Origin of the sequence: Pseudomonas sp. NPDC096925 (assembly GCF_044762545.1) — a bacterium.
Lineage (GTDB): Bacteria > Pseudomonadota > Gammaproteobacteria > Pseudomonadales > Pseudomonadaceae > Aquipseudomonas.
In genome coordinates this window covers 13,524-69,464 of record NZ_JBIWEM010000002.1, presented here as the reverse complement: position 1 = coordinate 69,464, position 55,941 = coordinate 13,524, and the positions used below count along the sequence as shown (strand labels likewise).

At 63.3% G+C, this 55,941-nt stretch carries 50 protein-coding genes, 3 tRNA genes and 1 pseudogene (1 of these 54 cut by a window edge); 21 read left to right on the top strand and 33 right to left on the bottom strand.

The window, feature by feature from the left end; genetic code table 11:
- Positions 1-568, top strand: the 3' portion of a protein-coding gene (locus ACIQYU_RS06335; RefSeq protein WP_063913009.1) for a M48 family metalloprotease. Its footprint begins 869 nt before the window's first position; 568 of the gene's 1,437 nt are visible here — the last part of the coding sequence; its start codon lies off the left edge, out of view; the stop codon is at positions 566-568.
- Between the two features lie 109 nt (positions 569-677).
- Here the strand turns inward: ACIQYU_RS06335 and nadA are convergent, their stop codons facing one another.
- Together nadA and ACIQYU_RS06325 are read right to left on the bottom strand one after the other, a co-directional pair.
- The gene (gene nadA, locus ACIQYU_RS06330) at positions 678-1,736 is read right to left on the bottom strand and encodes a quinolinate synthase NadA (protein WP_019472564.1); all 1,059 of its coding nucleotides are present in this window, start codon (positions 1,734-1,736) and stop codon (positions 678-680) included.
- A 277-nt stretch (positions 1,737-2,013) separates the two neighbouring features.
- Positions 2,014-3,522 carry a YdgA family protein gene (locus ACIQYU_RS06325; RefSeq protein ID WP_241105922.1) on the bottom strand — a complete coding sequence of 503 codons (1,509 nt, stop codon included), beginning with the start codon at positions 3,520-3,522 and terminating at the stop codon, positions 2,014-2,016.
- Between the two features lie 445 nt (positions 3,523-3,967).
- Here ACIQYU_RS06325 and ACIQYU_RS06320 point away from each other — a divergent pair, with 445 nt between their 5' ends.
- The 4 genes and pseudogenes from ACIQYU_RS06320 (at position 3,968) to ACIQYU_RS06305 (ending at position 8,565) form a co-directional block, all read left to right on the top strand.
- Positions 3,968-5,320 (top strand): APC family permease, encoded by a 1,353-nt coding sequence (locus tag ACIQYU_RS06320; protein WP_207830752.1) that lies wholly within the window; start codon positions 3,968-3,970, stop codon positions 5,318-5,320.
- A 66-nt stretch (positions 5,321-5,386) separates the two neighbouring features.
- Positions 5,387-6,592, top strand: a pseudogene (locus ACIQYU_RS06315) (HAMP domain-containing protein); the annotation flags it as partial.
- A 102-nt stretch (positions 6,593-6,694) separates the two neighbouring features.
- Entirely contained in the window at positions 6,695-7,450 is a 756-nt protein-coding gene (locus ACIQYU_RS06310) for a methyl-accepting chemotaxis protein (protein WP_402799486.1), read from the top strand.
- Between the two features lie 155 nt (positions 7,451-7,605).
- Positions 7,606-8,565: a cation diffusion facilitator family transporter gene (locus ACIQYU_RS06305; RefSeq protein ID WP_241105924.1), complete on the top strand. Its 960-nt coding sequence runs from the start codon at positions 7,606-7,608 to the stop codon at positions 8,563-8,565.
- A 177-nt stretch (positions 8,566-8,742) separates the two neighbouring features.
- Here the strand turns inward: ACIQYU_RS06305 and ACIQYU_RS06300 are convergent.
- The 17 genes from ACIQYU_RS06300 to ACIQYU_RS06220 all read right to left on the bottom strand — a co-directional run bounded on the left by ACIQYU_RS06300 (position 8,743) and on the right by ACIQYU_RS06220 (position 21,769).
- Positions 8,743-8,818: transfer RNA gene (locus ACIQYU_RS06300), tRNA-Lys, on the bottom strand.
- Positions 8,819-8,878: 60 nt separating this feature from the next.
- Positions 8,879-9,553 (bottom strand): 7-cyano-7-deazaguanine synthase QueC, encoded by a 675-nt coding sequence (gene queC, locus ACIQYU_RS06295; protein WP_063913014.1) that lies wholly within the window; start codon positions 9,551-9,553, stop codon positions 8,879-8,881.
- Between the two features lie 17 nt (positions 9,554-9,570).
- Positions 9,571-10,218 (bottom strand): 7-carboxy-7-deazaguanine synthase QueE, encoded by a 648-nt coding sequence (gene queE / locus ACIQYU_RS06290; protein ID WP_207830739.1) that lies wholly within the window; start codon positions 10,216-10,218, stop codon positions 9,571-9,573.
- A gap of 160 nt (positions 10,219-10,378) precedes the next feature.
- Positions 10,379-11,185: a tol-pal system protein YbgF gene (ybgF, locus tag ACIQYU_RS06285; RefSeq protein ID WP_233687520.1), complete on the bottom strand. Its 807-nt coding sequence runs from the start codon at positions 11,183-11,185 to the stop codon at positions 10,379-10,381.
- A gap of 6 nt (positions 11,186-11,191) precedes the next feature.
- Positions 11,192-11,692, bottom strand: coding sequence for a peptidoglycan-associated lipoprotein Pal (pal, locus tag ACIQYU_RS06280; RefSeq protein WP_015271469.1), 501 nt, complete (start codon positions 11,690-11,692; stop codon positions 11,192-11,194).
- Positions 11,693-11,746: 54 nt separating this feature from the next.
- Positions 11,747-13,018, bottom strand: a complete 1,272-nt coding sequence (tolB, locus tag ACIQYU_RS06275) for a Tol-Pal system beta propeller repeat protein TolB (RefSeq protein ID WP_063913017.1) — start codon at positions 13,016-13,018, stop codon at positions 11,747-11,749.
- Between the two features lie 26 nt (positions 13,019-13,044).
- On the bottom strand, positions 13,045-14,172 hold the full coding sequence (gene tolA, locus ACIQYU_RS06270) for a cell envelope integrity protein TolA (protein WP_402798576.1): 1,128 nt from the start codon (positions 14,170-14,172) through the stop codon (positions 13,045-13,047).
- Positions 14,172-14,624, bottom strand: coding sequence for a protein TolR (tolR, locus tag ACIQYU_RS06265; RefSeq protein WP_003254760.1), 453 nt, complete (start codon positions 14,622-14,624; stop codon positions 14,172-14,174). The genes tolA and tolR overlap by 1 nt, the downstream gene beginning before the upstream one ends.
- Before the next feature lie 14 nt (positions 14,625-14,638).
- Positions 14,639-15,334: a protein TolQ gene (gene tolQ / locus ACIQYU_RS06260; RefSeq protein ID WP_063913019.1), complete on the bottom strand. Its 696-nt coding sequence runs from the start codon at positions 15,332-15,334 to the stop codon at positions 14,639-14,641.
- A 2-nt stretch (positions 15,335-15,336) separates the two neighbouring features.
- A complete protein-coding gene (ybgC, locus tag ACIQYU_RS06255; RefSeq protein WP_015271472.1) occupies positions 15,337-15,789 on the bottom strand; it encodes a tol-pal system-associated acyl-CoA thioesterase in 453 nt (150 codons plus the stop codon).
- Between the two features lie 125 nt (positions 15,790-15,914).
- Positions 15,915-16,961, bottom strand: a complete 1,047-nt coding sequence (ruvB, locus tag ACIQYU_RS06250; protein WP_087502834.1) for a Holliday junction branch migration DNA helicase RuvB — start codon at positions 16,959-16,961, stop codon at positions 15,915-15,917.
- Positions 16,958-17,575, bottom strand: a complete 618-nt coding sequence (ruvA, locus tag ACIQYU_RS06245) for a Holliday junction branch migration protein RuvA (RefSeq protein WP_015271473.1) — start codon at positions 17,573-17,575, stop codon at positions 16,958-16,960. Before ruvA ends, ruvB begins: the two co-directional genes overlap by 4 nt.
- Before the next feature lie 109 nt (positions 17,576-17,684).
- Positions 17,685-18,209 carry a crossover junction endodeoxyribonuclease RuvC gene (ruvC, locus tag ACIQYU_RS06240; protein WP_004375291.1) on the bottom strand — a complete coding sequence of 175 codons (525 nt, stop codon included), beginning with the start codon at positions 18,207-18,209 and terminating at the stop codon, positions 17,685-17,687.
- Positions 18,210-18,395: 186 nt separating this feature from the next.
- Entirely contained in the window at positions 18,396-19,142 is a 747-nt protein-coding gene (locus ACIQYU_RS06235; RefSeq protein ID WP_013973810.1) for a YebC/PmpR family DNA-binding transcriptional regulator, read from the bottom strand.
- A 114-nt stretch (positions 19,143-19,256) separates the two neighbouring features.
- Complete coding sequence (gene aspS / locus ACIQYU_RS06230; protein ID WP_207830737.1) at positions 19,257-21,032, bottom strand: aspartate--tRNA ligase; 1,776 nt, start codon at positions 21,030-21,032, stop codon at positions 19,257-19,259.
- 93 nt (positions 21,033-21,125) lie between these two features.
- Positions 21,126-21,347 (bottom strand): FmdB family zinc ribbon protein, encoded by a 222-nt coding sequence (locus ACIQYU_RS06225; protein WP_003254776.1) that lies wholly within the window; start codon positions 21,345-21,347, stop codon positions 21,126-21,128.
- 92 nt (positions 21,348-21,439) lie between these two features.
- Positions 21,440-21,769, bottom strand: a complete 330-nt coding sequence (locus ACIQYU_RS06220; RefSeq protein WP_207830735.1) for a ribbon-helix-helix domain-containing protein — start codon at positions 21,767-21,769, stop codon at positions 21,440-21,442.
- 281 nt (positions 21,770-22,050) lie between these two features.
- Here ACIQYU_RS06220 and ACIQYU_RS06215 point away from each other — a divergent pair, with 281 nt between their 5' ends.
- Positions 22,051-22,644 carry a cold-shock protein gene (locus tag ACIQYU_RS06215; RefSeq protein ID WP_207830733.1) on the top strand — a complete coding sequence of 198 codons (594 nt, stop codon included), beginning with the start codon at positions 22,051-22,053 and terminating at the stop codon, positions 22,642-22,644.
- A gap of 172 nt (positions 22,645-22,816) precedes the next feature.
- On the opposite strand, the gene ACIQYU_RS06210 is transcribed toward ACIQYU_RS06215, so the two are convergent.
- Positions 22,817-23,023 carry a SlyX family protein gene (locus tag ACIQYU_RS06210; RefSeq protein WP_063913024.1) on the bottom strand — a complete coding sequence of 69 codons (207 nt, stop codon included), beginning with the start codon at positions 23,021-23,023 and terminating at the stop codon, positions 22,817-22,819.
- Positions 23,024-23,443, bottom strand: a complete 420-nt coding sequence (locus ACIQYU_RS06205) for an HIT domain-containing protein (protein WP_207830731.1) — start codon at positions 23,441-23,443, stop codon at positions 23,024-23,026.
- 690 nt (positions 23,444-24,133) lie between these two features.
- On the opposite strand from ACIQYU_RS06205, the gene ACIQYU_RS06200 reads away from it, so the two are divergent.
- The 3 genes from ACIQYU_RS06200 (at position 24,134) to ACIQYU_RS06190 (ending at position 28,249) form a co-directional block, all read left to right on the top strand.
- A complete protein-coding gene (locus ACIQYU_RS06200; protein WP_207830729.1) occupies positions 24,134-25,399 on the top strand; it encodes an OprD family porin in 1,266 nt (421 codons plus the stop codon).
- 160 nt (positions 25,400-25,559) lie between these two features.
- The gene (locus ACIQYU_RS06195; RefSeq protein ID WP_063913027.1) at positions 25,560-27,275 is read left to right on the top strand and encodes a proline--tRNA ligase; all 1,716 of its coding nucleotides are present in this window, start codon (positions 25,560-25,562) and stop codon (positions 27,273-27,275) included.
- 20 nt (positions 27,276-27,295) lie between these two features.
- Positions 27,296-28,249 (top strand): hypothetical protein, encoded by a 954-nt coding sequence (locus ACIQYU_RS06190; RefSeq protein WP_063913028.1) that lies wholly within the window; start codon positions 27,296-27,298, stop codon positions 28,247-28,249.
- Between the two features lie 169 nt (positions 28,250-28,418).
- On the opposite strand, the gene dinB is transcribed toward ACIQYU_RS06190, so the two are convergent.
- Positions 28,419-29,477, bottom strand: a complete 1,059-nt coding sequence (gene dinB, locus ACIQYU_RS06185; RefSeq protein WP_172827523.1) for a DNA polymerase IV — start codon at positions 29,475-29,477, stop codon at positions 28,419-28,421.
- Positions 29,478-29,698: 221 nt separating this feature from the next.
- On the opposite strand from dinB, the gene ACIQYU_RS06180 reads away from it, so the two are divergent.
- The 4 genes from ACIQYU_RS06180 (at position 29,699) to ACIQYU_RS06165 (ending at position 34,182) form a co-directional block, all read left to right on the top strand.
- A tRNA-Met gene (locus ACIQYU_RS06180) sits at positions 29,699-29,775 on the top strand.
- Between the two features lie 134 nt (positions 29,776-29,909).
- Positions 29,910-29,986 (top strand) — tRNA-Met (locus ACIQYU_RS06175).
- 261 nt (positions 29,987-30,247) lie between these two features.
- A complete protein-coding gene (mprF, locus tag ACIQYU_RS06170; protein ID WP_233693768.1) occupies positions 30,248-32,890 on the top strand; it encodes a bifunctional lysylphosphatidylglycerol flippase/synthetase MprF in 2,643 nt (880 codons plus the stop codon).
- Positions 32,890-34,182 (top strand): virulence factor family protein, encoded by a 1,293-nt coding sequence (locus tag ACIQYU_RS06165; RefSeq protein WP_207830724.1) that lies wholly within the window; start codon positions 32,890-32,892, stop codon positions 34,180-34,182. The genes mprF and ACIQYU_RS06165 overlap by 1 nt, the downstream gene beginning before the upstream one ends.
- Before the next feature lie 285 nt (positions 34,183-34,467).
- On the opposite strand, the gene ACIQYU_RS06160 is transcribed toward ACIQYU_RS06165, so the two are convergent.
- Positions 34,468-36,378 carry a potassium transporter Kup gene (locus ACIQYU_RS06160; protein ID WP_207830722.1) on the bottom strand — a complete coding sequence of 637 codons (1,911 nt, stop codon included), beginning with the start codon at positions 36,376-36,378 and terminating at the stop codon, positions 34,468-34,470.
- Positions 36,379-36,613: 235 nt separating this feature from the next.
- Here ACIQYU_RS06160 and rimO point away from each other — a divergent pair, with 235 nt between their 5' ends.
- Complete coding sequence (gene rimO, locus ACIQYU_RS06155) at positions 36,614-37,945, top strand: 30S ribosomal protein S12 methylthiotransferase RimO (RefSeq protein ID WP_063913033.1); 1,332 nt, start codon at positions 36,614-36,616, stop codon at positions 37,943-37,945.
- A 71-nt stretch (positions 37,946-38,016) separates the two neighbouring features.
- Here the strand turns inward: rimO and ACIQYU_RS06150 are convergent, their stop codons facing one another.
- The 4 genes from ACIQYU_RS06150 to ACIQYU_RS06135 form a co-directional block, all read right to left on the bottom strand.
- Positions 38,017-38,766: a hypothetical protein gene (locus tag ACIQYU_RS06150; RefSeq protein WP_063913034.1), complete on the bottom strand. Its 750-nt coding sequence runs from the start codon at positions 38,764-38,766 to the stop codon at positions 38,017-38,019.
- Between the two features lie 54 nt (positions 38,767-38,820).
- Positions 38,821-40,494: a DUF5666 domain-containing protein gene (locus ACIQYU_RS06145; RefSeq protein ID WP_241105927.1), complete on the bottom strand. Its 1,674-nt coding sequence runs from the start codon at positions 40,492-40,494 to the stop codon at positions 38,821-38,823.
- Positions 40,491-41,336 (bottom strand): DUF6502 family protein, encoded by an 846-nt coding sequence (locus tag ACIQYU_RS06140; RefSeq protein ID WP_402798569.1) that lies wholly within the window; start codon positions 41,334-41,336, stop codon positions 40,491-40,493. Before ACIQYU_RS06140 ends, ACIQYU_RS06145 begins: the two co-directional genes overlap by 4 nt.
- 197 nt (positions 41,337-41,533) lie before the next feature.
- Positions 41,534-42,247, bottom strand: coding sequence for a hypothetical protein (locus ACIQYU_RS06135; RefSeq protein WP_402799482.1), 714 nt, complete (start codon positions 42,245-42,247; stop codon positions 41,534-41,536).
- Positions 42,248-42,460: 213 nt separating this feature from the next.
- Between ACIQYU_RS06135 and ACIQYU_RS06130 the strand changes: the two genes are divergently transcribed.
- From ACIQYU_RS06130 to tsaA, 4 genes are all read left to right on the top strand, one after another.
- A complete protein-coding gene (locus ACIQYU_RS06130; protein WP_063913038.1) occupies positions 42,461-42,913 on the top strand; it encodes a GNAT family N-acetyltransferase in 453 nt (150 codons plus the stop codon).
- A 77-nt stretch (positions 42,914-42,990) separates the two neighbouring features.
- A complete protein-coding gene (locus ACIQYU_RS06125; protein WP_207830709.1) occupies positions 42,991-43,701 on the top strand; it encodes an rRNA pseudouridine synthase in 711 nt (236 codons plus the stop codon).
- A gap of 48 nt (positions 43,702-43,749) precedes the next feature.
- Positions 43,750-44,211, top strand: a complete 462-nt coding sequence (locus tag ACIQYU_RS06120; RefSeq protein WP_013973832.1) for a DUF1456 family protein — start codon at positions 43,750-43,752, stop codon at positions 44,209-44,211.
- Positions 44,212-44,217: 6 nt separating this feature from the next.
- On the top strand, positions 44,218-44,910 hold the full coding sequence (gene tsaA / locus ACIQYU_RS06115) for a tRNA (N6-threonylcarbamoyladenosine(37)-N6)-methyltransferase TrmO (protein WP_402798564.1): 693 nt from the start codon (positions 44,218-44,220) through the stop codon (positions 44,908-44,910).
- 204 nt (positions 44,911-45,114) lie between these two features.
- Here the strand turns inward: tsaA and ACIQYU_RS06110 are convergent, their stop codons facing one another.
- The 4 genes from ACIQYU_RS06110 to ACIQYU_RS06095 form a co-directional block, all read right to left on the bottom strand.
- Positions 45,115-46,437 (bottom strand): dicarboxylate/amino acid:cation symporter, encoded by a 1,323-nt coding sequence (locus ACIQYU_RS06110; RefSeq protein WP_025340279.1) that lies wholly within the window; start codon positions 46,435-46,437, stop codon positions 45,115-45,117.
- Positions 46,438-46,848: 411 nt separating this feature from the next.
- Positions 46,849-48,195, bottom strand: a complete 1,347-nt coding sequence (locus ACIQYU_RS06105) for an ATP-binding protein (protein WP_063913041.1) — start codon at positions 48,193-48,195, stop codon at positions 46,849-46,851.
- The gene (locus tag ACIQYU_RS06100) at positions 48,192-48,869 is read right to left on the bottom strand and encodes a response regulator (RefSeq protein ID WP_233693773.1); all 678 of its coding nucleotides are present in this window, start codon (positions 48,867-48,869) and stop codon (positions 48,192-48,194) included. The genes ACIQYU_RS06105 and ACIQYU_RS06100 overlap by 4 nt, the downstream gene beginning before the upstream one ends.
- A 150-nt stretch (positions 48,870-49,019) precedes the next feature.
- Complete coding sequence (locus ACIQYU_RS06095; RefSeq protein ID WP_013973837.1) at positions 49,020-49,625, bottom strand: outer membrane beta-barrel protein; 606 nt, start codon at positions 49,623-49,625, stop codon at positions 49,020-49,022.
- A gap of 129 nt (positions 49,626-49,754) precedes the next feature.
- On the opposite strand from ACIQYU_RS06095, the gene ACIQYU_RS06090 reads away from it, so the two are divergent.
- Both ACIQYU_RS06090 and ACIQYU_RS06085 read left to right on the top strand, forming a co-directional pair.
- Complete coding sequence (locus tag ACIQYU_RS06090; protein ID WP_233688334.1) at positions 49,755-50,546, top strand: dienelactone hydrolase family protein; 792 nt, start codon at positions 49,755-49,757, stop codon at positions 50,544-50,546.
- Between the two features lie 109 nt (positions 50,547-50,655).
- Complete coding sequence (locus ACIQYU_RS06085; protein WP_207830702.1) at positions 50,656-51,357, top strand: 4'-phosphopantetheinyl transferase; 702 nt, start codon at positions 50,656-50,658, stop codon at positions 51,355-51,357.
- A gap of 3 nt (positions 51,358-51,360) precedes the next feature.
- On the opposite strand, the gene ACIQYU_RS06080 is transcribed toward ACIQYU_RS06085, so the two are convergent.
- Positions 51,361-52,968 carry an ATP-binding protein gene (locus ACIQYU_RS06080; RefSeq protein ID WP_402798560.1) on the bottom strand — a complete coding sequence of 536 codons (1,608 nt, stop codon included), beginning with the start codon at positions 52,966-52,968 and terminating at the stop codon, positions 51,361-51,363.
- Entirely contained in the window at positions 52,965-53,663 is a 699-nt protein-coding gene (locus ACIQYU_RS06075; protein ID WP_207830699.1) for a response regulator transcription factor, read from the bottom strand. Before ACIQYU_RS06075 ends, ACIQYU_RS06080 begins: the two co-directional genes overlap by 4 nt.
- Positions 53,664-54,492: 829 nt before the next feature.
- Here ACIQYU_RS06075 and ACIQYU_RS06070 point away from each other — a divergent pair.
- The coding region (locus ACIQYU_RS06070; protein ID WP_402798559.1) for an ATP cone domain-containing protein at positions 54,493-55,941 on the top strand (1,449 nt) is incomplete at its 3' end.

Sequence of the window (55,941 nt, the reverse complement as noted above, 5' to 3'; positions counted from 1 at the left end):
CCAGCTGGACGAAGACCCCAAGCTGGACGCCGCGCGTTACGGCCTGGCCCTGGCGCAGATCAAGGGTGGCCAGCTGAACGAGGCGCGCGAACTGCTCAAGCCGCTGCTGGCCAAGGCGCCCAACGACATTACCTACAACCTGGCGCAGATCGACCTGGATATCACCAACAACCGCCTGGCCGACGCGCAGCAGCGGGCCGAACGCATGCAGGGCCTGTACCCGGGCAACTACCCGCTGAAACAGGTGCGTGCCGACTTGCTGGTGAAGCAGAACAAGCCCGCCGAGGCGGAGAAGGTGTTGAACGAGCTGGTGAAGAGCCGGCCGGATGACCCGGACGTGTGGTACGACATGGCCGAAGTGCGGGGCCTTTCGGGCAATACCATTGGTTTGCACCGGGCGCGTGCCGAGTACTTCACACTGGTGGGCGATTTTGACCAGGCCATCCAGCAGCTGGATTACGCCAAGCGCCGTGCGGGCGGGAACTTCCCGCTGGCAGCACAGATTGACCAGCGCCAGCGCGAGGTCATGGAGCAGCAGCGCATGGTTCAGGAAATGATGGGGCGTTGAAGGCCCTTTCGCGGGTAAACCCGCTCCCACAGGGACCGCACCGCCCGTGAGCGCTGCGCTGTACCTGTGGGAGCGGGTTTACCCGCGAAGAAAGCGACGCGGTACAGCGTCAGGCGTTACCGGACAACTTCAGGCGCGCCGCCTGGGTAAAGTCCAGCATCCGGTTCAGCGGCTTGATCGCTTTCGGCACCAGCGCCGGGTCGACAAAAATCTCGTTAGACCCATTACGCAGGCAATCCAGCACACGCTCCAGGGTGTTCATCGCCATCCACGGGCAGTGCGCGCAGCTGCGGCATGCCGCGCCGTTACCGGCGGTCGGGGCTTCGACGAACTCCTTGTCCGGGCACAGCTGCTGCATCTTGTAGAAGATGCCGCGGTCGGTGGCGACGATGAAGGTCTTGTTCGGCAGGGTCTGGGCAGCCTTGATCAGCTGGCTGGTGGAACCCACCGCGTCGGCCAGTTCGATCACCGCTTCCGGCGACTCGGGGTGCACCAGAATCGCTGCATCCGGGTACAGCGCCTTCATGTCGGCCAACTGGCGCGACTTGAACTCTTCGTGAACGATGCAGGCACCGTCCCACAGCAGCATGTCGGCACCGGTTTGCTTCTGGATGTAACGCCCCAGGTGCTGGTCCGGGCCCCAGATGATGGTCTCGCCGTTGTCCATCAGGCTTTCGACGATTTCCAGCGCGCAGCTCGAGGTGACCACCCAGTCGGCACGGGCCTTCACGGCAGCGGAAGTGTTGGCATAGACCACCACGGTACGCTCCGGGTGCTGGTCGCAGAAGGCCGAGAACTCTTCCACCGGGCAGCCCAGGTCGAGCGAGCAGGTAGCCTCCAGGGTGGGCATCAGCACGCGCTTTTCCGGGGTGAGGATTTTCGCCGTCTCGCCCATGAAGCGCACACCGGCAACGATCACGGTTTCGGCCGGGTGGTTCTTGCCGAAGCGGGCCATTTCCAACGAGTCGGACACGCAGCCGCCGGTTTCTTCGGCCAGCGCCTGGATGACCGGGTCGCAGTAATAGTGGGCGACCAGCACGGCGTTCTGGGCCTTGAGCTCGGCAGCGATGGCCGCACGGTATTCGGCCTCCTGCTCGGCTGTCAGCGGGTTGGGCTGCTTGGCGTCGAGGTGGGCCTGAACCAACAGGCGTTCGGAAATCTGGGTCATGATCGCTGGACCTGCAGGCGCTTGTGCGCGTCAAATCGAGTGTATCACCCGGCCCTGACAGATCGGCTAGGGGCGCCGGACGGCACACAGGCCGCCACGGCCCTCTGCGGGCGCGGATTATTATCGGAGGCCGAAGGCTACAGACAATCCAGCGAATTCTAAAGTGGTTTTTGTGTTGCCTGTGCTGGCCCTTTCGCGGGTGAACCCGCTCCCACAGAATCTGCCAAACTCCTGTGGGAGCGGGTTTACCCGCGAAGAGGCCGGTACAGGCTTTCGATCAGCCCTGCGGCGACAGGGCCGCCAGGTGCGAGGCCATGAGCATCGCGAACTCTTCCACGGTCATTTTCTGGCCGTTGAAATCGACCATGCCATCGGCATAGTGCAAGCTGCTTACCACATCATCGCCCTGCACGGTGGCCATGCCGCTCTGCAACGCCATCATGCCGACCATTTCCCCGGCCTGGCTCGATTGCATGGCAATGGCCTGGGCGTCGGTCTGGCCATCCAGCAGCGCCTGCAAGGTTGCCAGGTCACCGATCATCGGCTTGGACAACGACAGCTTGCCCTTAACCTCGGTGATCAGCTGCTTGCTCAACTGGTCAGGCGGCAGGTCGAAGCTGGCCGGGGCAGCGAAGCCCATCGAAAGGTCAAAGCGGCTTTCGCCATTGGCGGTCTTGAACGACAGGTTTTCCACCGCCACCCGGGGCTTGGCAGCCAGCAGTTTCTGCAGCTCGCCCTGGAACCTGGCCTTCTCCACATCGTCCATCTGGATTTCCGGCACCGGCTGGCCGGCTGCGGCTGCGGCCTCGAATTCCGGCAGGTGCGCCTGGTACCACGTCGACAGCGCCTGCAGCGCCGGGGCGTTGACCGACGTGATGCTCACCGCCATTTGCGCCTTGCCCACCGCACGGCCATCCCAGGTGATATCCCCAACCTTGTACTCCACGCGGCCACCCACGGTATCCGGGCCGTCAAGGGTTTGCAGGGCGTTCTGCTCCAGGCCCTTGACCACCAGCACCTGCTGCCTGGGCCCCAGAGTGACCTTGGTTTCGGCCAGCGCCAGGTCGACGTTGCCCACATAGATGGCCTCGTGCGCGGTGGCCGCCAGCTGGCCGCCGACCTTCAGGCCGTTGAGCTCGAAGGTGGCAGGCGGCTGGTCATCGCGCACCAGCTTCATCACGAAACGGTCGGCCTGGCCGTGGAAGCGCGAGGCTTTGCCTTCCTGATCACCGCTTACTTGCAACTGCATGCCCGAGAAGTCGAGGCTGTTGCCATCCGCTTCGTCAAGCTTGACCGGCGCCAGCTGGATCTGGCTGACCACATTGCCGTCGTAACCCAGGCTGGTCTGCGCGCTGACCGGTGCCTGCTCGCCTGCGGCGGCGAACCACGGCGCAGTGGCGTCGTCCTTCTGCAGCGTGCTGTTGCTGACCGCCAGCACCGGCATCAGCTTCAACGCCTTTACCCGCGACCAGGGGAACGGGCCATGCTCGATCTGGTCGGTCACGCCCACGTCGAAGTTCACCACTTCGCCTTCGCCCAGGTTGATATCGCGGGCCTTGAGCCGGTACTGGGCGGTACTGCTGAAGAAATGCTGCTCCAGCGATACCCGCTCGATACTCATGCTGCCACCGGTGCTCACCAGGGCCTTCTTGAGTTCGGCGTTGCTGCGGACAAGGGCGTTGTCCAGCTCCGCAGGCAGCTGCTTGCCGGTGTACCAGGCGCCAGCGGTGATTGCGACGGCGATGGCGATAGCCAGGCCGGAAAGGATGCCAACTGATTTCTTCATGAATAGAACCGATCGCTGTCCGTAAGGGCTTCGTAGGCGGCCAAGGGCCACACAGAACGCCAAGAGTACCACCGCAGCCCAGGCCTGGCGCTGGCCCGGCTCGATAAATCCCGCTTTTGGGAAACGCCTGACAGCCTTTCCATGGGAGACCGGCATTCGTTAATTTTTACGAACACTCAAATTGATCAAAACCGCAAAAAAACGCGCAATAACCGAACAAAACCCCACTTGAATCGATAAATATTTCAATTCAGCAACATCTTGTCATGTTTAACTTGACACCCAGCTACCCATCGTTTTTTATTTTCACCACTTTGCGCGCTCCCCCGCGCCCCCGCCGCTCCAACAATAAAGGTGAACAACATGGAGCCCACCCGCTCGCCCTTGCCGCATGCGCAGTACACCGTGCCCGCCGTTTACGCCCAGCCGCAGGAGCCATGCCAGCATGCAGCATGACCACAGCGCCTCCGGCAATGGCCAACTTCGCAAAACCCTGCGTCTCTGGCACGTGATCATCATCGGCCTGGCCTACCTGACCCCGATGACCGTGTTCGACACCTTCGGCATCGTATCCGGGATTACCGCCGGGCACGTACCCAGCGCCTACATCCTGGCGCTGGCCGGGATCCTGTTCACCGCCGTGAGCTACGGCACCCTGGTACGACGCTTCCCACAGTCGGGCTCGGCCTATACCTACACCCAGCGTGCGATCAACCCGCACGTGGGCTTCCTGGTCGGCTGGTCGTCATTGCTGGACTACCTGCTGCTGCCAATGGTCAATGCGTTGCTGGCCAAGCTGTACCTTTCGGCCATGTTCCCGGAAGTACCGGAGTGGATGTGGGTGGCTGGCTTCGTCACCCTGATCAGCCTGATCAACATGCGCAGCGTGAACCTGGTGGCGCACTTCAACCTGCTGTTCGTGGCCGTGCAGGTGGCGATCATCGCCGTGTTCATCTACCTGTGCGTGCGCGGCCTGGACCAAGGTGAAGGGCTGGGTACCGCCTGGAGCCTGCTGCCATTCGCCGACAACCAGACCCAGCTCAGCGCCCTGGCCGCCGGTGCGACCATCCTGTGCTTCTCGTTCCTGGGCTTCGACGCGGTCACCTGCCTGTCCGAAGAAACCCGCGACCCGGGCAAGACCATCCCTCGGGCAATCTTCCTCACCGCACTGATCGGCGGCATGGTGTTCATCACCGTGTCATACTTCATCCAGGCCTACTTCCCGACCATGTCCCGCTTCCATGACCAGGAAGCGGCACTGCCGGAAATCGCCCTGTACGTCGGCGGCAAGCTGTTCCAGTCGATTTTCATCGCCTGCACCGTGATCAACACCATCGCCTCGGGCCTGGCCTCGCAGACCAGCGTGTCGCGCCTGCTGTACGTGATGGGCCGCGACAACGTGATCCCGGCCAGCCTGTTCGCCCGCCTGCATTCCCGCTACAAGACGCCAGTGCTGAACATCGCGGTGGTGGGGCTGATTTCGCTGTCAGCGATCTTCTTCGACCTGGTCACCGCCACCTCGATCATCAACTTTGGCGCACTGGTCGCGTTCAGCTTCGTCAACCTGTCGGTGATCAACCACTGCTACCTGCGCGAAGGCAAGCGCCAAGGCCTGGCCAACCAGCTGACGTACCTGGTGGCGCCCACCATTGGCTTCTGCATCATCGTTTCGCTGTGGCTGGACCTGAACGCGCATTCGCTGCTGTTCGGTGGCGTCTGGGCACTGCTCGGCCTGCTGTACCTGGCCTGGCTGACCAAAGCCTTCAGGGACACCCCGCCCAACTACATCGCTGAATGACCCACGCTGCCGACAACGCCCGCGCCTGAACGCGGGCGTTGTACTTGATCGAAAAGGAAAGCCCTCATGCCGCTGCGCCGCCTCTCCATCCAGTGGAAGATCACCCTGCTCGCCGGCCTGTGCCTGCTGGCCATCGTCGCCTTGCTGGTGACTACGTCGCTGGCCCAGGCGCGGCGCAGCGCGGCACTGGTCAACCAGGCCAACACCGAAATGCTCGACAGCAGCGCACGCCTGCGCCTGCAGGCCCATGCCGAAGCCCAGGCCCTGCGCATCCAGCGCTATTTCATGGACGCCTACCAGTACGGCAATGGCTTTGCCCGCCTGGTACAGGTGCTCAAGGCCCGTGGCGGCAGCGACCTGCGCGCCGAGCTGACGCGCCAGGCCCGCACCAGCCTGGCCGGCAACCCGGACGTGATCGGCCTGTACCTGGTTTTCCAGCCCGACGCCCTGGACCAGGACAGCCAGTACCTCGGCCAGGATGCCGTGGGCAGCAACGAAAGCGGGCGTTTCTCACTGTACTGGTCACAACCCCGCCCCGGCACTCTGGAGCTTGAAGCCATGCCGGAATCGATGCTCGGTGACGCCAGCATCGGCAGCAACGGCGTGGCAAAGAACCGCTGGCTGACCTGCCCGCAGGACACCGCCAGAACCTGCATGCTCGAGCCATACCTCGACGAGGTGAATGGCCGCCAGGTGCTGATGACCAGCATCGCCCTGCCGCTGCTGGAGCATGGCAAGGTGGTCGGCGTGGTTGGCCTGGACATCGGCCTGGCCAACCTGCAGCAGTTGAGCCTGGACGGCCGCCGGGAGCTGTTCGATGGCCAGGGCCAGGTCAGCATCACCAGCGCAGCCGGCCTGCTGGCCGGCAACAGCCGCGACGACAGCAAACTCGGCGAGCCCATGGACAAGACGGTAGCCGATGGCCTGCTGCGTGTTGCCCACCCATTCACACCGATCCCTGATGCCGCCCCTTGGCAGGTACTGCTGGAACTGCCGGAAAGCGTGCTGCAGGCGCCTGCCGTCGCCCTCAACCAGCGCCTGGACGCGCACAACCACAGCGCCAACCTCACCAGCCTGCTGGTTGGCCTGGGCGCTGCGGTAGTCGGTTTGCTGCTGGTGTGGCTGACCGCGCGTGGCGTGACCCGACCAATCCTGGCCGTGGCCGCACGCCTGGAAGACATCGCCAGCGGCGAAGGCGACCTCACCCGTCGCCTGGACTACGCCCGCCAGGATGAACTGGGCCAGCTCACCGGCTGGTTCAACCGCTTTCTCGACAAGCTGCAACCGGTCATTGCCCAGGTCAAAGGCTCACTGCAGGAAGCACGTGGTACCGCCGACCAGTCGGCCGCCATCGCCAGCCAGACCAGCGACGGCATGCAGCAACAGCACCGTGAAATCGAACAGGTGGCCACCGCTGCCAACGAGATGAGCGCCACCGCCCTGGATGTCGCCCATAACGCCTCGCAGGCGGCCCAGGCTGCACGCGCAGCCGACCAGGCCAGCCGCGAAGGCCTGCAACTGATCGACAGCACCCGCCAGGGCATCGACCGCCTGGCTGCCGGCATGAACACCGCCATGGACGAGGCGCGCGCGCTGGAAGGCCGCAGCGGGCAGATCGGTTCGGTGCTGGAAGTGATCCGTACCATTGCCGAGCAAACCAACCTGCTGGCGCTCAACGCCGCCATCGAAGCCGCCCGCGCGGGCGAAGCCGGGCGTGGTTTTGCCGTGGTAGCCGATGAAGTGCGTGGCCTGGCCCAGCGCACGCAAACATCGGTGGAGGAAATTCGCCAGGTCATCGAGGGCTTGCAGCAAGGCACCCAGGATGTGGTGGGCGCCATGCACGAAGGTCAGCGCCAGGCGCAGGACAGCGCCACGCGCATGGAGCAGGCGCTGCCGGCGCTACAACGGATTGGCGAGGCAGTGGCGGTGATCAGCGACATGAACCTGCAGATTGCCTCGGCAGCCGAAGAGCAGAGCGCGGTGGCCGAAGAGGTGAACCGCAATGTGGCCGGCATTCGCGATGTGACCGAATCGCTGGCAGGCCAGGCCGATGAGTCGGCGCGGATCAGCCAGGCCCTGAACCGGCTAGCCAACCAGCAGCAGGCGCTGATGGAGCAATTCCGCGTCTAACCTGTCAGGGCCAATGCGCCTTCTTCGCGGGTGAACCCGCTCCCACAGGGTTTTGCGCCGATCTCCAAGGCGACGCCAACCTGTGGGAGCGGGTTCACCCGCGAAGAGGCCCTGACAAGCAATACAGCATCACCGTTTCTTCTAGAGCACATTTTATGCAAACCGCAACCAGATCCACCTTCTTCGACATCACCAGCGAACAGGGCCTGTTACGCACCTCGATTGCCGTCACCCTGTTCATCGCCATCATCGGCATCGCCTTCGGCCTGGCCTCCGGCTCGTTCTCCATCGTCTTCGACGGCGTCTATTCGCTGGTCGATGCCAGCATGAGCGGGCTGTCGCTGGTGGTGGTCAGGCTGATTACCGCGCACACCACCAGCGTGCAGATGTCGCGCAAGCTGCGCGAGCGCTTCACCATGGGCTTCTGGCACCTGGAGCCGATGGTGCTGGCGCTCAACGGCATCCTGCTCAGCGGCGTGGCCATCTATGCACTGATCAACGCCGTCAGCAGCTTGCTGCAAGGCGGGCGCCACCTGGAGTTCGGCATCGCCATGGTCTACGCGCTGCTGACCGTGATCGCCTGCGTGACCATCGCCATTGTCGAGGCCCGCGCCAACCGCAAGCTGGGCTCGGATTTCGTGCGCATGGACGTAAAAGGCTGGGTGATGTCAGCCAGCATTACCGCCGCGCTGCTGATCGCCTTCTGCTTTGGTTACGCGGTACAGGGCACTTCACTGGAATGGGTATCGCCGTACATCGACCCGGCTGTGCTGGCGCTGGTTTGCCTGGTGATCGTACCGTTGCCAATGTCTGTGGTGCGCCAGGCCCTTTCGGAAATTTTCCTGGTGACCCCTGGCGACCTCAAGCTGCACGTGGATGAAGTCGCCAAGGCCTTCGTTGCTCGCCACGGGCTGCAGTCATACCGCGCCTATGTGGCCAAGGTCGGGCGCTCGCGGGAGATCGAACTGTATTTCATCGTGCCGAAGGCCATGGCCGCGAAAACCATCGATGAATGGGATGCGTGGCGCAACGAGATCGGTGATGCCGTGGGTGGTGAAGGTCCGGACCGTTGGCTGACGGTGGTGTTTACAGGGGATCCGGAGTGGGCCGAATAAGCTGGGGGGCGCTTTGCGCCTCTTTCGCCAGCAAGCCAGCCCCCACCTCGACCGCATCAGCCCCGAGTCATGCGCAAGCCCTGTGGGAGCTGGCTTGCCGGCGATGGGCCAGCACAAGCAGCCGAAAACGAAAAAGCCCGCGACCGTTGCCGGTAGCGGGCTTTGACGTACTGCATATGGTGGGTCGTGTAGGATTCGAACCTACGACCAATTGGTTAAAAGCCAACTGCTCTACCAACTGAGCTAACGACCCGTTGGATGGCGCGTATAATACTGATTTCTAACAGGAAATCAACACCCCATCAAAGTTTTTTCAAAAGTATCGCGTCGGGTCTGCGACACCGGCTGCCTTGAAGCCGTCGGCACGCAGGCGGCAGCTGTCGCATTTGCCGCAGGCACGCCCGTCATCGTCGGCCTGGTAGCAGGAAACGGTCAGGCTGTAGTCCACGCCGCGGGCCATGCCGGCCTGTACGATCTGCGCCTTGCTCATGTTCTGCAGCGGCGCCTGGATGCGGAAGCCCTGCCCTTCGACACCGGCCTTGGTCGCCAGGTTGGCCATGCGCTCGAAGGCTTCGACGAACTCGGGGCGGCAATCGGGGTAGCCGGAGTAATCCACGGCATTGACGCCAATGAAGATGTCACGGGCATCCAGTACTTCTGCCCAGCCCAGGGCCAGGGACAGGAACACGGTGTTGCGCGCCGGCACGTAGGTGACCGGGATGCCTTCACCCGGGGTTTCAGGCACGTCGATACTGCTGTCGGTCAATGCCGAGCCGCCGATACCGTTCAGGTTCAGGCCAATCACCTTGTGCTCGACCACACCCAGGTCGCGGGCAACGCGGGCAGCGGCGTTCAGTTCGGCGCGGTGGCGCTGGCCGTAGTCGAAACTCATGGTGTAGCAGCTGTAGCCTTCGGCCTTGGCCATGGCGACCACGGTGGCCGAGTCCAGGCCGCCGGACAACAGGATGACTGCGCGTTTGTCGGTCATGTGTGCTTGCTCCTCAATCAACGTCCGGGTTCGTCGTTCCACAGCAGCTTGTGCAGCTGCAGCTGGAAGCGTACGGGCAGGTTGTCGGCGACGATCCAGTCCGCCAGGTCGCTGGCGTTCACCTGGTGGTGGCTGGGCGAGAACAACACCTCGCCGGCACGCTCGGCCAGGTTGTACTGGATCAGCTTGGAGACCGCCCAGTCGTAGTCCTCACGGGAACAGATGACAAACTTGACCTGGTCGTTGCGGGTCAGCTGCTCGATGTTCTCGTAGCGGTTACGGTGCGACTCTTCGGAGCCTGGGGTCTTCAGGTCGACCACGCGGCTGACGCGGGTGTCGGTGCCGGCAATATCCAGCGCGCCGCTGGTCTCCAGCGACACCTTGTAACCGGCGTCACACAGGCGCTGCAACAGCGGCAAGGCATTGGGCTGGGCCAATGGCTCGCCACCGGTGACGCAGACGTAGCGCGGCTTGAAGCCGGCGACCTGCTCAAGGATCGAATCGAGGGTGCGAAGGGTACCGCCACTGAAGGCATAGGCACTGTCGCAGTACTGGCAGCGCAGGGGGCAACCGGTGAGGCGCACGAATACCGTGGGCAACCCGGCCGTTCGCGTTTCACCCTGCAAAGAGTAAAAGACTTCGGTGATGCGTAATGTGTCTTGCATGCTCGCCACGGGCGTGACAGCTAAACAGGCTGCCCGCCTCCGTCAGGCACTGTCGCGGACTCGACATAGCGTTATCCGCAGCAGCGTGTTTACGAAAAAAGGGCAGTGATTCTAACGAAAAAACCCGCGACAGGCGCGGGTTTCTTTCAAACGGTGCTGCTTAGAGCTTCTGCAGGTCACGCTGGGCCAGTTGCGCGGCCGAGGTGCCAGGATACTGGCTGATGACCTGCTGCAGGATACCCTTGACCTTGTCGGTATGGCCCATGCGGCGCTCGACATCGGCCAGCTTGTACAGCGAATCCGGCACCTTGCTGTGCTTCGGATACTTCTGGCTGACCTGGGCAAAAGCCTGGCTGGCGGCTGGCAGGTCGCCCTTGGCCAGGTTCACTTCACCCAGCCAATACTGGGCATTGCCCGCGTACTGGCTGTTGGGGTACTTGCGCAGGAAGGCGTTGAACGCCTGGCTGGCCTTGTCGAAGTCTTTCTGCTTGATCAGGTCGAAAGCGGCATCGTAATAGAGCTTTTCTTTCGCCGGATCACCGGGCTCGCTACTGGCGGCCGGTTGTTGCGCAGCAGCACCTGCTGCTGCATCGGGGGCGGCACTGGATGCACCACCACCGGAGGAATTGTCAGGGGTCGCGGCAGGCGCGGCGCCACTGTTGATGCGACGGTCCAGGTCCTGGTAACGCTCCAGGTTTTCCTGCTTCATGCGCGACACATCGTTCTGCAGCTCTTCGATGATGCCTTGCTGGCGGGAAAGCTGATCCTGCATCTGTTGCAGCTGCATGAACAGCTGGCCCTGTGCAGAGGCAGGGGCCGAAGCCCCCGACCCGGCATAGGCGCCGCTCGTGCCATAACCCGCAGGCGGATAACTGCCTGCGTTGTCATCAATTACAGGGACCTCAGCCCAGGCCGCGAGCGGCAGGCTGAGTGCGAGGACGGTTACTACACGGCGGCACATACGCATAAGAACTTACTTACGCAGTTCTACGCGACGGTTCTGAGCCCAGGACTGCTCGTCGTTGCCAGTGGCAACCGGACGCTCTTCACCGTAGGAGACCAGTTCCAGCTGAGCAGGGGAAACGCCCTGCAGAACCAGGTAGCGCTGAACGGCCTTGGCACGACGCTCACCCAGAGCCATGTTGTACTCGCGGGTGCCGCGCTCGTCGGTGTTGCCTTCCAGGACAACGCGGTTGCCGTTGGCTTTCAGGTCCTTGGCGTGAACGTCCAGAGCGCGCATGGCTTCTGGCTTCAGGTCCGAGCTGTCGTATTCGAAGTAGAAGGTGGTGATTGCGCGCAGGGCAGCTTCTTCGCTCAGGGAGCCGTCAACAGCGCCAGCGTTGGCACCGTAGCCAGCGTTCGGATCTACAGCAGCGCCTTCGCCTGCGTTGTCACCGCCCTTCGAGGAGCAACCTACAGCTACGGCCATGGCCAGAGCCAGCGCAGCAAATTTACCAAACTTCAGCATTTCCATCGTGAAACTCCTAATGAAACCCCAGTGTGTTAAGCAAAAATTATTACGCCGCAATCAGTTCAGGTAAGGGGACCAGGACGGTTCTCTGACTTCGCCTTGAGCGGTAGGAAGTGGGAGCCTCACGCGGCCATTAAGCGACACGAGCATCAAGACTCCCCGGCCCTGCTGGCGGGTGGCGTAGATTAGCATGGTGCCGTTTGGCGCAACAGTGGGAGACTCATCAAGACTCGTTTCCGAGAGAATCTTTACACTTCCGCGCTGCAAATCCTGGGCCGCAACTTTGAAGTTGGTGAAGCCCTGCTGGCGATGGATCATCACCAGGGTCTTTTCGTCCGCCGACAGTTTCGGGTTGGCGTTGTAGTTACCCACGAACGTTACACGCTCGGCGCCACCGCCACCGACCGACTGCTTGTAGATCTGCGGCTTGCCGCCACGGTCGGAGGTGAAGTACAGGGTGTTGCCATCCTTGCCCCAGAACGGCTCGGTGTTGATGCCCGGGCCAGCGGTGACACGGCTGATCTGGCGCGAAGCCACGTTCATCACGTAGATGTCCGGGTTGCCGTCCTTCGACAGCACGAACGCCAGGCGCGAGCCGTCCGGCGACCAGGCTGGCGCGCCGTTCAGGCCTTCGAAGTTGGTGACCTGCTCGCGGCGACCGGTATCGATGTGCTGGACGAAGATGCGCGGGCGCTTCTGCTCGAACGAGACATAGGCGATGCGCTTGCCATCCGGTGCAAAGCGTGGCGACAGGATCGGTTCACGCGATTGCAGCAGGGTGACCGCACGTGCACCGTCGTAGTCCGAACGCTGCAGGGTATAGCGGGTGTTGTTGGTGGAGAAACGCTCGGCCGTCACGTACAGCATGCGGGTGGAGAACGCACCCTTGATGCCGGTGAGCTTCTCGAACGACTGGTCGGAAATGTAGTGCGCCATGTCGCGCAGCTGGTCGACGCTGCCCGCCACGCTACCGGTCAGCACTTGCTGCTCGGTGGCGACGTTGAACAGCGCGTACTGCACCTGCAGGCGACCGCCCGACGGCACGATGCTGCCGACCATCACGTACTGCGCGCCCAGCGCTTTCCAGTCACGGAAGATCACTTCGCTGGCCTGCGACGGCTGGCTGATCATGTTCTGCCGCGGAATCGGCGAGTAGTAGCCGGAGTTGCGCAGGTCGTTGCCGATGATGTCGGCCATGTCTTCCGGCAGCACGCTGCCGCCCTGCAGACCAAACGGCACTACCGCGATGGGCGTGGCCCGGTCGCTGCCGCTGGTGACCAGGATGTTCTTTTCCTCTGCCACGGCCATGCCTGCCACGCAGCACAGCATGACCAGCAGTCCTCTCAGACGTTTAATCACAACGCTAGATCCTCAGGTGTAAATGTCATCTTGAACGAACGATATTGGTTGAAATCGCTCGGCTTCATACCCTGCATCTCGGTCAAACGACCAATGTTCTTCACCGCAGCCACCGCCGAACTGTCGTACGGGCCGTCACCACTGGACCGGGCCACGCTGACGTTGGTGATGGTACCGTCCGGCAACATGTTGATCTGCAGGACCACCGTCATGCCCTTGCGCGCGGAAGGCGGACGCGCCCAACCCTCGGCCGCGCGCAAGCGGATCAGGTCGTCGAAGTCGCCAGCCACCTGGTCACCCTGCTCGTCGGCCAGCGCCTGCTGCCGTTCGGTGGTGTCGGACAACAGCTCGGCCAGGGCCTGGGCTTTCTTGTCTTCCGCCGCCTTGCGGGCCGCTTCCTGTGCCTTTTTCTTCTGGGCGTCTGCAGCGGCCTTTTTCTTGGCCTCTTCAGCTGCCTTCTTCTTCGCTTCCTCGGCCGCCGCTTTCTTCTTGGCGTCCTCGGCAGCTTTCTTCTTGGCCTCTTCGGCTGCCTTTTTCTTGGCGTCCTCGGCGGCTTGTTTCTTCGCCTCTTCAGCGGCCTCTTTCTTGGCCTCTTCTTCGGCTTTTTTCTTGGCTTCTTCTTCGGCCTTCTTCTTGGCGATGTCGGCCTGCTGCTTCTCGGCAGCCTTCTTCGCCTCTTCGGCCTTCTTCGCCTCTTCGGCCTTCTTGGCTTCGGCGGCTTTCTTGGCCTCGGCAGCCTTGGCGGCTTCGGCCGCTGCCTCGGCTTTCTTGGCTTCGGCGGCCTCGCGGGCCTCTTCGGCCTTTTGAGCGGCGTCGGCTTTCTTTTGTTCCGCGGCCTTCACGGCCTCCTGCTCGACCTTCTTCTGTTCCAGCTGCTCGACCTCGGTCTGGCGCGAAGCGGTTTTCTTCGCTTCCCCGGCAATCTTCTGATTGGTCTGGGTGGTCGCCTGGCTCTTGGACTTGAGCTGGTACAGGGTAGCCTGGACGATCGGCTTGGATGGCGGCAGCTCAGGCGTCATGGCAAAACTGACGAACAGCAGGGCGAACACCAGCACATGCAGGCCGATGGCCCAGACACTGGGCCAGAAGTAGCTTTCCGAGGCGGATGGCTCTCGCTGTTGCATCAGGGCGCCTCGGTAATCAGGCCAACGTTACCGACACCGGCCTTCTGCAACCCGCCCATGGCACCCATGACCGCGCCATAGTCGACAGCCTTGTCGCCACGAATGAACACCTGGGTCTGCTTGCCCTGGTCACGGCCGGCGGCAATGATCTTGGTCACCGCGTCGGTCATGGCAGGCAAGGTCATGGCCTTGTCCATCTGCTTGTCGGTATCGACTTCGCTGCCGAGGTTCCAGTAGTAGGTCTTGTCAGCCTTGATGGAGATGGTGAGGATCTGGACGTTGTTGTCCTGCGGCAAGGCTTCACTGGAAACCTTGGGCAGGTCTACCTTCACGCCCTGGTTGAGCATGGGCGCCGTCACCATGAAAATGACCAGCAGTACCAGCATCACGTCGATGTAGGGCACCACGTTCATCTCGGCGACGGGCTTGCGTTTGTGGCGAACTCGGGCCATGGGCTTCTACCTGATTACTCTTCGCTGGTGTGCACTTTGCGGTGCAGGATCGCCTGGAACTCGTCGGCGAAGGTGTAGTAACGGCCGATCAGCACTTCGCTGCGGGCCGAGAAGCGGTTGTAGGCGATGACCGCCGGGATTGCCGCGAACAGGCCGATGGCGGTGGCGATCAGCGCTTCGGCGATACCCGGGGCAACCGTGGCCAGGGTGGCCTGCTGGGCGCTGGCCAGGCCGCGGAAGGAGTTCATGATGCCCCATACGGTACCGAACAGGCCGATGTACGGGCTGGTCGAACCGACGGTGGCCAGGAACGGCAGGCTCTGCTCGAGTTTTTCTTCCTCGCGCGAGATGGCTACGCGCATGGCACGGGCAACACCCTCCATGACCGCGTCCGGATCAACGCCCGACTGCTGGCGCAGACGCGAAAATTCCTTGAAGCCGGCACGGAAGACCTGCTCGACCCCGGAGTCCGGGTCCGGGTTGCTGCCTGCCTGGCGGTACAGCTTGGACAGGTCGATACCCGACCAGAAGCGCTCCTCGAAGGCATCCAGCGCACGACGACCGGCGCGCAGCATGGTGCTGCGCTGAAAGATCATGATCCATGAGGTGACCGAGGCGGCCACCAGGATCAGCATTACCAGCTGTACCAACACGCTGGCATTGCTGACCAGACTCCACATGGAGGTATGGTCGACGACGTTAGCTTCCACGCTTATTCTCCTGCATTCGATTGAGTACCCGAGCCGTCCGCCGCAAAGGCGTCACGCAGCTCCGGGGGTATGGCTCGGGGTTTGAAAGTGTCGGCGCGCACGGCGGCCACCAGGAACTGCCCTTCGCAGAGCAGCGTTTCATCCTTTTCCCGCCAGACCTGCTGCACGAAGCGCAGGCTGGCGCGATTGAGTTCAAGTACTTGCGCGGTAACCCGAAGCTCGTCGTCCAGCCGCGCCGGCGCGTGATAGCGCGCTTCGCTGGAGTGGACCACGAACAGCAGGTTGTCTTCGGCCAGTTGCGCCTGGGAAAAGCCCAGGTGCCGCAGCCGCTCGGTACGCGCGCGCTCCATGAATTTCAGGTAATTGACGTAATACACCACACCACCGGCATCGGTATCCTCGTAATAGACACGACAACGGTGTGCGAACGGTTCCAGGCCATTTTGCGCGCGCATACTCTAGTGCTTACTCCTCAGCTTGCCAATCCGCTGTGGCAACTGTTTTTTCTTCATTTATGTCCTATTGCCAGCGCACCCTCGGCATGCCAGCGGTAGGACCACGAAAAGCTGTTTTCGATCTGTCACTCATCGCCCGTTTCGGAAAAATCCCCACCCTCCCCCAGGCGCCCGGGTACGTTCAGGCCAAAGTGCAGGTAGGCATGCCGGGTGACCACGCGGCCGCGCGGCGTGCGCATGATGTAGCCTTGCTGGATGAGGTACGGCTCGAGCACGTCCTCGATGGTGTGGCGCTCTTCGCTGATGGCTGCCGCCAGGTTGTCCACGCCGACCGGGCCACCGTCGAACTTCTCGATCATGGTCAGCAGCAGGCGGCGGTCGGAGTGGTCGAAACCGCGCTCGTCGACATCCAGCAGATTGAGCGCCATGTCGGCCACGGCCTTGGTGATCTGGCCCTTGCCGCGCACCTCGGCGTAGTCGCGCACGCGGCGCAGCAGGCGGTTGGCGATACGTGGCGTGCCGCGGGCCCGACGGGCGATCTCGTAGGCACCCTGGTCTTCGATGGCCAGGCCGAGGATGCCGGCCGAACGGCTGACGATGGTGGCCAGGTCCTTGTCGCTGTAGAACTCCAGGCGCTGGACGATACCGAAACGGTCCCGCAGCGGGTTGGTGAGCATGCCCGCACGGGTGGTGGCACCGACCAGGGTGAACGGCGGCAGGTCGAGCTTGATAGAACGGGCCGCTGGCCCTTCGCCGATCATGATGTCGAGCTGGAAGTCCTCCATCGCCGGGTACAGCACTTCTTCGACGACCGGTGACAGCCGGTGGATCTCGTCGATGAACAGCACGTCGTGCGGTTCGAGGTTGGTCAGCATGGCCGCGAGGTCGCCCGGGCGCTCGAGGATCGGCCCCGAGGTACTCTTGACCGACACACCCATTTCATGGGCGATGATGTTGGCCAGGGTGGTCTTGCCAAGGCCGGGCGGGCCGAAGATCAGCGTATGATCGAGCGATTCGCTGCGGCCACGGGCGGCCTGGATGAACAGCGCCATCTGCTCGCGCACCACCGGCTGGCCGATGTACTCGTCCAGCCGCAGCGGGCGGATCGCACGGTCCTGGACTTCTTCACGGTCGCGGCCACTGGCGGCGATCAGGCGGTCGGCTTCGATCACTTGGTAATCATCCCTTTCAGGCTGCGACGGATCAGTTCTTCACTGCTCAGGCCGGCCTTGTCCTTGATCGCGGCGATCGCCTTGCTGGCTTCCTGCGGCTTGTAGCCGAGCGAAACCAGGGCGCTGACTGCGTCGGCTTCGGCTGTGGATGCGCTGGCCACCGGCAGCGGCCCGTCGGAGACCAGGGTGAACATGGCCGGGGAAGTTTCCCAAGCCTTGAAGCGGTCCTTGAGCTCTACCAGCAGGCGTTCGGCGGTCTTCTTGCCGACACCGGGCACGCGCACCAGGGCCGAGGTGTCCTGGGCCTGCACGCAGCGCACCAGCTCGTCCACTTCCAGCCCGGACATCAGCGCCAGGGCCAGCTTCGGCCCTACGCCGTTCAGGCGGATGAGTTCGCGGAACAGCTCGCGCTCGCGCTTTTCGGCAAAACCGTAGAGCAGGTGAGCGTCCTCGCGCACCACCAGGTGGGTATGCACGGTTACGGGTTCGCCCACCTTGGGCAGACGGTACAGCGTGGTCATGGGAACTTCCAGTTCGTAACCCACGCCATTGACGTCGATAATCAGGTGCGGCGGCTGTTTTTCCGCCAGGGTGCCGCGCAAACGTCCAATCACGTTCCGATCCTTCCTCTCGGGGAGCCGGTCAAAGACCGCTCAACCCTATCAGCAAATGCAGCGGGTGAACGCATCACCCGAACAAAATGTGTATCAGCGCATGAAGCGCCTACAGACGCAAGCGCCCTCCGCGTCGCCGCGCCGTGGCCAGGCCATGCGGCACCAGGCTGGAGCGGGTATGGGCGTGGCACAAGGCGATGGCCAAGGCATCGGAGGCGTCGATCTGCGGCTTCTGCGTCAGTTTCAGCAGGTGCATGACCATCATCATCACCTGCTCCTTGTTGGCCCCGCCGGTACCGGCTACCGCCTGCTTGACCTGAGTGGCGCTGTATTCGGCGATTTCCAGGCCGGCTTCGGCGGCGGCGACGATGGCCGCGCCACGGGCCTGGCCAAGCTTGAGCGCCGAGTCGGCGTTACGGGCCATGAACACCCGCTCGATGCCCATGGTGACCGGGCCGTGCTGGGCGATGATTTCACCCACGCCACGAAAGACGATCTGCAGCCGCTCGTGCAGCTCGCCGCTGCCGGTGCGAATGCAGCCCGACGCCACGTACTCGCAACCACGGGCGGTCTGGCGTACCACGCCATAGCCGGTGATGCGCGAACCGGGGTCGATACCAAGAATCAGAGTCATAGTGCCTGTCAAAAAAATTGATGCATCTGTGCAAACTGTACCGGCCCTTTCGCGGGTAAACCCGCTCCCACAGGTACTGCACCGATTCTGAATGTGGTGCAGTACCTGTGGGAGCGGGTTTACCCGCGAAAGGGCCGGTACAGGCGCTGACAAACTTGAAGAACTGGCCTGGATAGCCAGGACACCTTAGCCGAGGTTTTCCATGATCTCGTCGGAAATCTGGGCATTGGAGTAGACGTTCTGCACGTCATCCAGGTCTTCGAGCATGTCGATCAGTTTGAGCACCTTTTCGGCACCGTCCTGGTCGAGTTCGGCGCTGGTGGTCGGCTGCATGACGATTTCCGCGTCAGCGGCCTTGAAGCCCGCCTCTTCCAGGGCATTGCGCACGGCGTAGAAGCTGTTGAACGAGGTGAACACGTCGAACGAGCCGTCATCGTTGGCCACCACGTCGTCGGCATCGGCTTCCATCGCCGCTTCCATCAGCGCGTCTTCTTCCACGCCCGGGGCAAAGCTGATCTGCCCCTTGCGCTCGAACAGGTAGGCCACCGAACCGTCGGTACCCAGGTTGCCACCACACTTGGTGAAGGCATGACGCACGGCGGCGGCGGTACGGTTGCGGTTGTCGGTCATGGCCTCGACCATGATCGCCACGCCACCCGGGCCGTAACCTTCGTAGCTGAGTTCTTCGACGTTGTCGCTTTCGTTGGTACCGGCACCACGGGCCACGGCGCGATCGATGATGTCGCGGCTCATGTTGGCGCCCAGGGCCTTGTCCAGCGCCAGGCGCAGGCGTGGGTTGGAGGCCGGGTCAGCACCGCCCTGCTTGGCGGCGACCGTCAGCTCGCGGATCCACTTGGTGAAGATCTTGCCTCTCTTGGCATCCTGGCGCTCTTTGCGGTGCTTGATGTTTGCCCACTTGGAATGACCAGCCATAACGACTCCGAATCCTTTGAATCACAAACAGCCCCGCCCCTGTGCGGGGCGGGACGGGAAATTGCCTGCGCCGAAACGCAAAGGCGCATCCATGTGGATGCGCCCGGGGACTGCTTACTCGACCTTGGTCTGTTCGCGCAGCCGGATGTGCAGCTCGCGCAGGGCCTTGGCGTCGACCATGCCTGGGGCCTGGGTCATGACACACGCGGCGCTCTGGGTTTTCGGGAAGGCGATCACTTCACGGATCGACTGGGCGCCGGTCATCAGCATGACCAGGCGGTCCAGGCCGAAGGCCAGGCCACCGTGAGGCGGTGCACCGAACTTCAGGGCGTCGAGCAGGAAGCCGAACTTCTCTTCCTGTTCTGCCGCTTCGATGCCCAGCAGGCGGAACACGGCCTGTTGCATCTCCTTGCGGTGGATACGGATCGAACCGCCACCCAGTTCGGTACCGTTCAGGACCATGTCGTAGGCACGCGACAGAGCGCTGGCCGGGTTGGCCTCGAGCTCTTCCGGAGTGCATTTCGGCGCGGTGAACGGGTGGTGCAGCGCGGTGAAGCTGCCGTCTTCGTTCTCTTCGAACATCGGGAAGTCGACCACCCACATCGGTGCCCACTCGCAGGTCAGCAGCTCGAAGTCGTGGCCCAGACGGATACGCAGCGCGCCCAGGGCTTCGCTGACCACCTTGAACTTGTCGGCACCGAAGAACACGATGTCGCCGTCAACGGCGCCAACGCGATCGAGGATGGTGTTGAGGTTGGCCTCGGGGATGTTCTTGACGATCGGCGACTGCAGGCCTTCGACGCCCTTGGCGCGCTCGTTGACCTTGATGTAGGCCAGGCCCTTGGCACCGTAGATGCCGACGAACTTGGTGTACTCGTCGATCTTGCTGCGCGGCATGCTGGCGCCGCCTGGCAGGCGCAGGGCGGTAACGCGGCATTTCGGATCGTTGGCCGGGCCGGCGAACACCTTGAAGTCGACGTCCTTGAGCTGGTCGGCAACGTCGACCAGTTCCAGCGGAATGCGCAGGTCCGGCTTGTCGGAGCCGTAGCGGCGCATGGCCTCTTCGAAGGTCATGTGCGGGAATTCGCCGAATTCCAGGTCCAGCACTTCCTTGAACAGCTTGCGGATCATGCTTTCGGTCAGGCCCATGATCTCGCTTTCATCGAGGAAGCTGGTCTCGATGTCGATCTGGGTGAATTCCGGCTGGCGGTCGGCACGCAGGTCTTCGTCACGGAAGCACTTGGCGATCTGGTAGTAGCGGTCGAAGCCGGCGACCATCAGCAGCTGCTTGAACAGCTGTGGCGACTGCGGCAGGGCGAAGAAGCTACCGGCGTGGGTACGGCTAGGCACCAGGTAGTCACGCGCGCCTTCCGGGGTGGCACGGGTCAGGATCGGCGTCTCGACGTCGAGGAAGCCGTTTTCGTCGAGGAAGCGACGAATGCTGCTGGTGATGCGCGAACGCAGGCGCAGCTTGTCGGCCATTTCCGGGCGACGCAGGTCGATGAAGCGGTAGCGCAGGCGGGTTTCCTCGCCGACGTCGGAGTATTCGTTCAGCGGGAACGGTGGGGTTTCCGCTTCGTTGAGCACGTTCAGCTGGTAGCCGAGGATCTCGATGGCACCGGAAGCCATGTTGGCATTCACCGCACCTTCAGGGCGCTTGCGGACCTTGCCGGTGATCTGCACGACGTATTCGCTGCGCACGCGGTCGGCAGCGGCGAAGGTTTCGGCGCGATCCGGGTCGAACACGACCTGGGCCATGCCTTCGCGGTCACGGATGTCGAGGAAGATCACCCCGCCGTGGTCGCGGCGACGATGGACCCAGCCGCAAAGGGTGACTTCCTGGCCGTCCAGGCTCTCGTTCAGTTGGCCGCAATAATGGCTGCGCATCATGATGGTGGTTTCGCTTCTCGTGATTCGTGTATTCGGTGGAGGCCTTGGCCGCCCGGAGGGCTAATACTGCAAGACCCGGTCACAGCATTCAACTCAGTCGGCCTTGTCGCCGCCTGCCAGATTCTTTTTCGCCCCGGTCTTGAAGTCGGTTTCGTACCAACCGTTACCGCTCAGGCGGAAGCCTGGCACCGACAGCAGCTTCTTCAGCGCCGGCGCCTGACAGGCCGGGCAATCGGTCAGCGGCGCGGCGCTGATCTTCTGCAGCACTTCCATGCGGTGCTCGCAGGATGCACATTGATAGTCATAAAGGGGCATGGGTGTCTCTCGTCAACCATAACGCTGGCTGCCGGGGCAGCAAAAAGCGGGATTATATATGGTTAGCAAGCACTGCGCAGCCCGCCAGGCGATCAGCGCGCACTTGGCGGGTCCTGAAGCCAGGCGACGCAGATCACCCGGATCAGCCCGCTGAAGTTGCGCACCCCACCCTGGCGCAGGTGCACTTCGCGGTCCACATAGGACAGCACCGCGCTGACCGAGCAGCGGTTGGCCGCGGCGATGCGCTCCAGGATGCCCCAATAGACGGCCTCCAGCCGCAGGCAGGTGGAAAAGCCGTTGAGCCGCACCGAACGCGACACCGGCTGGGTCTGCAACATGTCGAAATCCGCCCTGAACGGATCGATGCACTGTTTTCCCGGCCAGCGCCCCTGGCCAGCCACACGTTTGCTCGCTTGCATCATGCGCCACACTTCCTCGTCACAGGTACCAGGTGGCCTATGAAGCGCTGACGGGCGTGGTTAAAGCAGCGGCAAAATCTTCCTGCACAAGCTGCATTACCCGCCGCGCAGCCTGCGGTTTGAGTAGCCTGCGGCTTTACTGTTAAATAGGCATGGTGCCACCCGTGCAGATTGTCATTGCCGGGTGCATAGGCTGGCCTGTCCCGTGTTCGCGCTCTACACCTCATGCGCACCGTGCCGCCAGCTCTTCCTGTGATCGGCCTTATCAACTGTGAGCCAACCCCATGTTCAAGATCGTCCATCTGGTGACGGGCGTGGCAGCATTGCTGCTATCGCTCCTACCCAGCCTGAAAACCGATGCGACCCCCTTCCTTCAACAACCCGACGCGGTCTACCTGGCCCTGCTCGGCCTGCTCAACCTGGTGCTGGCCCCGGTCGTGCCACTGTACTACCGCGGCGCACGGCAACAGCTGCAGCACCTGGCCTGCGCCCTGCTGGTGGTGGCCGTGGTGCTGCAGACCCTGACACTGCTGGCCCGCCCGGAAATGGGCAACCTGGCCGCTCTGGTCTGCGCGGCGCTGGCTGTGGCCGTGCACCTGGCCGTGGGCTTTGCCCGCAGCCCGCGCAAGGCACGCGCCAGCCAGCACGCGGCGCAGGATGCCGGCAATCGTGATACCGGTACCGTGAAGTGGTTCAACACATCCAAAGGCTTTGGCTTCATCTCCCGCGACTCGGGCGATGATATCTTCGTGCACTTTCGCGCCATTCGCGGTGAAGGCCACCGCATCCTGGTGGAAGGCCAGCGCGTGGAATTTTCCGTGATGCACCGCGACAAGGGCCTGCAGGCCGAGGATGTGGTTGCGGTAACCCGCCGCTGATTCCATTTGCAGAAACCATCCCTTGTGGGAGACAGCCCAGCCCTTCGGGCTGCGCTGTCGCGCAGCGAACTGAATTCGCAAGCGGTCCGCTCCCACAGGGGCCCTGCCAATTCAATGAGTCATGTGCAGCTCCATGAGAGCTGGCTTGCCGGCGACAGGGCCCTGAAAGGTATCAATAATGAGGCGGCGGCGCCTCGTCCCCTTCGCTGCCGTACTGGCCAACCATCTCTTCGTAACGCTTGATCAGCTCGGCCATCTGCAACTGCAGCCGTTCGATCACCCGCCCCTGCTCGACCACCACGTCATTCAGCGCCTGGATGGTGTCATCCTGGAACGCCTGGCGGGTTTCCAGTTCGACCACTCGTAATTCAAGCGACATTCAGGCCTCCTGGTAGCCGGCAAGTTGCAGCCCGCGCAGGCGCTGGCGAATGGCTTGCACCTGGTCGTCGGTGTAGGCCACCGCCGGGCACTTGCCCCACACCGGTGCCGGCCAGGCGGCGTCGTCGCGCTGGCGCACGATCACGTGCATGTGCAACTGGCTCACCACATTGCCCAGGGTAGCCACGTTCATCTTGTCGGCGTTGTAGCTGGCCTTCAGTGCCTCGGCCAGGCTGGTGGTTTCCTGCCACAACTGCTGCTGCTCCGCAGCATCGAGCTCGAACAGTTCGCTGATACCGGCGCGCTTGGGCACCAGGATGAACCACGGATAGTTGGCATCCTTGCTCAGCAACAACTGGCACAGCGCAAACTCCCCCAGCACCAGGGAATCCTGCTGCAAACGCGAATCGAGGACGAACACGGCAAATCTCCTTGAGGCAGAACCAACCGCTTCACGCGGAAAACAGGCCTGCAAGGATACCTTGCACGTTCCCGGTAACACAGCGCTACTTTTCGCACCAAAATGAGGCCGCCGGTACACCTCCCACCACACTTGCCACCCACAGGTGACGCTGCATGAACAAGTTGCGGTAACACATTGACTTTCATGGCAGCTTTTCAATTTTTAATGATTCTCGACAGCAATACGCCGCCAGACGGCTCCCGCCCCGTGTTTACGGCACTTTCCGACCCCCGGTAGCAGGTTTTGTGAAAATTTCATGAAGCGTTGCGAATTTTGAGCACGCTTGTTGCATTCCTTTCACGCCAAGTCGGCACGACATCTGCAACAGCGGGTGTACGCGACAAATAACAACAGCGACATTGGTTACCAGGGAGTTTCCCCAACCGGAATCGGTAGTTACAGATTCATTACGGTGACAGGAACAGCGCTGGGGTTGTACGGCCCTTGAACCGGGGCGTGATTTGCGACATGGAAATACCTAGAAGCGACATGGTGAAAAAGTTCCGAAAAGGATGTTTATACCCATATCGCCAACAACAGTCTGCGTGCTATACATTTTCGCCGACATAACAAGAAAGAGCTGCCCCATATAACTAAAAGACTTGGACGCAGCGGTACTCTTCCTAAAAACCAAAGGAGCAAATCACGATGCGCGTGATGAAGTGGAGCATGATCGCCCTGGCCGTTGCGGCAGGGACCTCGCAGTTGGCATTGGCCTCTTCCCAGGACGAGTCCAAAGGTTTCATCGAAGACAGCAAGCTGAACGTCAAGACCCGCATGCTGTACTTCAGCCGTGACTTCCGTAACAACGAAGGCGGCCAGAGCCGTCGCGAAGAAACCGGCCTGGGCTTCCTCGGCACCTTCGAGTCCGGCTTCACCCAGGGCACCGTGGGTGTGGGTGTCGATGCCATCGGCATGCTCGGCCTGAAACTGGACAGCGGCAAGGGCCGCGCCGGTACCGGCCTGTTCCCGACCGGCTCCGACGGCCGTTCGCAGGATGATTACTCCAAGGGCGGTGGTGCGGTTAAGTTCCGTATCTCCGACACCGTGCTGAAAGTGGGTGACCAGTTCACCGCACTGCCGGTCTTCGCTACCGACGACAGCCGCCTGCTGCCAGAAATCGCTCAGGGCACCCTGATCACCAGCAACGAGATCGAGGGCCTGACCCTGCACGCTGGTCACTTCACCAGCCTGACCGCCCAGGAGCAGACCAACCGCGACAGCTTCGGCCTGAAGGAAGCCAACGTGGTCGGTGGTACCTACGCCTTCACCGACAACCTCAGCACCAGCCTGTACTACTCGAAGGTCGAAGACTACTGGCGCAAGTACTACGCCAACGTCAACTGGGCGCTGCCGATCTCCGACAAGCAAGGCCTGGTGTTCGACTTCAACATTTATGACACCAAGAGCGAAGGCTCGGCCGAGTACCGCGCGTTCGACGGCGACAAGCTGGACAACCGCGCGTTCAGCCTGTCGGGCGCCTACAACATCGGCGCGCACACCTTCACCCTGGCCTACCAGAAAGTCACCGGCGACGGCGACTATGGCTATGGCATCGACGGTGGCGGCACCATCTTCCTGGCCAACTCCATTGCCCGTTCCGACTTCAACGCCGAAGACGAGAAATCCTGGCAGGCTCGCTACGACCTGAACTTCGCCGAATACGGCATCCCGGGCCTGACCTTCATGACCCGTTATGTACGCGGTACCGACGCCAACGTCGCCGGCACCAGCAACGGCAAGGAATGGGAACGCGACGTCGATATCAAGTACGTACTGCAGAGCGGCCCGGCGAAAGACCTGAGCTTCCGCGTACGTCAGGCCACCTACCGCTCTTCCGATGGCGTTTACTACGATTCCCCATCGATCGACGAACTGCGCCTGATCGTGGAGTACCCGCTGAGCATCCTGTAAGCCTGGCTTGCAGTGCCCCGCACCTGAAAAAGCCCGGCGATCACGCCGGGCTTTTTCTTGGCTGACAAGTGTCACGCCCTGGGGCATCCTGTACGCCTTCGTTTCGCCCCCGTACAATGCGGGGTCATTTCAATGTCTTAGGCAATCGACACGGCTCACCATGCGCACCAGTCAATATTTGCTCGCCACCCAGAAAGAAACCCCTGCCGACGCAGTGGTCATCAGCCATCAGCTCATGCTGCGTGCCGGCATGATCCGCAAACTGGCCTCCGGCCTGTACACCTGGCTGCCGATGGGCTTGCGGGTGATGCGCAAGGTCGAGGCCGTGGTGCGTGAGGAAATGAACGCCGCCGGCGCCCTGGAAGTGCTGATGCCCAGCATCCAGCCCGCCGAACTGTGGCAGGAATCCGGCCGCTGGGAACAGTACGGCCCCGAGCTGCTGCGCCTGAAAGACCGCCACCAGCGCGACTTCTGCGTCGGCCCGACCCACGAAGAAGTCATCACCGACCTGGCCCGCAACGAGCTGTCCAGCTATAAACAGCTGCCGCTCAACATGTACCAGATCCAGACCAAGTTCCGTGACGAGATCCGCCCGCGCTTCGGCCTGATGCGCGGCCGCGAGTTCATCATGAAGGACGCCTACTCGTTCCATGCCGACCAGGCTTCCCTGCAGGAAACCTACGACCGCATGCACCAGGCGTACAGCAACGTGTTCACCCGCCTGGGCCTGGACTTCCGCCCAGTACAGGCTGACACCGGCTCTATCGGTGGCAGCTACTCGCACGAGTTCCACGTACTGGCCGAGTCCGGCGAAGACGACGTGATCTTCAGCGACAGCTCCGACTACGCCGCCAACATCGAGAAGGCCGAGGCCATCCCGCGCGAAACCGTGCGCCCAGCCCCTACCGAGGAGCTGCGCCTGGTCGACACGCCGAACGCCAAGACCATCGCCCAGCTGGTGGAAAACTTCGGCCTGCCGATCGAGAAAACCGTCAAGACCCTGATCGTGCGCGGCGCCGAGGAAGGCAAGCTGGTTGCCCTGGTGGTACGTGGCGACCACGAGCTGAACGAAATCAAGGCGGCCAAGCTGGAACAGGTTGCCGACCCGCTGGTCATGGCTACCGACGCCGAGCTGCGCGAGGCCATTGGTGCCGGCGCCGGCTCGCTCGGCCCGCTGAACCTGCCACTGGAATGCGTGATCGACCGTTCGGTTGCCCTGATGAGCGACTTCGGCATTGGCGCCAACATCGACGACAAGCACTACTTCGGCGTGAACTGGGAGCGCGACCTGCCGGTTCCACAGGTCGCCGACCTGCGTAACGTGGTCGAAGGTGACCCGAGCCCGGACGGCCAGGGCACCCTGGTGATCAAGCGCGGCATCGAAGTGGGCCACATCTTCCAGCTCGGCACCAAGTACAGCGAGGCGCTGAAGTGCCAGGTACTGGGCGAGAACGGCAAGCCGGTAACCCTGTCCATGGGCTGCTACGGCATCGGCGTGTCCCGCGTGGTCGCCGCTGCCATCGAGCAGAGCTACGACGACAAGGGCATCATCTGGAACGACGCCCTGGCCCCGTTCCAGATCGCCCTGGTACCGCTGCGCTACGAGACCGACGTGGTTCGCGAGGCGACCGACAAGCTGTACGCCGAGCTGACTGCTGCCGGCTACGAAGTGCTGCTGGACGACCGTGACAAGAAGACCAGCCCAGGCATCAAGTTTGCCGACATGGAGCTGATCGGTATCCCGCACCGCATCGTCGTCAGCGATCGCGGCCTGGCCGAAGGCAACCTGGAGTACAAGCACCGCACCGAGCAGGACGCCCAGCCGTTGCCGCTCAATGAAGTGCTGACCTTCCTGCAGGCTCGCGTTCGCCGCTGATAACCAATGCACGAGTGATCATGTTCAAGCGAAGTACCTTTCCCCTGGGGGGCGCCGCACTGTGCGGCGCCCTGCTCGTCAGCGGCTGCGCCAACCAGATGTCCCAGCGCAGCGACCATGAGGAGCGCATCGAGCGCAAACTGCTCGAGCACACCCTGCAGATCGATGTCGGCGAGCCGAAGGTGATGGAGCTTCCGCAGCGACGTGTGCGGGTGCATGAGCAGAAGCGCTTCGAAGTCACCGAGTTCGAAGTCACCCGCAGCTATGACCGCTACACGCCTTACCAGCCCTGGCGGGAGATCTACGAGATCCCGCTGGGTGCGGTGGCGGTAGTAGCGGGCGTCGGTGCCAACGTGGTCAACGTCTTTGCCCTGGGCAACCTGCCGGAAAGCATCACCCACGACTGGCTCAGCTACGGCGTGGACGGGCTCAACCCGTTCATGAACGTGCCGTCCAACGGTCGTGCCCAGCAGAACCTGGCCGGAATCAGCGAAGTGCAGAAAGGCAAGCGCGAGGAATCTACCAGCGTGCCCTGGAGCGAGCGCCTGGTCGAGGTCAAGGCCGGCAAGATGACCCACGAGCTGACCACCGACAGGAACGGCGTGCTGCGCCTGAACCTGCTCGACAGCCCGTTCTCCGAGCAGAACCTCAACCACATCGGCACCCTGCACCTGCAGGTGCTGGACGAGGACAATGCGGTACGTGGCGATGCCAGCCTGCTGGTCAGCGCCACCCTGCGCAACAAGCTGCTCGAAGCCCATGAACTGATCTTCGATGACCTGGAAGACGACGATGTCGGCCAATGGGTACACCGGGTCAAGCGCTTGTCCGAACTGGGCCTGGAAGAGGAAGCCAGTGAAATGGAACAGAGCCTGATCGAACTGACCCGCAACGACCCGGAGCTGCAACAGGAGTTTCTGCAGTCGCTGACCAAGGCCACTGGCCGGTTGGTGGCTGATCCGGGCGTGCAGTAACTGCTGCGGGGCAACGCATCCCCCTGTGGGAGCGGCCTTTTGTCGCGAAAGGGCTGCAGAGCAGCCCCGACAATTGATGCATCATTGCTGAAATCCTGGGGCCGCTACGCGGCCCTTTCGCGACACAAGGCCGCTCCCACAGGGGGCCGTGCAGCCAGGCCCAGGCCATTTATTGAGGCGGGAACAGCTCCAGCTGCTCATGCGCCCCGCGCAAGTCGCGCAACCTTACGCCTACCCCCAGCAAGCGCACCGGCTTGCCACCCCGGGCAAACGCCTGCCCCAGCAACTGTCGATAACTCTCCAGGTCCCTGCCCGCCCCCGCCTGCTCCATGGTGGTCTGGCTGAAGTCATGGAACTTGACCTTGACGAAGGGTTTTTCCGGCCGGTAACTGCTGTCCATGCGGGCAATACGCTCGTTCAGGCTTTCCAGCAACTCGGGGAGCCGTGCCAGGCAACTGGCCAGGTCCGGAAGGTCGGTGTCGTAGGTGTTTTCCACACTGACCGACTGCCGGCGGCTGTCATTGTGCACTGCACGCTCATCGATACCCCGCGCCAGCCCCCACAAACGCTCGCCAAAGCTGCCGAACTCGCGCACCAGCGCCAGACGCGACCATTCGCGCAGCTCCAGGCAGGTTTCGATCCCCAACCGCGCCAGCTTGTCTGCCGTTACCTTGCCCACCCCGTGCAACCTGGCCACCGGCAGGGCGGCGACGAACGCCTCCACTTCGCCGGGGGTAATCACGAACAGGCCATTGGGCTTGCGCCAGTCACTGGCGATCTTGGCCAGGAACTTGTTCGGCGCCACACCGGCCGAGACGGTTATATGCAGGGTGCGGGCGACACGCCGGCGGATATCCTCGGCAATACGCGTGGCGCTGCCCGAGTACCACTGGCTGTCGCTCACATCCAGGTAGGCCTCGTCCAGCGACAGCGGCTCGATCAGCTCGGTGTAGTCGCGGAAGATCGTGTGGATTTCCCGCGAGGCCTCACGGTAGGCCTCGAAGCGCGGCTTGACGATCAGCAAGTCCGGGCACAGCTTCAGCGCATGCCGCGACGACATGGCCGAGCGCACGCCATAGGCACGCGCTTCATAGTTGCAGGTAGCGATCACCCCTCGATGGTCGGGCGAGCCCCCCACCGCCATGGGCCGCCCGGCCAGGCGTGGGTCGTCACGCATTTCGATCGCGGCATAGAAGCAATCGCAGTCGACATGGATGATCTTGCGCAAGGACATGGATGACCGTCAGCACTGTAAATTCATACAGATAGTATCGCATGCGCCCTCGGGGTATGCAGCCTGTAGGCGGCATTGCTCGATAATCGGCCTGAAAGCCCCGTCGTGCCTGAGCTGCGCGTCATATTCAAACGCTAAGAGTTTGAACAGGAAAGGTTTTTTTCAGAAAAAAGCTTGACACCCACGGGTAAATCCGTAGAATTCGATCTCACAGGCGCGGGATGGAGCAGCCTGGTAGCTCGTCGGGCTCATAACCCGAAGGTCGTCGGTTCAAATCCGGCTCCCGCAACCAGATTCGAGAAAAGGCCACTGTTCACACAGTGGCCTTTTTCTTTTGCGTCAAATAATGCATTCGTAGAAATATTAAAAAAATCAACGACTAGCGCTTGACATCCATTCTGAAAACTGTAGAATTCGCACCACTGACGCGGGATGGAGCAGCCTGGTAGCTCGTCGGGCTCATAACCCGAAGGTCGTCGGTTCAAATCCGGCTCCCGCAACCATATTCGTCAGAACAAACCCCGCCTGTGTAACAGCAGTGCGGGGTTTGTTGCTTTTCCCTTCCTGCTTTTCGTCGCCCCCAAAATCCCTCGCCCTCCAGCCAACCCGCAGGCTTGAGAGGTCGTGCCCTGGATGAACTATCTTTAACCCTGCCAGGCCGCTGCAAGTGCCTGAGGCCGGAGTAACATTGGATACGTTTTCCTAAGGGACTTTCACTTGGCCACACCTTCCCCTCACCTCGCGCTGCATGCCCGGGGCAATCCATGACTTCGCACAACCCCGAACCCCCGGTGCCGCTTGCCTCGGCGCTACCCGGTGCCGTGCAACGCCTGCCCTTGCTCGAACGCTTGAGCCGCTACCGCCAGCCCATTGGGCTGGTGGTGACCCTGGTGTTGTTCACCATGGGCTTGATCGCCTGTCGCCACCTGCTGAGCGAGCTGGACATCTACGCCCTGCATGATGCCATGCTCAGCGTACCGGCCCAGTCGCTACTCGGTGCCTTGCTGGCAACCGTGCTCGGTTTCGTGATCCTGCTGGGTTACGAGTGGTCGGCCAGCCGCTATGCCGGCGTGAAACTGCCGACGCGCAGCTTGGTGCTGGGCGGTTTCAGCGCCTTTGCCATCGGCAACGCCATCGGCCTGTCGATGCTTTCGGGCGGCTCGGTGCGCTACCGCCTGTATGCACGCCAAGGGGTCGGTGCAGGTGAAGTTGCACGGATGACCGTTTTTGCCAGCCTGTCACTGGGCTGCGCGCTGCCGCCTCTGGCCGCCTTGGCGACCTTGAGCGACCTGTCGGCAGCCTCGGCCGCACTGGGTTTGGCGCCTGGCTTGCTGGCGGGTATCGCCACAGCAGTGCTGCTGGCGTGCAGCGTGCTGGTGTTCGGCTTGTACCGCCGGCGCCTGGCTGAACAACCACTGGCCAATAACCTGCTGGTACAACTGGGCCGCCGCACACTGCGCCTGCCGGGTGCACGCCTGGCAGCCCTGCAATTGCTGATCACCGCACTGGATGTCGCCGCTGCCGCCACGGTGCTGTACCTGCTGCTGCCCGAAGCACCGCCATTCGGTGCCTTTGTCCTGGTGTACCTGCTGGCCTTGGCTGCAGGTGTGCTCAGCCATGTACCGGGCGGCGTCGGGGTGTTCGAAGCGATCCTGCTGGCGGCTTTTGCCGACCAGCTCGGCGCGGCGCCGTTGGCAGCGGCCCTGTTGCTGTATCGGCTGATCTACGTGGTGCTACCACTGCTGCTGGCCTGCGTGTTGCTGCTGGCCAACGAAGCCCGGCGCCTGCTGTTCGCGCAACAGGCTATCAAGGCCGCTTCCGGGCTGGCCGCGCCGATCCTGTCGATTCTGGTATTTCTGTCCGGGGTGGTGCTGCTGTTCTCCGGGGCCACGCCCGAGATAGACACACGCCTGGAGCACATGGGCTTTCTGGTGCCGCACCGTCTGATCGATGCCTCGCACTTCGGTGCCAGCCTGATCGGCGTGCTGTGCCTGCTGCTGGCCCAGGGCCTGCGCCGGCGCCTGTCCGCCGCCTGGCTGCTGACCACTGTACTGTTGCTGGTCGGCGCCTTGCTGTCGCTGCTCAAGGGCTTCGATTGGGAAGAAGCCTGCCTGCTGACCCTCACAGCTACCTTGCTCGCGCTGTTCCGGCGTTCCTTCTACCGCCCCAGCCGCTTGCTCGAGTTGCCGTTCTCGCCGGTGTTTCTGGTGGCCAGCGCCTGTGTGGTCGGCGCATCGATATGGCTGTTGCTGTTCGCCTACCAGGATGTGCCCTACAGCCATCAGCTGTGGTGGCAGTTCACCCTCGATGCCGACGCCCCGCGTGGCCTGCGCGCCGCCATGGGCAGCGCCTTGCTGCTGGCGGCCGTGGCCCTGACCTGGCTATTGCGCACGGCACCGCCGGTGATCCACCTGCCCGACGAAGAGGAGCTGCGGCGTGCCAACCGCATTCTGCTGGCCTCCGACCAGCCCGATGGCGGCCTGGCCCTGACCGGCGACAAGGCGCTGCTGTTCCACCCTCGCGACAACGCCTTCCTCATGTACGCCCGTCGCGGCCGCAGCCTGGTGGCCCTGTACGACCCGATCGGCCCGGCCCAGGAGCGCGCCGAGATGATCTGGCAGTTCCGTGACCTGTGCGATCTGCACCATGCCCGCCCGGTGTTCTACCAGGTGCGCGCCGAGAACCTGCCGTTCTACATGGACATCGGCCTGACCGCACTGAAGCTGGGCGAAGAAGCCCGGGTCGACCTGCGCCGCTTCGACCTCGAAGCCAAGGGCAAGGAGATGAAGGATCTGCGCTACACCTGGAACCGTGGTGGCCGTGACGGTTTGAGCCTGGAAATCCACGAACCCGGCCATGCCCCGCTGGCAGAGCTGAAGGAAATTTCCGATGCCTGGCTCGGCGGCAAGAACGTGCGCGAGAAAGGCTTCTCGCTGGGGCGCTTCAGCCCTGAATACCTGCAGCACTTCCGTATTGCCCTGATCCGCTTCCAGGGCCGCCCGGTGGCTTTCGCCAACCTGCTGGAAACCCATGGCAACGAACTGGCCAGCCTCGACCTGATGCGTGCGCACCCCGAGGCCCCGAAGCTGACCATGGAATTCATGATGATCGGCCTGATCCTGCACTACAAAAGCCATGACTACACCCGCTTCAGCCTGGGCATGGTGCCGCTGTCCGGCCTGCAGCCGCGACGGGGCGCGCCCTTGACCCAACGCCTGGGCTCGATGGTGTTCCGCCGTGGCGAGCAGCTGTACAACTTCCAGGGGCTTCGTCGCTTCAAGGACAAATTCCAACCGGACTGGGAACCCCGCTACATGGCCGTGCCGGCCGGGCTCGACCCGCTGGTGGCACTGGCCGACACCGCCGCCCTGATCGCAGGCGGCCTGACTGGATTGGTGAAACGTTGATGACCCGACGCTTTTGGCTGTACCTGCTGGTTCCCCTGCTGTTGGCCACCCTGGGAGGTGCGCTGGCATTCTGGTTGTGGACGCGCCCGGCTCCCGAGGCACGCCTGGAACAACTGAGCATCAATGACACCCGCATCACCCGCGTGACCCCAGGCGTGCACCCCAAGGCCCGGGTGGCCATCGGTGTACCCCAGGACCAGGCGCTGACCGACAGGCAGCTGCTGGACCTTGCCCAGGCCGGCGAAGCGCAGCTGGTGCAGGTGATCCTGCCGCCCAACGATTGCAGCAAGCAGCAACAGGCCCTGGACCAAGCCCTGGGCCAGCTGTCGGAGAAACCGACCCTGGTCGCTGGTATCGGCCCTGGCGCCGCCCAGGCCTGGCGCTGGCTGGCCAGCCAGAACAACGACAAGGCGCGGGCGATTTCCGTGGACTTCAGCCTGGAACAACCCGGCTGCCAGGCCCCACTGCCGAAGTCGGCCGCCCACGGCCACTGGAACGTCGCCTGGAACGACAACCCGGATGACGCCAGCGCCGCCTTCGTGCGCGACCAGGCCAATGCCGAGACCAGCATCAGCGACTACGACATCCACCTGCCACAAGTGCTCAAGGCCCAGCTGACCCAGGCCCTGGTCGGCCACGACGGCAACGCCCTGGCTATCCCGGTGGTCGAGGTGCCTGCCGGGCAGACCACCGACACGGTTACCCTGTTCCTTTCCGGTGATGGTGGCTGGCGTGACCTGGACCGCGACGTGGCCGGGGAAATGGCCAAGCTGGGCTACCCGGTGGTGGGCATCGACACGCTGCGCTACTACTGGCAGCACAAGACCCCGGAGCAAAGCGCCGCCGACCTGTCCGAACTGATGCAGCACTACCGGCAGAAGTGGGGCACCAAGCGCTTCGTGCTGACCGGCTATTCGTTCGGTGCCGACGTGCTGCCGGCGATCTACAACCGCCTGCCGGCCGAGGACCAGCAACGGATCGACGCGGTGATGCTACTGGCCTTTGCCCGCAGCGGCAGCTTCGAGATCGAAGTCGAGGGCTGGCTGGGCAAGGAAGGCCAGGAAGCGCCAACCGGGCCGGAAATGGCCAGACTGCCGGCGTCCAAGGTGGTGTGCGTGTATGGTGTGGAAGAGGCCGATGAGAGCGGTTGCACCGACAAGACTGCGGTGGGTGAACGCCTCAAGCTGCCGGGTGGGCACCACTTCGACGAAAACTACCCGGCACTGGCCAAGCGCTTGATTGGCGAGATCGAGACGCGCCAGGGCAAGTCCAGCGTGGCTGAGCAGAACTGATAGGACCTTGCGGCCCATTCGCGGGTAAACCCGCTCTCATCGAACTGCACATAACTCATTGAATTAGCGGGGCCCCTGTGGGAGCGGTTTGCTTGCAATTTCAGTTATCTACGCGCCAGCGCAGCCCAAAAGGCTGAGCCATCTCCCACAGGTCCAGCGCAAGCCTTGAAAGCTATGCGGCCCATGTGGGAGCGGGCATGCCCGCGAACACCGGCGAAGCCGGTGCCCTACACCGAGTTGCCGGCTTCGCGGGCACGCCCGCTCCCACATGGGGCGAGTTGAGCCTCAGATCTCGACCTGGGTACCCAGCTCGATCACCCGGTTCAGTGGCAGGTTGAAGAAGCGCAAGTTGCCGTTGGCATTCTTCAGCAGGAACGCAAACAGGTTGCCCCGCCAGCGCGACATCCCCTCCAGCCGTGAGGCGATCACGGTCTCGCGGCTGAGGAAGTAGGTGGTGCGCATCGGGCTGAAGTCCAGGTCTTCCAGGTGGCACAGCTTCAACGCCGCCGGTACGTCCGGTTCGTCCATGAAGCCGAAGTGCAGCAACACGCGGAAGAACCCGTCGCCATAGGCCTCCACTTCAAAACGCTCATGCTCCGGCACCCGCGGCCGGTCCTCACTGACCACCGTCAACAGCACCACCTGGCTGTGCAGCACCTGGTTATGCAGCATGTTGTGCAACAGTGCATGGGGCACCGCATCGGAGCGCGCCGTAAGGAACACCGCCGTGCCTTCGACCCGGTGCGGCGGCTGAATGCGTATGCTGCTGATGAACAGCTGCAGCGGCAGCGCGCCTTCGTCGATACGCTCCATCAGGATCTGCTTGCCGCGCTTCCAGGTGCTCATCAACAGGTACAGCACGCCACCAGCCAGCACCGGGAACGCACCACCCTGGATGATCTTCGGTACGTTGGCGGCGAAGAACAGCCCATCCACCAACAGAAAACCCATCAGGATCGGCACCGCCAGCACCGGTGGCCACTTCCATAGCAGCAGCATCACCGCCGAAACCAGGATGGTGGTCATCAGCATGGTACCGGTCACAGCCACGCCGTAAGCCGCCGCCAGGGCACCGGATGACTCGAAACCGAGCACCAGCAGTACCACGCCGACCATCAGCGTCCAGTTAATCGCGCCGATGTAGATCTGCCCCTGTTCATCGCTGGAGGTGTGCTGGATCTGCATGCGTGGGATGTAGCCCAGCTGGATGGCCTGGCGGGTCAGGGAGAACGCCCCCGAGATCACCGCCTGCGAAGCGATCACCGTGGCCATGGTAGCCAGGCCGACCATCGGCAGCAGTGCCCAACCCGGCGCCAGCAGGTAGAACGGGTTACGTGCCGCATCCGGGTCCTGCAGCAGCAACGCGCCCTGACCAAAGTAATTGAGCACCAGCGCCGGCAGCACCAGGGCGAACCAGGCCCGGGCGATCGGCTTGCGGCCAAAGTGGCCCATGTCGGCGTACAGCGCCTCGGCACCGGTCAGCGCCAGCACCACCGCGCCGAGGACGGCCACGCCGATGCCGGGGTGGACCACGAAGAAGTTCACTGCCCAGACCGGGTTGAACGCCTTGAGCACTTCCGGGCTCTGCGAGATGCCATGCACCCCCAGCGCGCCCAGCGCCACGAACCAGGTGACCATGATCGGGCCGAACAGCTTGCCGATCTTCTCGGTGCCGTGCTTCTGCACCAGGAACAGCGCCACCAGTATCACCAGCGAAATCGGTACCACCCAGTGATCGATACCATCGAACGCCAGCCCCATGCCTTCCACCGCCGACAGCACAGACACCGCCGGCGTGATCATACTGTCGCCATAGAACAGCGAAGCGCCGATCAACCCGCACACCACCATCAACGTGCGCAACCTCGGGTAGGCCGCCGTGGCCCGCCGCGCCAGCGCGGTCAACGCCATGGTACCGCCCTCGCCCTGGTTGTCGGCGCGCAGGATGAACATCACGTACTTGAACGACACCACCCACAGCAGCGACCACAGGATCAGCGACAGGATCCCCAGCACGCCGTCATGGTTGACCGGTACTCCGTACCCGCCGCTGAAGACTTCCTTGAGGGTATACAACGGGCTGGTACCGATATCGCCATAAACTACCCCGACCGCCGCCACGAGCAGGCTCATCGACCGCATCGCCCCCTGCTTCCCCTCGTGCCCGCCCTCGGCGTGACTGCTTGCCTGAACCATCGACCACTCCCGCAGACGGCCTTGCAAGGCCAGTAGAATTCCCCATGCGCCAGGTGATACGGATACCCCCGACGCAATGGCGCGAAGCATAGCGCAGCGTTCGTCGTATTTCTGCTGGTCAAGCGATCCTGCGCTCGCTAGAATTGCGCACTTTTTGATCAGAGGCGCCAAAAGCGCCCGTCAAGATCGCCCGCGATTCCGGTCGGGCGACCTGCATTCAATACCGAGGTTAGTCATGTCCACCACGCCCGCCACCCCCAAGGTAGGTTTCGTAAGCCTGGGTTGCCCAAAAGCCCTGGTCGATTCCGAGCGCATCCTGACCCAGCTGCGCATGGAAGGCTATGAAGTCGTGCCCACCTACGAGGACGCCGACGTGGTGGTGGTCAACACCTGCGGCTTCATCGACAGCGCCAAGGCCGAGTCGCTGGAAGTGATCGGCGAAGCGATCAAGGAAAACGGCAAGGTCATCGTCACCGGCTGCATGGGTGTCGAGGAAGGCAGCATCCGTGACGTGCACCCGAGCGTGCTGTCGGTTACCGGCCCGCAGCAGTACGAGCAGGTGGTCAGCGCCGTGCACGAAGTCGTGCCGCCACGCCAGGATCACAACCCGCTGATCGACCTGGTACCACCTCAGGGCGTCAAGCTGACCCCTCGCCACTATGCGTACCTGAAGATTTCCGAAGGCTGCAACCACAGCTGCAGCTTCTGCATCATCCCGTCGATGCGCGGCAAGCTGGTCAGCCGCCCGGTCGGCGAAGTGCTGAGCGAGGCAGAGCGCCTGGTCAAGGCCGGGGTCAAGGAGATCCTGGTGATTTCCCAGGACACCAGCGCCTACGGCGTCGACGTCAAGTACAAGACCGACTTCTGGAACGGCCGCCCGGTCAAGACCCGCATGCTCGAACTGTGCGAAGCCCTGAGCAGCCTGGGCGCCTGGGTCCGCCTGCACTACGTGTACCCGTACCCGAACGTCGACGACGTGATCCCGCTGATGGCCGCCGGCAAGATCCTGCCGTACCTGGACATCCCGTTCCAGCACGCCAGCCCGAAGGTGCTCAAGGCCATGAAGCGCCCGGCCTTCGAAGACCGCACCCTGGCGCGTATCAAGAACTGGCGCGAGCAGTGCCCGGAGCTGGTGATTCGCTCCACCTTCATCGTCGGCTTCCCGGGCGAGACCGAGGAAGACTTCCAGTACCTGCTGGACTGGCTGACCGAAGCCCAGCTGGACCGCGTTGGCTGCTTCCAGTACTCGCCGGTGGAGGGCGCCCCGGCCAACGACCTGGGCCTGGAAGAAGTACCGGACGACGTCAAGCAGGAGCGCTGGGACCGCTTCATGGCCCACCAGCAGGCCATCAGCGCCGCCCGCCTGCAACTGCGCATCGGCAAGGAAATCGACGTGCTGATCGATGAAGTGGAAGAGCAAGGCTCGGTTGGCCGCAGCTTCTTCGATGCCCCGGAGATCGACGGCAGCGTGTTCATCGATGGCGACCACGGCTTCAAGCCGGGTGACAAGGTACGTTGCCGCGTAGTAGATGCCGACGAATACGACATGTGGGCTGAACCCATCTGACGCAGCCGGAGCCTGAAAAGCCCCTGCCCCGGTATTCCCCGCAAGGAACTGCCGGTGCAGGGGCTTTTTCGTCAGAACGCATGAAATAGCATCAGGCCACCCTCTGCATCCGGGCTGGCATCCGAGAAGCCCTTGACTGCGTAGAGTTGCACTTTCCACTGCTGGTTGAGCTTGTGGGTCAGGAACAGGGTAAGTTCCTTGATCTGTGCGCCCGTCGAGACGACTTTCTGCCGCCAGTCGTAGGAGGCACCCGCCGAAGTGCCTGCGGCCACCGGCATGGCGAAGCCGAGACTGGCAAATACCGGGTCGTCGAAATCGCTGTCGGGCGGGTCGCCGAACTTCTTCCAGCCCAGGGTCGCGAAGCCGGTCACCGGGCCAAAGGCCTTGGCGATGTCGACCTGGCCGGTGTAGTCGTATTCACCGGTGCCCAGACACTGGTCTTCATCGGCAGTGGGGAATTTGACCTTGCCGATCAGGTCCAGCATCAGGCCGCCGTCACTGCCATCGAGCAGGGCATAACCGGCGCTGGCAACCGTATCTCCCAGCCCGCTTTCCACATCCCGGCAGCCACCGGGCAAGGGGTCGCCATTCGGGCCCACTTCAGGGTTGGTGATGCGCAGCCAGGGCACGGTGACCTTGTAGGTCATGGGGCCGGTTTCATACTTGCCGACCACGGGGACGTACCAGATTTCCGAGGTGGTACCCGTGCCATAGTCGCCACTTGAATAGTCCATGCCGATGGCGGCGCTGAAGGTATCGCCCAGGACCGAGGCGCTGGTGCATGACAGCAAGCAGGCGAAAAGAGGGAGCGTGGGTCTCATCTGCACCTCGGTATTCCGGCGGGAAGTGTGATCGCACTTACCCAGCCTAGTTGCCTAATGCCCGGACCGCTCTGGATGCTCCACTTTTTCGATTTTCTCTACCGTCTCGGGCCTTTCGACCTTTTCGACCTTTTCGACCTTTTCGACCTTTTCGACTTTCTCGACCTTCTCTACTCTTTCGACCTTCTCGACTTTTTCTACCTTCTCGACTTTCTCAGGCTTTTCGATTTTCTCGACTTTTTCGGGCTTCTCCACCTTCTCGACTTTTTCTACCTTTTCAACCTTCTCTACTTTTTCCACCCGTTCAAGCTCGACCTTCTCTACCCGACCAGAGCTCCCACTATTGCTGCTCTCGGGCTGCTCCACGGTGTCGACATGTTCCGACTTCCCGGACTTGTCCAGGCTTTCAGTACTGTCACGACCGCTGGAATCGTCAACGCCGCCGTGCCCGCTGTGATCATCACTGCTTTCAATGCGAACGCTGGTCGCATCGCGCCCGCCATGCCCGCTATTGCTGGCGCCTTCAGATTCACCAGTGCCGTGCTCGCTGCCCCGCCCCGAATGCCCTCTGTCCGGGTTGTCGGCACGGTCGTCATGGAACTCCACGCGGGTTGCCCGCAGCTCGTGCTTGCCACTGAACACCCCGCTCACCCGCACACGTTGATCGAGCGCCAATGCCGCGGGCTGCTTGCCAACGATCACGGTGCCCTGCCCCAGCGTCACCTTGATGCCGGCGACCACCAACTGCTGTGCGTGGCTGCGCTGTACCAGCCCCTCGATCACCGCCGTCTGCACACGACCAGCAAAAGGCAGGCTCGGGTCTGGGCGGGTTTGCGCCACTTCCAACTGACGCCCGGTCCACTGCCCACGCACCAGCACTTCCCGCGCGGGTGCCACGCGGGTTCCCAGCTTCAGCCCCTGGAGGCTACCAGTACGATCAACCGCACCGATGGCACTGGCTTCCCTGAGCCCCGGCGCCCGTTCGATACGACTGGCTACCACTTCGCCCCTGGCATCGCGCAGGCCACTGACCCTGACCGGCTCGCCCGGGCGCAGCCCTTCAGCCACCCGCGCGCCTGCAGCAAGCCGCACAGGTTGGCCCATGACCCGCAGAGGGGCCGAAGCATTCGGCAGTGCCGTCAGCGGCCCTTCGTAAACGTTGAGGATCGAGATGCGCCCTGCTTGCAGGCCGCGTTTGCTGGCAAATGCCTCCACCGCAACAACCTGGCCGATTGCCAGGTGAGCGCTACTGGCAGGCGCACCGTTTTCACTCACCGGTACGTCTTTGCCAAAGTGCACTTCCAGGCCATTGACGCAGATCGAAGCGAACCCGGTGATGGTGCCGACGATGCCCGTGCCACCGGTGCCGCCCGGGCGCAGGATCGGCGCGCCGGTACCGCCGACACCGCCGTGATCGATAAAGGTGCCGTCCACACCGTCGGCCACCGCACCGGTCCCGCCTGTGCCGCCGGGACGCTGCTGCAGCGGCGCACCGGTGCCACCCACACCACCGTTTTCACTGCGTACCCCAGTACCACCGACACCGCCCGTTCTGGCCCCGGTACCACCAATACCACCCGGAAACTGCAAGCCCGCTGCCCCCGCCATACCCACTTCGTCACGGCTGACACACACCGGTGCTGCGGCCACCTCGGCAGGCGCCATCAGGTTCAGCCCGAAACCCAGGGCCAGTGTGACGACACTGAGGCAGCGCGCGAGGAAAGTCATGGGTCTGGTGTCTTCGACAGATCGGGGTCGGTGGTTTCAGTGTAGAAATAAAGCCCGACAGTGATGCGCTGACGCTGCTCGGCGCTGGGTACATCGGCATCTTCCAGGTCTGATGCAAGCCGGCTGAAGGCAAGCAGCGTCTGCATGCCTTCCTTGTCCACCGCTTCGCGCAGATGGTCGACGCTGGCCGGGCTCAAAGCGTCGTAGTGCACACTGCGTTCAAAGAACGACTGCCCTTCACCTGTCAGGTTGTGCACTGCTGCGCAGGCATGGTCATGCAGGTTGTGGCCGAAGTACGCAGCCTTTTCATCAAAGCCCTTCTGCGGCACGAATGCCTGGGCTTCCAGGTGGACACAGTCCTGCTCGTCGAGCCGGACGATGCCCAGGCGCAACCACTCATCCAGCACCACCCGCCCGCGAATGTCGGTACTGATCTTCGCCACCAGGGCATCGAAAGAGCAATCGCCGCCGACACTCGCCAGGCGCGGTAACGGCAGCGCCTGGCCAGGCTCCGAGCAGAACGGTTTGCCAGTGGTCCACATATTGACCAACTGTGCGCCTAACGTGATGTTTTCCGGCAGCGCAGCGAGCGACGTGCCACCCTCGCTGCGCAAACGCCGTACATCCTTGCGATGCACGCCTGTAAGCAGGCTGACACGGCTGTCGGTCGGCACCGTGCCATCCAGGCGAAACTCGCGATGGGCCACATCGACGAACACTTCCTTGAGCAAGTCGGCGAACATCGTATAGGTGACCCCTTTGCGCAGCATCAGGCGCACCAGAGGGCGCATGACACGCCGCAGTGCGCTTAACATCGAAGGGGGGATGGTAGGCGATTGCATTGAGCGCGTTCCTTGACAGATGAACCCAGTATACGACGCGGGAAAACATCCCACACCAACTGTGACCCTATCCCGGACGAGATGAGGGATGGTCTTCAGCGCTCATTGCATTCGCGTTGAGTGGGGCTGCCGTGCATCCGAACCTGGCCTCATGCAGGCCCGCCCCGAGGGCGCTGCATGAAACCGTTCAGAGCCAGTCAGCTCCGGCTGTTGTCATCACCCGGTTCGCCTGCGGCATGCTCACCGCGGTCATCACCCGGTTCGCCACCCAGATGGTCGCCACGATCATCACCAGGTTCACCACCAACGTGATTGCCGCGGTCATCGCCAGGCTCACCGCCAACATGATTGCCATGATCGTCCCCGGGCTCACCGCCAACGTGATTGCCATGATCGTCACCGGGTTCACCGCCAACGTGATTGCCGTGATCGTCCCCAGGCTCACCGCCAACGTGATTGCCATGATCATCACCCGCTTCAGCGTGGTTACCGCTGCGCCCAGAGTTTGAGGGACCGTCATGGCCGCGACCACTGTTGCCGGCATGGCCATCGCCATCGCCGTGGCCGCCGTGGCCGCCGCCTTCACCACCATGGCCGCCACCACCATGACCACCACCGCCGCCACCGTGACCACCGCCACCGCCGCCGCCACCATGGCCGCCACCGCCGCCACCGTGACCACCACCGCCGCCACCATGGCCGCCACCGCCACCACCGTGACCACCACCGCCGCCACCATGGCCGCCACCGCCACCACCGTGACCACCGCCGCCACCACCATGGCCGCCACCGCCGCCGCCATCCTTGGCGTAGGCACTGGAACCATTGGATATCGAGTCAGGGATCAGAACGATGGAAGTCGACAGCACGCCAGCAACGGCAGCCGCCAATAGCGCCTTTTTGAACAGCATATGGATGTGCATGTTTCGTCTCCAGGTCGTCGCCATGAGAAACGCCAAATCAAGCCGGAAATTCTGTGTTCAGTTTTTTGCTTCTTTCTGCGTGGGATTTTTTCCCACGTAAAAGTAATAGACCTCTACACCCCGAGGTTCAAGCACCGCACGGAAAAGCCGACCGGTGGTTGGCCTGCTATGTTTGCCTTATCGTCACGGAGGAACACCGGCATGCATTCGGTACTGACGTTGCAAACCCCGCGCTTGAGTGACTACGGCGAACTGGTACAGGTGTGGGAGGACTCGGTACGCGCCACCCACGACTTCCTGCCCGATGGCTACATCGTCTTGCTGCGCGAACAGGTACTGCGTCGTTACCTCGACGCGGTGATGCTGATCTGCTGCAAGGACCGCCAACGCATCTGCGGCTTCGCCGGGGTCGCCAACGGGCGCGTGGACATGCTGTTCGTTGCACCTGCCTACCGGGGCAAAGGGGTTGGCAAGCGCCTGCTGCACTATGCGATCGACGAGCTGAATGCCGAGCGCCTGGACGTCAACGAACAGAACCCGCAAGCCTTGGGCTTCTACCTGCATGAAGGCTTCGAGGTGATCGGCCGTTCGGAAACCGACGGCCTGGGGCAGCCCTATCCCTTGCTGCACATGCGCCTGCGCAAAACGGCGTAAATGACACAGATTCCCAGCCCCTCTGCCGCGCGGGCAGGTACAATGCAGGTCTTTCCCTGCCTTTGCGAATTGCCGTCATGTCCGAACCCGTCCGCCTGTCCAAACGCCTTATCGAGCAGCTTGGCTGCTCCCGCCGGGAGGCCGAGCTGTATATCGAAGGCGGCTGGGTCACGGTCGATGGCGTGGTGGTCGAGCAACCGCAGTTCAAGGTCGGGCAGCAGCGCGTCGAACTGCTGCCGGGTGCTCGTGCCGAAACGCTGGAACCGGTAACCCTGCTGCTGAACCAGCCAGCCAACGTGGACAGCGAAATCGCCCGCGCCAGCATGAACATGGGCAGCCTCAGCGAGGCCCATCGCGAGGGTGTACGCGCCCTGCACGGGCATTTCGCCCGGCAGGCCTGCGTGGCACCGCTGGAGCGCGGCGCCAGCGGCCTGCAGGTCTTCACCCAGGACTGGCGGGTAACCCGCAAGATCGACGCCGACCTGCGCCGCCTGGAACAGGAATTCATCGTTGAAGTGCGCGGCGAGACCACACCCCAGGCGCTGGAACGCCTGGCACGCGGTGCCACCCGCAATGACCGCGAGCTGCCCAGGACCAAGGCCAGCTGGCAGAACGAGACCCACCTGCGCATGGTCCTGAAAAACCCGCAGCCAGGGCAGATTGCCGAGCTGTGCGCCTATCTGCGCCTGGAGCTGGTAGGCATGCGCCGCATTCGCCTGGGTGGCGTGTCGATGGGCAAGCTGCCCTTGGGCCAGTGGCGCTACCTGGCCACTACCGAACGTTTCTAAGCAATACGCCGCGCGACAGGTGCGGCACCTGAACAGGATTCTGCAACAATGAACCACAACGACGTCCTGCGCAGCCTGCGCTACATGCTCAAGGTGAATGACGCCAAGATGGCCGAAATCATCGGGCTATCCGGCCTCGACGTGCATCCCCTGGTGCTGGCCACCTACCTGAAGAAGGAAGACGAGGAAGGGTTCGTGCGTTGCCCGGAACGGGTCATGGCGCACTTTCTCGACGGCCTGGTGATCCACCGCCGCGGCAAGGATGACAGCCGCCCGCCGCAGCCGATCGAGCTGCCGGTGACCAACAACCTCATCCTCAAGAAACTGCGGGTGGCCTTCGAGCTCAAGGAAGACGACCTGCATGCGATCCTCAAGTCGGTCAACTTCCCGGTCAGCAAGCCCGAACTCAGCGCGCTGTTCCGCAAGGCCGGCCACGACAACTACCGCCCGTGCGGCGACCAGTTGCTGCGCAACTTCCTCAAGGGCCTGACCCTGCGCGTGCGCGGCTGAGTGGCCATGCAGCATACGGTTACCCCGGTCGGCATCATCCGCTCCTGTTTCAAGGAGAAGTTCGCCATCCCGCGCCAGCCACAACTGGCACCCGCTGCACGCGGTGTGCTCGAACTGCTGCCACCGTTCGACCAGGGTGATGCGGTCGAGGGCCTGGAGCAGGTCAGCCATGTCTGGCTGCTGTTCCTGTTCCACCAGGCGCTGGAAGACAAACCCCGCCTGAAGGTGCGGCCACCGCGCCTGGGCGGCAACAAGAGCATGGGCGTGTTCGCCACCCGCGCCACTCACCGGCCCAATGGTATCGGCCAGTCGGTGGTGCGTCTGGAAGGCGTGGAGCCAGGGCGCCTGCTGCTGTCCGGGATCGACCTGCTCGATGGCACGCCAGTGCTGGACATCAAACCGTATGTGCCGTACGCCGACAGCATCGCTGGCGCCAGCAACCGGATGGCCAGCGAAGCACCTGCCGCGATCGCCGTGCAGTGGGGCGACAACGCCCTGCCCCAGGCCCGTGAACATGCACTGCGCCTGGGTGAGCCGTTGGTGGAACTGATCGAGCAATGCCTGGCACAGGACCCCCGGCCGGCCTACCAGGTGCCACCGGCAGAGCGGGTGTATGGGGTGAAGTTCTGGGATGTGCAGGTAAGGTGGCATTACCCGCAGCCGGAGGTGATCCGGGTGTTGGAGGTGGTGCTGGCCTGAAGGGCGTGTGCAGACCTTGTGGGAGCGGCCTTGTGTCGCGAAAGGGCTGCGCAGCAGCCCCGGCAATCTTGCAGGATGGCTGATATCCTGGGGCCGCTGCGCGCCCCCTTCGCGATACAAGGCCGCTCCCACAAGGAACCGCGCACCGCACAGACATGAAAAAGGCGACCCTGAGGTCGCCTTTTTCTTTTCACCAACCCGCGATCAGCGAGCCGGGCCTTCAGCCACGCCCAGGTCGTCGGTCGGACGGGTGTCGACCAGCGGCGCACCACCGGAGGCCAGCTCCGATGCCAGCTTGTCGTTGTCCATTTCCTTCACCCACTTGGCCACGACCACAGTGGCAACGGCGTTGCCTACCAGGTTGGTCAGGGCACGGGCTTCAGACATGAAGCGGTCGATGCCGAGGATCAGCGCCAGGCCGGCAACCGGCAGGTGGCCTACGGCCGACAGGGTGGCAGCCAGGACGATGAAGCCCGAGCCGGTAACGCCGGCAGCACCTTTGGAAGCCACCAGCAGCACCAGCAGCAGGGTGATCTGGTGAGTGATGTCCATGGTGGTGTCGGTGGCCTGGGCGATGAACACTGCAGCCATGGTCAGGTAGATCGAGGTGCCGTCGAGGTTGAACGAGTAACCGGTCGGGATGACCAGGCCAACCACCGACTTCTTCGCACCCAGACGCTCCATCTTGGCCAGCATGCGTGGCAGGGCCGATTCCGAGGAGGAAGTGCCCAGCACGATCAGCAGTTCTTCACGGATGTAGCGGATCAGCTTGAGGACACTGAAACCGTGGGCGCGGCAGATACCGCCCAGCACCACCAGCACGAACAGCAGGCAGGTGATGTAGAAGCAGGCCATCAGGTAGCCCAGTTGCACCAGCGAGCCAACGCCGTACTGGCCGATGGTGAAGGCCATTGCACCAAAGGCACCGACTGGGGCGAGCTTCATGATCATGTTGATGATGTTGAACATGACGTGGGCGAAGCGGTCGATCATGTCCAGCACCGGCTTGCCGTAGCTGCCCAGGCGGTGCAGGGCGAAGCCGAACAGCACGGAGAACATCAGCACTTGCAGGATGTCGCCGTTGGCGAAGGCGCCGACCACGGTGTTGGGAATGACGTTGAGCAGGAAGCCGACGGTGGTCTGCTGCGCGCCGGCGGCGGCGTAGGCAGCCACGCTGCTGGCGTTCAGGGTGCTGACGTCAATGTGCATGCCAGCGCCCGGCTTGACCACGTTGACGACGACGAGGCCGATGATCAGGGCGATGGTGGAGACGATTTCAAAGTACAGCAGCGCGTAGCCACCGGTCTTGCCGACCGACTTCATGCTCTGCATGCCGGCGATGCCGCTGACCACGGTGCAGAAGATGATCGGGGCGATGACCATCTTGATCAGTTTGACGAAGCCGTCTCCCAAGGGTTTGAGAGCGACGCCCGTCTCCGGGTAGTAGTGGCCGAGCAGGATACCGATGGTGATGGCGACCAACACCTGGACATACAGGGATTTGTAAAGCGGCTGACGTGTCGTCATGGCTGATTTTCCTCAAGTGTGCCGGTTCACCCTTCCCAGGGCGATGTGGCACCTGAATCGCTAACCCTCCTGCACATGGAGGGATTTGTCGTTGTGTTCGAGCTGCCTGGGCAGGCCTCTGCGAGGATCAATAGCAAGGGTGGTGCCAAAATGCCCACGAAGGGTGCAAGGGCCGTATTTGCCTGGGATAAACGCCCAACGACGGGGCGATTCTGCGGAGAAAGGCTGGCGGATTTCCGCCCGGTGGCGGGATTTGTACAGGGGTGTTGGCGGGAATCCGCCCATTGTGTTTTGCCTGCGCTGGCCCTTTCGCGGGCTCGCCCGCTCCCACAGAGTGCCCGCAGGGCTCAGGACCTGTGCGGTACCTGTGGGAGCGGGTTCACCCGCGAAAGGGCCGGCACAGGCTACAAATCAATCCAGGTTGAAAGTGATTCTGAACGCCGCACCGCCCAAGGGCGAATCTCCCAGGCTCAGCTCGGCGTCATAGCTGTCGACGATATCCTTGACCACCGCCAAGCCGATCCCCTGCCCCGGGTGCTGGCTGTCCAGCCGTTCACCCCGTTCGAGAATGCGCTCACGCTGGTCGGCCGGCACCCCAGGCCCGTCGTCCTCGACGCACAAGGTCAACTGCCCAGGCGCCTGCTCCAGGCTCACACGCACCTGGCCCAGGCTCAGGCGGTAGGCGTTCTCCAGCAAGTTGCCCAGCAGCTCCAGCAACGCGCCCTGCTCCATCGGCACCTGCGCCGCCTCGGGCAGTTGCAGGGTCACGTTCACCCGCTTGTCCCGGTACACCTTGGCCAAGGTACTGCAAAGGCTGTCGAGCAACGGTCGCAGCAACACGCTGTGGCGCACCAGGCCACTCTTGCGCAGGCTGGCGCGTTGCAGCTGGTAGTCGATCTGCTGGCTCATGCGCTCGATCTGGCTCTGCAGCACGCGCGCCTGCTCGCGCTCGCCGCTACGCTGCTGCAGGCTTTCGCCCACCCCCTGCAACACCGCCAGCGGCGTCTTCAGGCTGTGCGCCAGGTCATCGAGCGAATCGCGGTAGCGTTGGCGCTGCTCGCGCTCGCTGCGCAACAGGCGGTTCAGCGAGCCGGTCAGGCGCAGCAGCTCACGCGGGTGTTCGCGGCTCAGGCCATCCCGCGCCCCCGACTCCACGTCGTCCAGCTCGAGGCTGAGCCGGCGCAACGAACGCAGGCCCCAGGTCAGGCCGGCCCACAACAGCACCAGCAACGCCAGCAGGGCCGCGCCAAAGCCGAGGTAGAGCTTTTCGCGCAGCCCGTCGAGGGTGTGCTGGTATTCGCGCACCGGTTGCAGGGCGACAATGCTGTAGGCGGCGCTCTGGCCACCCAGCAGCTTGATCTCGACGTCATAGACGAAGAACTCTTCGCCATCGGCCTGGTGAATGCGGGCGAATTCGTTGCCGCGGCCGTCGTAGCGCGGGCGGTAGTTGATGTTCTGCGCGGCGGTGGCCCGCGACTGCCAGACCAGCTTGCCATCGCGGTCGAAGATATAGCCGAGCAGGCCGGTGTACGGCAGGTTGTAGCGCTCGTCCGGCAGCAGGGTCGGCATCTGCAACTGGCCGTGCTCGATGCGCGCAGCGGAAATCAGCGTGGTCACATCCGAGGCCAGGCGTTGTTCGATCGACTCCTGCAGGGCCAGGCTGAAGGCTTTCTGCAGGGCCGGCAGCAGCGCCAGCATGAACAGCAGCGCCAGCACCGCGGCCGCCAGCATCAGGCGCACCCGCAGCGAACGGATCATCGGCAGCGCTCGGTGAACAGGTAGCCCAGACCGCGCACGGTGTCGATGGGTTTGAAGCCGCGCTCGCCCTCTAGCTTGCGCCGCAGGCGGCCGACCAGCACTTCGATGACATTCGGGTCACGTTCATCATCACCCGGGTACAGCTGTTCCATCAGGCGGTCCTTGGCCACCACCTGCTGGTGATGGCGCATGAGGTATTCGAGGATGCGGTATTCGTAGGCAGTCAGGGCCAGGGGGTGCTCGTCCAGCGTCGCCTGCTTGCGGTTGAGGTCGAGCACCAGCGGGCCGGCGGCGATGGTTGACTGAGTGAAGCCGCTGGAGCGGCGCAGCAGGGCATTCAGGCGTGCTTCGAGTTCTTCGAACTGGAACGGCTTGACCAGGTAGTCGTCGGCACCGGCGGCCAGGCCCTCGACCTTGTCCTGCCAGTTGCCGCGGGCGGTGAGGATGAGAATGGGGAAGGTCTTGTCCTGGCTGCGCAGGCGTGTGATCAGGTCCAGGCCGCCGATGCCGGGCAGGCCCAGGTCGATGACGGCCAGGTCGAAGTGGTATTGCCCGGCCTGGTACAGCGCCTCCTCGGCATCGGCGACGGCCTCGACCACATGGCCGCTTTCGCCCAGGCGGGTGTAGAGGTGATGGCGAAGCAGGGCTTCGTCCTCGACCACCAGCAGTTTCATGTGCAGCTCCTTGATATGTATTGCCTGTACCGGCCCTTTCGCGGCTAAAGCCGCTCCCACAGGTATTGCACAGGTTTTATGGACTGTGCGATCCCTGTGGGAGCGGCTTTAGCCGCGAAAGGGCCGGTACAGGATAACCCGGCTCGCCGGTCAGAACTTGTAGCTTGCAGCCAGGTAGGTCTGCGCGCTGCTGGTCAGGCGCAGGGTGCCGTCCTTCGGCCCGCCGTGCGCACCCACTTCGGTGGCGGCATTGGTGCGCAGGTAACGGTAGCCCAGTTCCACCGAGGCCTTGTCGGTGATGTCCTGGATCACACCGGCCTGCAGGCCATACGCGTAACCGTAGTCGGTATCCCGGCTGGCACCTGGCGAGTCCTGGGTCAGCTTGGTCACGCCCAGGCTGCCACCGCCAAACAGCTTGGTGGTATCACCCACCGGCAGGAACAGGTCGTAGCTGCCCAGCAGGTTCTCCTGGCGCAACTTCAGGCCACTGTGGTCGCCCGAGACGTTGTCGTAAGTCATGTAGTAGCGGCCCTGGTCATTGATCTTGCCCACCCGCACACCCCAGGTGTCGTCCTTGCCGATGATGCCGTCGGCGTTGAGGTGGTCGGTGTTGCGCTGCAGCAGGCCGGACTTGCGAACCTTGTCGCTGGTCTGGCCGTAGGTCAGGCTGGCGAAGTTGTCGTCCGCGGCCTGGGCGGTGGTGATGCCAGCGGCGCAGACGGCCATGGCGGCAAGCAGGGTGTTGAAGGTTTTCATGGCTGGATACTCCAGTTGGGTGCGCTGTTTCGGTCTGGAAGCTAGAGTAAGCAGGGCACCCTGAACCGCGACTGAACCCTGGCTGAACCCCGGCTGAACGAACCATTTGCAGAACAAGGAGTAGTGACCATGCGTGCCCTGCTGGCCTTGACCCTGATGTGCTGCGCCGCCCTCGCCCAAGCGGCGGTACAAACCCGCGAGATCCCCTACCAGGACGCCGACGGCAACCGCCTGGTCGGCTACTACGCCTATGACGACGCCCTAGAAGGCAAGCGCCCCGGCATTGTCGTGGTGCATGAGTGGTGGGGGCTGAACGACTACGTCAAGCGCCGCGCCCGCGAGCTCGCGGCGCTGGGCTACAACGCACTGGCCATCGACATGTATGGCGACGGCAAGCACACCGAGCACCCGGCCGACGCCCAGACGTTCATGGCAGAGGCGATGAAGGACCCCAAGGCCGCGGAGCGGCGCTTCGATGCCGGCCTCGAACTACTGAAACTGCAGCCGAACACCAACAAGCACCAGTTGGGCGCGGTCGGTTATTGCTTCGGCGGCAAGGTGGTGCTGGATGCCGCACGCCGCGGCGAAAAACTGGACGGCGTGGTGAGCTTCCATGGCGCACTGGCCACCCAGACCCCGGCCAAGCCTGGGGTGGTACGCGCGCAGATCCTGGTCGAGCACGGCGCGGCAGACAGCATGGTTACCTCGCAGCAGGTGGAGGCGTTCAAGGCCGAGATGGATGCAGCCAAGGTCGACTATGAGTTTGTCAGTATCGAAGGGGCCAAGCATGGGTTTACCAACCCGGATGCAGACCGGCTGAGCCATGGCGAGCATGGCGGGCCGGATATCGGCTACAACAAGGCGGCGGATGAAAGCTCGTGGGCGGATATGCAGGCGTTCTTCAGGAAGGTGTTCAAGTAAGGATTGCCGGGGGCGCCCTGCGCCCCTTTCGCGACGCAAGGCCGCTGCCCCAAGGATGCATTGCCACGCTAGCTCCCTTAGTGCCCGTACAGCTGGCACAATACCCCCCATGAACACACTCCCCGCCTGCTGCGCCCCGCTCCAGCACCACTGGCCCCTGCCCCGCCCGCTACCCGGCGCGGTGCTGGTCAGTTGCGCCTTCGACCCCACACGACTGGCACCCGACGACTTCCAGCGCGCCGGCGTCGTGCCAGGCGCCAGCCTGCAGCGCTCGGTGGCCAAGCGCCAGGCCGAGTATCTGGCCGGCCGGGTGTGCGCCCGCGCCGCGCTGCTACGCCTGGACGGCCGTGACTACGTGCCCGGCACCCACGAAGACCGCTCGCCCATCTGGCCAGCCGGTATCCACGGCTCGATCACCCACGGCAAAGGCTGGGCCGCTGCCGTGGTCGCCGCCGAGGGCAGTTGCCAGGGCCTGGGCCTGGATCAGGAAGCGCTGCTGGATGACCAGCGCGCCGAGCGGTTGATGGGCGAAATCCTCACCCCACCCGAAGTCGAACGCCTGGACCGCCGCCAGCTCGGCCTTGCCGTCACCCTGACTTTCTCGCTCAAGGAAAGCCTGTTCAAGACCCTTTACCCGCTGACCCGCCAGCGCTTCTACTTCGAGCACGCCGAAGTGCTGGACTGGTCCGCCGAAGGCCTGGCCCGCCTGCGCCTGCTCACCGACCTGTCGCCGCAGTGGCGGCATGGCAGCGAACTGCAGGGCCAGTTCTGCCTGCAGGACGGCCACCTGCTCAGCCTGGTCAGCGTCTGACCGTCACAACGGTGCCTGCTGCCGTGGCCAGTTCAGGCTGAAGCAGGCCCCGCCCAGCGCGGCGCTGCGCCCCACCGTGGCCCGGCCCGCGTGCCAGTAAATGATCCGCCGCACGATCGACAGGCCCAGGCCATGCCCGCCCGAGGCGCGGGTGCGGCTGTCGTCGAGGCGGGTGAACGGTGTGAAGATGCGGTCCCAGAAGCCCTCGGGGATCCCCGGGCCGTCATCCTCCACATCGATACGGCAGCGTTGCTGCCCCAACTGGTAGCTTAGGCGCACCTCGGCCTCGGCATGGCGCATGGCGTTGCCCACCAGGTTCTGCAGGGCCCGGTGCAGGTAGCGCGGCTCGGCCTCGACCCAGGCACCTTCGGCATCGGCGCCCTGGCATTCACCTCGCACCACCCGTACCTCGGCACGCAGCGGCGCGAGCTCTTCGATCACCCGGTCAAGCAAGGCATCCAGGTCGATCCGCTGGAACTTCAAGGCCGGCGCCCCCTGCTCCAGACGGGCATAGGTGAGCATCTCGTCGACCAGCTTGTCGAGATCCTGGATATCGCCGTCTATGCCCGCCAGGTGTTTGGCCCGTGCCTGCTCGGTGGTGGCGTTCTCGATCATCTCCAGGCCAAAACGCAGGCGGGCCACCGGCGTGCGCAGCTCGTGGGAAACCGCCCGCACCAGCTCACGCTGCATGGTCAGCGAGCGCTGCAGGTGCTCGGCCATGCCGTTGAAGGCTGCAGCCAGGCGCCCTACCGAGTCGGCGTCGCCGGCCGGCACGCGGGTGTCCAGGCTACCCTGAGCGATACGCGTGGCGGCAATCTCCAGGCCCGACACGCGCCGCTCCAGCTGGCGCACCAGCAGGTAGACCACCAGGCCGATCAGGCACAGGCCGAGAAAGGCGATCAGGATCAGCAACTGCGGCGGATACGGGTTGAGCTGGTACAGCGGGCCGATTTCCAGCACCCAGGGCGAGCCAGCCAGCCCGGCGAACACGCGGATCGAGTCACCATCCTTGCCCAGGGCCATGACCGTGTCGCCCTCCTCGACCCGGCGCCGCTGGTCATCGTCCAGGCTCACCCGCTCGATGCGCTGCAGGGCCACGCCAAAGCCGAAACCCTTTTCTTTCTTGATCTGTGCCAGGCGCTGCTGCTGTTCGGTTACCGGGTAGCGCACCAGTTCGTCGGCCAGCAGGTAGAGGGTGGCCCGCGCCAGTTGCTCACTTATCTGCTTGATCTGCGCTACCAGCATCAGGTCTTCCTGGCCGACCTTGCGCAGTACCTGGGCCGCATGCGGGCCGGTCTTCTCGACCACCACCAGGCCGCGGTACAGGCGCGCCCGCTGGCCACCATCGAGGGTGCGCGCGGTCATTGGCTGCAGCGCCAACGGCACGCCAAGCAGGCGCTCCCAGATCAGCAGTGAACGCTTGCGCTCGGTGTCGTTCTGCAGCGCCAGGTTGTCGGCCATCAGGCTGAAAGTCCCCTGGGCCAGGCCCTCGCGGTGCTGGGCGGCACGCACTTCGTTGACCAGGTGCAGGCTGAGCACCCCGAGCAGAGCCACCAGCACCAGCACGGCCAGCATGCCGCCATAGATGCGCAGGAAGATCGAGTTGTTCATGAGGCCTCGCCAACGAACAGGTAGCCTTTACTGCGCAGGGTCTTGATCAGCCTTGGCTGGAGCGGGTCGTCGCCGATCTTGGGGCGGATCCTGGAAATGCGTATGTCGATGGAACGGTCCTGGCCGTCGTAGCCGACGCCACGTAGCGCGGTGAAGATCTGCTCGCGCGTCAGCACCCGGCCGGCGTTGCTGGCCAGCAGCCAGAGCAGGTCGAATTCGGCACCGGTCAGCTCGATCAGTTGTTCACCCAGACGCGCCTCGCGCAGGCGATTGTCGATGCGCAGCGCGCCGAAGGCCAGGTCCTGGCGCTTGCTGTCCGGTGCTTCGCTGCGGCGCAGCAGGGCCTGAATGCGCGCCAGCAGCAGGCGTGGGCGTACGGGTTTGCAGACGTAGTCGTCGGCCCCCAGGTCCAGGCCCTGGACCTGGTCGAGTTCATCGCTGCGTGCGGTCAGCATGAGGATCGGGCCGGGGTACTGGCTGCGCACCCGGCGGCAGATGCTCAGGCCGTCCTCGCCGGGCAGCATCAGGTCGAGAATGACCAGGTCGGGCTGGCTGTCGACGATGCGCCGCGCAGCGCGGGCGCCATCGCCCTCGACGCTGACTTCGAAGCCGTTGGCCTGCAGGTACTCGGCGGTGAGCTCGGCCAGGCGCTGGTCGTCTTCGACGATGAGGATACGGGGTGCGGGGTGGTCCATGGCTTGTGCCTTTGCTTGTTGTTTTTCTGTGGCCTGTACCGGCCTGTTCGCGGGCACGCCCGCTCCCACAGGGACCGCGCCCCTTTCAAGGCTTGCACAGTACCTGTGGGAGCGGGCGAGCCCGCGAAGGGGCCGGTGCAGGAAACATGACCCTTTAACCAAAAGGCAACATCTGCTTCGGATACTACGTCCCGCCCCCAGGCACTGCCAACCTGCCAGCAGCCCCTCGACTGAACCGTTTTTTGTGACAGGGTTCGCGCCCGAAAAATTCTGCCCAGAACCGGCAAGGCGCAGAAAAATACTGCAAACCACTTGGCACAAGGCCTACAGCGAATACCCACCATTCACTCACAAAGTACGCACAAGTTATCCACAGGCGCTCGCCTTGCAAAGCCCCCAATACCGCATTATCTTGTATCCCGATCGCAGCGAACCACTAGATATAGGGTTTCGTGCAAAATCACACACAAAAGTCAACCCGCAAAATCAAGCGATTTTTCGGGTGAACTTCAAGTGATTTCAGCAGCCAAACCGCTCCTGCGGAGGCGACCGAGGCAAGCCCTTCCAGGGCCTTGTTCGGGTATGGGTGTGGCAGGCCAGGCCTGGCATCCATCAGCAACAGTTTTTGGGCACGGCCCAGAACCTTTGACTTCGGCCAGGGAGCGGCAAGCCATTGCCCCTTATTCCTGAGTCTGTCCCGAAGTCGGTACGCCCGCGCGGGCGGATGCGCATGCATTGCCCATCCCCGCCAGGCCATCGAGCAAGTGGACGGAACGGTGGGCGCCCAAAAGGCGCCTGAACAATATAGAAACTGTGGAGACACCCACCCATGCAAACCGACACAACTCGCGAGAACCCGCAGGCCAAGGTGCCGCAGGCCGCCGATTCCAACCAGGATCTGGCCGCCACCGCCCCCGGCCAACTGCGCGTGATCAAGCGTAACGGCACTGTCGTCCCCTACACCGACGACAAGATCACCGTTGCCATCACCAAGGCGTTCCTCGCAGTTGAAGGCGGCACCGCCGCCGCTTCGTCGCGCATCCACGACACCGTCGCGCGCCTGACCGAGCAGGTCACCGCCACGTTCAAGCGTCGCATGCCATCGGGTGGCACCATCCACATCGAAGAAATCCAGGACCAGGTCGAACTGGCCCTGATGCGCGCCGGCGAGCAGAAAGTCGCCCGTGACTACGTGATCTACCGCGAGCAGCGCGCCAAGGAGCGTGCCACCCGCGTGAACGCCGAGTCCGTGGTCGAGCCGCACCCGTCCATCCGCATCACCCTGGCCGACGGCAGCCTGGCGCCGCTCGACATGGCCCGCCTGAACACCATCATCAGCGAAGCCTGCGAAGGCCTGGCCGAAGTCGATGGCGACCTGATCCAGCGCGACACCCTGAAGAACCTGTACGACGGCGTGGCCATCAAGGACGTCAACACCGCCCTGGTAATGACCGCCCGTACCCTGGTAGAGCGCGAGCCGAACTACTCGTTCGTGACCGCCCGCCTGCTGATGGACACCCTGCGCGCCGAAGGCCTGGGCTTCCTGAACGTGGCCGAGAGCGCCACCCACCACGAAATGGCCGACCTGTACGCCAAGGCCCTGCCAGCCTACATCGACAAAGGCGTCGAGTTCGAGCTGCTGGACCCGGCCCTGAAAGGCTACGACCTGGACCGCCTGGGCAAGGCCATCGACCACGAGCGTGACCAGCAATTCACCTACCTGGGCCTGCAGACCCTGTACGACCGCTACTTCATCCACAAGGATGGCGTGCGCTTCGAGCTGCCACAGGTATTCTTCATGCGTGTGGCCATGGGCCTGGCGCTGGAAGAGAAAGACAAGGAAGCCCGTGCGATCGAGTTCTACAACCTGTTGTCGTCGTTCGACTACATGGCCTCGACCCCGACCCTGTTCAACGCCGGCACCCTGCGCCCGCAGCTGTCCAGCTGCTACCTGACCACCGTGCCGGACGACCTGTCGGGCATCTACCACGCGATCCACGACAACGCCATGCTGTCGAAATTCGCCGGTGGCCTGGGCAACGACTGGACCCCTGTGCGTGCACTGGGCTCCTACATCAAGGGCACCAACGGCAAGTCGCAGGGCGTGGTTCCGTTCCTGAAAGTGGTCAACGACACCGCCGTTGCCGTGAACCAGGGTGGCAAGCGCAAGGGCGCCGTGTGTGCCTACCTGGAAACCTGGCACCTGGACATCGAAGAGTTCATCGAGCTGCGCAAGAACACCGGTGATGACCGTCGTCGTACCCACGACATGAACACC

What these genes read in the sequence shown, in the direction of transcription:
- ACIQYU_RS06085 (WP_207830702.1), top strand. Translation starts at nt 50,656, where the DNA reads ATGAACACACTCCCCGCCTGCTGCGCCCCGCTCCAGCACCACTGGCCC.
- ACIQYU_RS06125 (WP_207830709.1), top strand. Translation starts at nt 42,991, where the DNA reads ATGTCCGAACCCGTCCGCCTGTCCAAACGCCTTATCGAGCAGCTTGGC.
- ACIQYU_RS06165 (WP_207830724.1), top strand. Translation starts at nt 32,890, where the DNA reads ATGACCCGACGCTTTTGGCTGTACCTGCTGGTTCCCCTGCTGTTGGCC.
- ACIQYU_RS06310 (WP_402799486.1), top strand. Translation starts at nt 6,695, where the DNA reads ATGCAGCAACAGCACCGTGAAATCGAACAGGTGGCCACCGCTGCCAAC.
- pal (WP_015271469.1), bottom strand. Translation starts at nt 11,692, where the DNA reads ATGGAAATGCTGAAGTTTGGTAAATTTGCTGCGCTGGCTCTGGCCATG.
- ACIQYU_RS06120 (WP_013973832.1), top strand. Translation starts at nt 43,750, where the DNA reads ATGAACCACAACGACGTCCTGCGCAGCCTGCGCTACATGCTCAAGGTG.
- nadA (WP_019472564.1), bottom strand. Translation starts at nt 1,736, where the DNA reads ATGACCCAGATTTCCGAACGCCTGTTGGTTCAGGCCCACCTCGACGCC.
- ACIQYU_RS06095 (WP_013973837.1), bottom strand. Translation starts at nt 49,625, where the DNA reads ATGAAAACCTTCAACACCCTGCTTGCCGCCATGGCCGTCTGCGCCGCT.
- ACIQYU_RS06160 (WP_207830722.1), bottom strand. Translation starts at nt 36,378, where the DNA reads ATGGTTCAGGCAAGCAGTCACGCCGAGGGCGGGCACGAGGGGAAGCAG.
- queC (WP_063913014.1), bottom strand. Translation starts at nt 9,553, where the DNA reads ATGACCGACAAACGCGCAGTCATCCTGTTGTCCGGCGGCCTGGACTCG.
- ACIQYU_RS06140 (WP_402798569.1), bottom strand. Translation starts at nt 41,336, where the DNA reads ATGCAATCGCCTACCATCCCCCCTTCGATGTTAAGCGCACTGCGGCGT.
- ACIQYU_RS06325 (WP_241105922.1), bottom strand. Translation starts at nt 3,522, where the DNA reads ATGAAGAAATCAGTTGGCATCCTTTCCGGCCTGGCTATCGCCATCGCC.
- ACIQYU_RS06105 (WP_063913041.1), bottom strand. Translation starts at nt 48,195, where the DNA reads ATGATCCGTTCGCTGCGGGTGCGCCTGATGCTGGCGGCCGCGGTGCTG.
- ACIQYU_RS06305 (WP_241105924.1), top strand. Translation starts at nt 7,606, where the DNA reads ATGCAAACCGCAACCAGATCCACCTTCTTCGACATCACCAGCGAACAG.
- ACIQYU_RS06220 (WP_207830735.1), bottom strand. Translation starts at nt 21,769, where the DNA reads ATGATGCAAGCGAGCAAACGTGTGGCTGGCCAGGGGCGCTGGCCGGGA.
- ruvC (WP_004375291.1), bottom strand. Translation starts at nt 18,209, where the DNA reads ATGACTCTGATTCTTGGTATCGACCCCGGTTCGCGCATCACCGGCTAT.
- queE (WP_207830739.1), bottom strand. Translation starts at nt 10,218, where the DNA reads ATGCAAGACACATTACGCATCACCGAAGTCTTTTACTCTTTGCAGGGT.
- ACIQYU_RS06090 (WP_233688334.1), top strand. Translation starts at nt 49,755, where the DNA reads ATGCGTGCCCTGCTGGCCTTGACCCTGATGTGCTGCGCCGCCCTCGCC.
- ACIQYU_RS06135 (WP_402799482.1), bottom strand. Translation starts at nt 42,247, where the DNA reads ATGCTGTTCAAAAAGGCGCTATTGGCGGCTGCCGTTGCTGGCGTGCTG.
- aspS (WP_207830737.1), bottom strand. Translation starts at nt 21,032, where the DNA reads ATGATGCGCAGCCATTATTGCGGCCAACTGAACGAGAGCCTGGACGGC.
- ACIQYU_RS06110 (WP_025340279.1), bottom strand. Translation starts at nt 46,437, where the DNA reads ATGACGACACGTCAGCCGCTTTACAAATCCCTGTATGTCCAGGTGTTG.
- ACIQYU_RS06080 (WP_402798560.1), bottom strand. Translation starts at nt 52,968, where the DNA reads ATGAACAACTCGATCTTCCTGCGCATCTATGGCGGCATGCTGGCCGTG.
- tsaA (WP_402798564.1), top strand. Translation starts at nt 44,218, where the DNA reads ATGCAGCATACGGTTACCCCGGTCGGCATCATCCGCTCCTGTTTCAAG.
- ACIQYU_RS06100 (WP_233693773.1), bottom strand. Translation starts at nt 48,869, where the DNA reads ATGAAACTGCTGGTGGTCGAGGACGAAGCCCTGCTTCGCCATCACCTC.
- ACIQYU_RS06190 (WP_063913028.1), top strand. Translation starts at nt 27,296, where the DNA reads ATGTTCAAGCGAAGTACCTTTCCCCTGGGGGGCGCCGCACTGTGCGGC.
- tolR (WP_003254760.1), bottom strand. Translation starts at nt 14,624, where the DNA reads ATGGCCCGAGTTCGCCACAAACGCAAGCCCGTCGCCGAGATGAACGTG.
- ACIQYU_RS06215 (WP_207830733.1), top strand. Translation starts at nt 22,051, where the DNA reads ATGTTCAAGATCGTCCATCTGGTGACGGGCGTGGCAGCATTGCTGCTA.
- rimO (WP_063913033.1), top strand. Translation starts at nt 36,614, where the DNA reads ATGTCCACCACGCCCGCCACCCCCAAGGTAGGTTTCGTAAGCCTGGGT.
- ACIQYU_RS06075 (WP_207830699.1), bottom strand. Translation starts at nt 53,663, where the DNA reads ATGGACCACCCCGCACCCCGTATCCTCATCGTCGAAGACGACCAGCGC.
- ACIQYU_RS06200 (WP_207830729.1), top strand. Translation starts at nt 24,134, where the DNA reads ATGCGCGTGATGAAGTGGAGCATGATCGCCCTGGCCGTTGCGGCAGGG.
- ACIQYU_RS06130 (WP_063913038.1), top strand. Translation starts at nt 42,461, where the DNA reads ATGCATTCGGTACTGACGTTGCAAACCCCGCGCTTGAGTGACTACGGC.
- tolB (WP_063913017.1), bottom strand. Translation starts at nt 13,018, where the DNA reads ATGCTGTGCTGCGTGGCAGGCATGGCCGTGGCAGAGGAAAAGAACATC.
- ybgF (WP_233687520.1), bottom strand. Translation starts at nt 11,185, where the DNA reads ATGCGTATGTGCCGCCGTGTAGTAACCGTCCTCGCACTCAGCCTGCCG.
- mprF (WP_233693768.1), top strand. Translation starts at nt 30,248, where the DNA reads ATGACTTCGCACAACCCCGAACCCCCGGTGCCGCTTGCCTCGGCGCTA.
- ACIQYU_RS06195 (WP_063913027.1), top strand. Translation starts at nt 25,560, where the DNA reads ATGCGCACCAGTCAATATTTGCTCGCCACCCAGAAAGAAACCCCTGCC.
- ACIQYU_RS06210 (WP_063913024.1), bottom strand. Translation starts at nt 23,023, where the DNA reads ATGTCGCTTGAATTACGAGTGGTCGAACTGGAAACCCGCCAGGCGTTC.
- ACIQYU_RS06235 (WP_013973810.1), bottom strand. Translation starts at nt 19,142, where the DNA reads ATGGCTGGTCATTCCAAGTGGGCAAACATCAAGCACCGCAAAGAGCGC.
- ACIQYU_RS06150 (WP_063913034.1), bottom strand. Translation starts at nt 38,766, where the DNA reads ATGAGACCCACGCTCCCTCTTTTCGCCTGCTTGCTGTCATGCACCAGC.
- ACIQYU_RS06145 (WP_241105927.1), bottom strand. Translation starts at nt 40,494, where the DNA reads ATGACTTTCCTCGCGCGCTGCCTCAGTGTCGTCACACTGGCCCTGGGT.
- ACIQYU_RS06320 (WP_207830752.1), top strand. Translation starts at nt 3,968, where the DNA reads ATGCAGCATGACCACAGCGCCTCCGGCAATGGCCAACTTCGCAAAACC.
- tolA (WP_402798576.1), bottom strand. Translation starts at nt 14,172, where the DNA reads ATGCAACAGCGAGAGCCATCCGCCTCGGAAAGCTACTTCTGGCCCAGT.
- ybgC (WP_015271472.1), bottom strand. Translation starts at nt 15,789, where the DNA reads ATGCGCGCGCAAAATGGCCTGGAACCGTTCGCACACCGTTGTCGTGTC.
- ACIQYU_RS06225 (WP_003254776.1), bottom strand. Translation starts at nt 21,347, where the DNA reads ATGCCCCTTTATGACTATCAATGTGCATCCTGCGAGCACCGCATGGAA.